The following is a 57,197-nucleotide window of genomic DNA, read 5'->3' as shown; positions in this document are numbered from 1 at the left end:
AACAAGTATTTGGCCCTGCCGACAGTGGTAGAGGAGATTGCCCAGAGTTTATCCTATTCACAGCATCTGCAAACAAGGGCAGGCCACCATGAAGGGATTTGCGCGGGCAGTTCAGGTGTGGGGCACAGTCGGGGCGCTCAGCGGAGTCCTTTCTGGCAGAGTGATGGGGCAAGCGGCCTTGCCCCCTGTGCCGGTCATGCCCTCAGTTGAGGATCCGATTGCGAATCCGATTTCTCCCTTCCAGGGTGCGTCGCCCGATCTGGGCATCCCGGCAGCTCCTCCTTTGCCAGCAATGGGCCAGGATTTGCGCTATCTGGTGGAGTTGTTCATCAACGAGTCTTGGCAGGCGGGCAAGCAAGCCGCTGCGGTTAACTACAACGACCTCTACACCCGCCTGTTGGCCCGCACCTACAGCGATCCCCGTCCGCCCATCGAAGTCGAGTACGAGCTGATTCGAGAGGTTCTGCGCGAATACGGGGATCCCGCCGATCGCTTCTGGGATCCCCAAAGCTTCAGGGACTTGCTCAACCGCCCTCGTCCACCCCTGCAGGCGCGTCAGATTGGGCCGCGCCAGGTTTACCTGGCAGTGCCGGAGCTCACCCCTGCCACAGCCCAGCAGATCCGCCAAGCCCTCTACACCCAGGATTACAGCCAAGGCATTGTCCTCGACCTGCGCAGCTCGGTGGGCTATGACCCGCAAGTGATAGCGGATGTGGCGCGCCTATTTTTGCCTCGCTCCGTGCAGCCGCTGCTGGTTACCGAAGACCGCTTTGGCCAGCCTACCCCCTGGAACAGCGAAAACCTGCCACTGGCTGCTGGGATCCCATCGGCCGTCCTGGTCGACGGCAACACCCGCCAGGGGGCCACCCTCCTGGCGGCCCAGTTGGGAGCCAGCGGCAGCACCGTTATAGTAGGGCAACCCACTCAAGGCAGCGAACGCCAGACCCGCTTCTTTGCCCTTCCTTCTGGCGCGGCGGTGGAACTGGCCGTGGCCACCTGGAAGACAGGCGATGGACGCTCCCTAGCCCAGGGTTTGGTGCCCCTGCAAAAGGTGGAGGGGGATGAGAACGCCTGGCTAAAGGCCGCCCTAGAAGCGCTGGCCCTGCCCCGCCGCCCCAGCCCTCCCCCCCGCCCCACCGTCCTGGTGCAAGAGGGCCGTGTTGGTCGCTTTGTCCTGGGCATGGATACCCGCAACGTCGATACCCACCTCTTGGGCAACGTGGATTTGATCCCGGCCGAATCGCGGGCAAATGTATTTCAGCCCAACAGCGACCTGAAGATCTTCTACTTGCAGGACTACATCCTCTTTGCCTACCGCCGTCCGGGCGTTCTCAATAGCTTTTTTGCCGACCGCATCTACACCACCCAACCCGAAGCCATGACTGGCGAAGGGATCCGTATCGGCTCCACCTACTCGGAAGTGATCGCCATTTACGGCGGGCCTGGCGAGAACGGCTACAACGAGGTGGTGCCCTACCCCAAGGGGAGCCGAGAATATCTGCGCGACGATCGCTACTATGTCAACTACGACGCCCTTGGCCTGTCCTTTGCCTTTGCGGCGGGATCCAACCAGGTCACCGCCATTGGCCTGTTCAAGCCGGGGAGCTAAAGGGAGCGGGCTGCTGCCCTAGCGAGGGGTCGAAATTAATCGATTGTTAACGTTTTTGTCCGAAGCCCTCAACACTGCCTGGAGCAATGCGGTAAATTAGTGCAGCGACCCCGCAAAGGGGATTTTTTGTGCCGTTCAGAGACTGTAGGAGAAGCCCTTGGCAAACGTTGTGGTTGTCGGTGCCCAGTGGGGCGACGAAGGAAAAGGTAAGATCACCGACCTCCTCAGTGAAAAGGCGCATGTGGTCGTCCGCTACCAAGGCGGGGTTAACGCAGGACATACCGTGGTGGTGGGGGGCCAAATCTTTAAGCTGCACCTGATCCCCTCCGGCATCCTCTACCCCGACAAGCGCTGCATCATCGCCAGCGGCACGGTGATCGACCCTGAGGTGTTGCTGGCCGAGATCGACCAACTGCACCAACTGGGGATCTCCACCCACAACCTCTACATCGCCGAGACAGCCCACGTAACCTTGCCCTACCACCGCGTCATCGACGTGGCCGAGGAAGAGCGACGCGGCATCTACCGGCTGGGCACCACCGGGCGAGGCATTGGCCCTACCTACGCCGACAAGGCCGAGCGCATGGGCATCCGCGTCGTGGACTTGATGTACCCCGACCAACTGCGGGAGCGCCTCAGTTGGGCCATTCCCTACAAGAACGTTTTGCTGGAAAAAATCTACAACCTACCCCCTCTGGATCCCGAGCCGATCATCGAGCAATACCTGGCCTACGCGGAGCGGCTGCGCCCCTACGTCACCGACGCTGCCCTACTCCTCACCCAGGCCATCGAGGAGCGGCAGAACATCCTCTTTGAGGGGGCCCAGGGCACGCTGTTGGATCTCGACTACGGCACCTACCCTTACGTCACTTCCTCCCATCCCATCGCCGGCGGCGCCTGCGTGGGGGCCGGGATCGGCCCCACCAGCATTGACCGGGTGATTGGGGTAGCCAAGGCCTACACCACCCGCGTCGGCGAAGGCCCCTTCCCCACCGAGCTCAAGGACGAGATTGGCGCTTACCTGGGGGCGGCGGGAGCCGAATTTGGCACCACCACCGGGCGGCAGCGGCGCTGCGGCTGGTTCGACGGCGTAATCGGGCGCTACGCCGTGCGGATCAACGGCCTGGATTGCTTGGCCATCACCAAGTTGGATGTGCTGGACGGCCTAGACGAGATCAAGGTGTGCGTGGCCTATGAGTACCAGGGGCGCGAGATCCGTCACTTTCCCAGCGATGCCCGCGTCTTTGCCCAGTGCAAGCCCATTTATGAAACCCTGCCCGGCTGGAAGTGCTCCACCAAAGACTGCCGCTCCCTTGAGGACTTGCCTCCCGAAGCCTACGACTACCTGAAGTTTTTGGCCCAGTTGATGCAGGTGCCGATTGCCATCGTCTCCCTGGGAGCCAGCCGCGACCAAACCATTATCGTGGAGGATCCCATCCACGGCCCCAAGCGCGCCTTGCTCTACCCCAACGGCCGCAAGCAAGTTCACGCCCTCATGCCCGACTGACGCGCCCTAGCTCAGTGGCTACTCTGCTGAGGGACACTGCTTAGCAAACCAGCCTGGGCCGCGCAGAGGGAGCCAAGGGAGAGGGATCTGCCCCCCAACCCTTACGTTGCCGCTACCGCCCCATAAGGATCCGCTAAGCTCAAAAAAGGTAGAGATTGCTGACCCTGTCTTCTGGTCTTGCCATGGCTGCTCCCACCTATTACACCATCACCTTCGGCTGTCAAATGAACCGGGCCGATAGCGAGCGCATGGCCGGGATCCTCGAGTCGCTGGGGTATGTGCCCGCCGAAGACGAGCTGCAGGCAGACTTAGTTCTCTTCAATACCTGCACCATCCGCGATAACGCTGAGCAAAAGGTGTATTCCTACCTGGGCATCCAGGCGCAGCGCAAGCGGAAAAACCCAGCCATCAAGCTCATCGTGGCCGGCTGCGTGGCCCAGCAGGAGGGGGAAAGGTTGCTGCGCCGCGTCCCCGAGTTGGATCTGGTCATGGGCCCCCAGTACGTCAACCGCCTTGGGGATCTGCTGGCCCAGGTGGAGGCGGGCAACCAGGTGGTGGCCACCGAGCCTGTCGAGATCCCGGAAGACATCACCAAGCCCCGCCGGGATAGCCGGGTGACAGCCTGGATCAACGTCATCTACGGCTGCAACGAGCGCTGCACCTACTGCATTGTGCCGTTGGTGCGGGGACGGGAGCAGTCGCGCCAGCCGCAGGCCATCCGCGCCGAGATTGAGGACGTGGCCCGGGCCGGCTACCGCGAGGTCACCTTGCTAGGGCAAAACATCGACGCCTACGGGCGGGATCTGGATCCCAAGACCAACCTGGCCAGCCTGCTGCGCTTTGTCCACTCGGTGGAAGGGATCGAGCGGATTCGCTTTGCCACCAGCCACCCGCGCTACTTTACTGAAGAGCTGATCGCCACCTGTGCCGAGCTGCCCAAGGTGTGCGAGCACTTCCACATCCCCTTCCAGGCGGGCAGCGACGCCGTCCTCAAGCGGATGCGGCGGGGCTACACCCAGGAGCGCTACCGCCAGCTCATCCAGCTCATCCGCCAGTACATGCCCGAGGCCACCATCAGCGCCGATGCCATCGTCGGCTTCCCCGGCGAAACGGAAGCCCAGTTTCAGGAAACCCTGCAACTGGTTCAGGATATCGGCTTTGATTTCCTCAATACTGCCGCCTACTCTCCCCGCCCTGGCACGCCGGCAGCCGAGTGGCCTGACCAGGTGCCGGAAGAGGAAAAAAGCGACCGCCTGCAACGGCTCAACCGCTTGGTCGCGGAGGTGGCTGCCGCCCGCAGCGCCCGGCTGCTGGGCCAGGTGCAGGAGGTGCTGGTGGAAGGCCCCAATCCCAAAAACCCCCGCCAGGCCATGGGGCGCACCCGCGGCAATCGCATCGTCTTCTTCGACGGCGATCCCGAGCAATTGCAGGGATCCCTGGTGCCAGTGCGCATCACTGCCACACGGGCCTTTTCCCTCAGCGGCGAGATCGTCAAGCCAGGGGAAGAGAAACCTCAAGCGGCGGAACTTGGAGCCTGCACGTAAGCCCACGACGAGGATTGAACTCGTGACCTCCCCCTTACCAAGGGGGTGCTCTGCCACTGAGCTACGTGGGCGGCATGGTGGGCCGAGTTGGATTCGAACCAACGTAGGCATAAGCCAGCGGATTTACAGTCCGCCCCCTTTAACCACTCGGGCATCGACCCTTGGACACTGGCTTCCTATATTAGCAGAAAGTGCTGCCCAAGATCGAATCCAGGCGAGAAGAGCTGTCTTGGGGACGGGAGCTAAACAGGGAGGGAGTTCCCGGCAAGACATCATGCCCTACCTTGCGGGGGCTGCTGGCAACAAGGGGCTTGAGGGCATTTGGCCAAACTGGAGAGAAAACTTGATAGGGTGGAGGACAGTCCCTTCACTTGTCCCTATGGTTTCAACCCTCGGCACTTCCACCTCCGTCGAACAAGTTTCTCCCAACCAGTCGCTATTGCCCCTGACCAGCCGCACCAACAGCCAGGGCCACCTGGAAATCGGCGGCTGCGACGTGGTAGAGCTGGTGCGCCAGTTTGGCTCTCCCCTCTACATCCTGGACGAGTGGACGTTGCGACACGCCTGCGGGCTCTACCGCGACACCTGGGCCCGCTGCTACCCTGGGGGATCCCAGGTCTTGTATGCTACGAAAGCCTGGAACTGCTTGGCCATCTGCGCTTTGGCCTTACAAGAAGGGCTGGGGCTGGACGTGGCCTCCGGCGGGGAGCTCTATACCGCTATTCAAGCAGGAGCCAGGGGTGAGGAGCTCTACCTGCACGGCAACGCCAAGTCGGCGGAGGAGCTGGCCATGGCCCTGGAGGTGGGCTGCACCCTGGTGGCCGATAGCCTCTACGAGCTACAGCAACTGGCCGCTCTGGCTACCCCTGCACGACCGGCCCGCTTGTTGGTGCGGGTCAACCCCGGCATTGACGTCCACACCCACGAGTACATCCGCACTGGCCAAACCGACAGCAAATTTGGCATCGGCCAGTGGCAACTGCCGGAGGTATTTGATTTTTTGGCAGCCCATCCCCAATTGCAATGCGTCGGGCTCCACGCCCACATCGGATCCCAGATCTTCGACCTACAAGGCCACCGGGATCTGGCAGGGGTACTGGCCCAGGTCTGGCGCCAAGGGCTGGAGAAGGGGCTGCCCTTGCAGGAGCTGAATGTGGGCGGCGGACTAGGGATCCGCTATGTCGAATCCGACGATCCCCCCTCCATTCCGGAGTGGGTGGAAGCCGTGGCCACTGCAGTGCAGCAGAGCTTCACCGCCGCCGGGATCCCGCTGCCCAAGGTGCTCTGCGAGCCTGGACGGTCTGTGGTTGGGCCAGCGGCTGTAACCGCCTACACTTTGGGGGGCAAGAAGTGGATCCCGCCCAGCGAAGACCTTCCCGAAGGGCGTCTCTACGTCACCATTGACGGCGGCATGTCCGATAACCCCCGCCCTATCACCTACGGAGCCCGCTACACCGCCCTTCTGGCCAACCGCCCTGAGGCCGAGGCCACCCAGCGGGTGACAGTGGCCGGCAAACACTGCGAGTCGGGGGATGTGCTCTTGAAAGATGTGCTTTTGCCCAACCCAGCGCCCGGCGAAGTCCTAGTTGTGTTGACCAGCGGGGCCTACAACTACAGCATGGCCTCCAATTACAACCGCTTCCCTCGGCCCGCGGCAGTGCTGGTCAACCAAGGGAAGGCCCAGTTGATCCTGCGGCGGGAAACTTATGCAGATCTGATCCGTCAGGACATCTTACCGGAGCGGTTGCAGCGGTGAAGGGCAGAGACGGCTGCCTGTAACCGTTGCCGTTGAGGGCGGGGCCCGGCTTTCTCTGCAGCGGCGACCCCGCTGGCTCTGGGGCAGGAAAGACTGGAAGACAGGTAGGAGGTGAGTGGTAGGCTGGTCAGGGGGCCGCAGTCCAACAGGGGTTCCGGAGCCAAAAGGTTCTGGGGCGCAGGATGGCGTAGGCAAAGGGTCCGCAACGAGGGGAGCGTGAACGGGGTTTTTCGGCATGCTGGCGGCCTTATGGGCTTGGCTACAGCAATTTAATGTTCTCAGCCTGTTGGACTGGGCTCTGGCCGTCTTGCTATTGGCTTTGGCCCTCTATTACACCCGCGAGAGCCGGGCCGGGGTGCTGGTGCGGGGGTTTATGGTGCTGCTGGTCCTGTATCTGGCCACCGCCTCGCTGCCGCTGGTGCACCTGATTTTGGATCGCTTGCTCCTGGCCGCGGCTGTGGCGATGGGGGTACTCTTTCAGCCGGAGTTTCGGCGGCTCCTGGAGCAACTGGCGAGGGCCATCTGCGTTGAGTGGCCGAACAGCACAGACGATGACGAGGATGACCCTAAGGAGGATTTGGTGGAGGAGGTGGTGCAGGCGGTGCGAGAACTCTCCCAAAATCGGACAGGGGCGCTGATTGTCATCGAGCCAGATCAGCCCATTGACTCGCGGGTGTTCACCGATAAAGGGGTTCCTCTCCAGGCGCGGGTGTCCCGGGAGCTCTTACAGACGATCTTCCAGACCTCGACGCTCCTGCACGATGGGGCTGTAATTATCCATCGGGATCGGATTCGCGCGGCAGGGGTGATCCTGCCGGTTTCGGAGCGAACTGCCTCTCGCCAACTGGGCACGAGGCACCGGGCGGCGATGGGGATCACAGAACAGGCCAATTGCTTGTGTATTGTGGTCTCAGAGGAGACGGGATCCATCTCACTGGCAGAAGGCGGACGCCTCGAGCGACCTCTGACCAGTGCCAAGCTCCACGAACTGCTGGTGCAGCGGTTGCGCCATCCGCGCGAAGCCAAAAAACGGGATGCTCCTCTGCAGGGATTGTGGGCCCACCCGTGGATTCACAATGGGCTGTTGCGCTGGTGGGGATCCCTGCCAGATCTAGCCAAACTCCTTCGCAAACCTGAGAAAACCCTTCCTAAAGACTGATCCGCATGACCCTTTCTCCTGTCCATCTTCTGCAGTTGCCTGCCGACCTAGATCCGCAGTTATTGCCCCGCCATGTGGCAGTGGTCATGGATGGTAACGGGCGGTGGGCGCAAAAACGAGGCTTGCCCCGCAGTGTCGGGCATCAGCGCGGGGTAGCGGCTTTGAAGGAGTTGCTCCGCTGCTGTCACGATTGGGGGATCCCCCTCCTCACCGCCTACGCCTTCTCCACGGAGAACTGGGGCCGCGCCCGCGAGGAGGTGGATTTCCTCATGACCTTGTTCGAGCAGGTGCTGTGGCAGGAACTGGCGGAAATGGTGCAGCAGGGGGTGCGCATCCAGTTTGCCGGCCAGTTGTCGGCCCTGCCCCGATCTTTGCAGGACACGATCCTGCATGCGGTGGAACGCACCCAGCACAACGAGGGCATTTGCCTGACGGTGGCCCTCAACTACGGCGGCAGACAGGAGATCGTGCAGGCTTGCCGCTCGATTGCCACCCTGGTGCAGCAGGGGCTTTTGCAACCGGATCAGATCGACGAGGCCCTCTTTTCCCAATTTCTCTACACCACTGGCTTGTCGGATCCCGACCTGTTGATCCGCACCAGCGGCGAGATGCGCATCAGCAACTTCCTGCTCTGGCAGATGGCCTACACCGAGCAGTACTTCACCCCCATCCTCTGGCCGGATTTCGACCGCGCCGCCTTTCACCAAGCCCTGCTCAGCTATCAGTCGCGGCAGCGGCGCTTCGGCAGATAAGACCTTGACGGATCCCCGCCTGGTCAAATCCAACTAGGGGCCGACCCAAGCGCTCCTGCCCTCACCCCCAACCCCTCTCCCTCAGGGAGAGGGGAGTTAGGGAACGACTTAGATGGACAGGCAGCACATATGTAGGAATGTGTACCTGAAGCCCCCCAGCTAGCGCAGAAAGCTGGTGACCAGCCACATCACCGCAAACGTGATCCCCACCAACAGGGCGCCGGGGGCATCGCCGCCGGTGAGGGGAAGGGCAATGGCGTAGGCCAACATCAGTCCCAGGCTCAGTCCTGCCAGCGCCAAGAGAAAAGCGCGAAGGAAGCGGCGCTCTTTGCGGTACAGGAAATAGATACAGGCCATCAGCCCCAGCGCCAGTTGCAGGGAGGGATACTCATCGGGAGCCAAGACAACCCAACCCACCAGTCCTCCCAGCAACACGGCGGGCCAGAGCATATCCGGGGCAGAGGGGCTATCCAGCCAGCGGCTGATCCAGGGGGGATTTTGGGCAGCGGGACGGGGCAAACTCGGTTCTGTCTCTGGACGGGCAGCCCGCTGTTCAGCGTAGCGAATGCGGTCGGGGACGGCGATCTTGCCCTCCTTGCGCAGGCGCAGGCGCTGCATCAGGATGGCGTCGTAGGCTTGTTCCACCCGCTCCTGCTGCTGTTCATCCGCACCCAAGCTGGCCAGGAGCCGTGCCCGCGCCGATTGGATCTCCTCAAAGGAGGCTTCTTCGCTGACTCCCAACACTTGATAGGGACTCATCTCAGCCATAACGACCAGCCCTGTAACTCTCTATCACCTTAGCCCAGCCGCCAATTCAGCGGCAGGAGCCGCTGGCAGGGGTTGGGTTGCCTTCTCCTCAAGGGATCCAGCGCCCGCAGCCGAGAGGAGAAGAGCCCGCAGCGACTGCGCCACCTGTTCAACTGCGGCTTGGGTGGTGGCCTTGCCCAGGCTGAGGCGGATGGATCCCAGGGCCTCGGCCTCGGAATAGCCCATGGCCAAAAGGATGCGGCTGGGGATCCGTTGGCCGCTGCTACAGGCAGAGCCGGCGCTGATGGCGATCCCCTGGCGGCTCATCTCCCTCACCAGCACATTCCCCGGCATGGCGGCAGTGCAGTAGCTGAGGTGGTGGGGCAGGCGTTGCTCCAGATCCGAGGGGCCAGTTAGCCGCAAACCTGGCACAGAGGCCAGCAACTGGGCCAGCTGCCGTTGCAACTGCCGCAGGCGGGCCGTCTCCTGCTGCAGCTCTTGGGCTGCCAAGGCCGCTGCCACCCCTAGACCGACAATGGCAGGGATCCCCTGGGTGCCAGCTCGCAGCCGCCGTTCTTGCCCGCCCCCCCGCAGCAGCGGTTGCAGCTCCACCCCCGGGCGTACGTAGAGCGCCCCCACCCCCTGCGGCCCGTAAAGCTTATGCCCAGACAGGGAGAGCAGGTCCACCGGCAGTTGCGCCAGATCCAAGGGGATCCGCCCCACCGTCTGCACCGCGTCGGTGTGGAAGAGAACTCCCGCCTGGCGACAGAGGCGGCCCAGCTCGGCAATGGGCTGCAGGGATCCCACCTCATTCTGGCCGTGGACGATGGAGACCAGCACGGTGGTGGGCTGCAGCGCCCGGAGCAGGGTTTGGGGATCCACCTGGCCGGCGGCGTTCACCGGCAGGCGGGTTACCTTCCAGCCTTGGGCCTGCAAGCGGCGGGCGGCATTCTCCACCGAGGCGTGCTCGACGCTGGAGATGATCAGGTGCTGGGGAGTGGAGTAGCGCTGCGCCACCCCAAACAGGGCCAGGTTGTTGGACTCCGTCCCGCCGGAGGTAAACAGCAGCGTCTCCGGCTCACAGTTGAGCAGCTCGGCCACCTGCTGCCGCGCCCGTTCCATGGCCATGGCCGCCCGTTCGCCCCAAGCGTGCAAGCTGGAGGGGTTGCCCCAACTTTCCTGCATCGCCAGCCGCATGGCCTCGATCACCTCCGGCCGAGGCGGAGTGGTGGCGCTGTGGTCAAAGTAAAGCGCGGGATCGAGAGGCGACATGGGAGCTTGACAACCCAGGACTCGATGTCCCCATCTTAGTGCTGGCGCGTTGGCAATTTACACCCCTTGCCGCAGGCGTTGCAGTCGTGCCAGCTCTTTAGGCGGGAGGGGGTTTTGGGCAGCGTCTGACTACCCCACCGCATAGGCAAGTGGGGTAGGTGCATCGAGATCTCAACCGCGCCAGGGCCCTCCAGGAGAGAGGACGAAAAGACTAGGAGGGAGTAGAAGCAGGGGTCGATCCCTGGCTCGTCAGCAGCGTTGCGCGCGGATAGGAGAGCGCTGCGGAGCGGCATGGCTACCGACCTGAGCCAGCGTCGCCAGAAAAGGAGGGAGAAGAAAACTCTTGAAATTACCTGAATAAGGTGGTGCGTTGGCGGTGCATGACCACCGATTCCACCAGGCCAATGGCCAGAAAGTTGGTCAGCAGAGCCGAGCGGCCATAGCTCAAAAAAGGCAGGGGCAGGCCGGTGATGGGGGCCAGGCCGATGGTCATGCCGATATTGACAACTGCCTGAAAGAGGATCATGGCCAGCACCCCGATGGCAATTAGGGAGCCAAAATTGTCCTTGGCCCCCTGGGCAATCCAGATGAGCCGTGCACAGAGAATCCAAAACAGAATCAGCACCGTCAGGGTGCCGACAAAGCCCATCTCTTCCCCAATGGCCGAGAAAATGAAGTCGGTGTGCTGCTCGGGGATGAAGTCCAGTTGGGTTTGGGTGCCCTGCTGGATGCCACGGCCCCAGAGCCCGCCGGCCCCGATGGCGATGCGGGACTGAATCAGGTGGTAGCCAGATCCCCAGGGCTCTTGCATGGGATCGATGAAGATCTCCAGCCGCCGCCGCTGGTAGGGCTTGAGGATGTGCCAGGCCACCTGGCCCAGATGCCCGGAGAGCAGGTTGAGCACTCCAAAGGTCATCGCTCCTGTCCACCGCCAAGGCAGCCGCCAAGCCGCCAGGCTCGCCATGCCCAAGCACCAGATCAGCCAGACCCAGAGCATCCAGCTCAGCTCGGGGCGGGTGTGCAGGCCGTAGAGGATGGCCCCCACCCCCGGCGACAGCAGCAAAAGGATCCAACTGCCCTTGGCCCCGGCCCAGTAGAGCATGGCCAGCAAGATGGCCACAAACACCAGGGCCGTGCCCAAGTTGGGCTGTAGGAAGATCAAAACCCAAGGAGGGGCGATGACGGCAACGGCCACCCAAATTTGGCTGAAGTATTTGATCGGCCAGTGGTGCAAAATGGCCGCCAGGGTAATAATGACCCCCAACTTGGCAAACTCGGAAGGCTGCACCTGGACGCCGGCAATGGAGATCCACCGCTCCGCCCCCCCTCCTGCCGTGCCGAAAAAGAGCACTGCAACCAAGCCCGCCAAGGTCAGGCCATAGGTAAACCAGTGCCAGCGCAGCAGCCGCTCATAGGGGATCCGCGCCACCATCGCCAAAAACACCAGGCTGATCCCGGCCATGATCAACTGCTGCAGCCAGTAGTGGCTGATGGGGCGCTCCCAGACAGCGCTGCGGATGGCAACAATGCCGATGCCCGTCAAGGCCAGCACCGTGGCCAGCAAGATGCCGTCGAACTCCCGCCAAAGCGACAAGATCTGCTGCAGGAGCCGTTTCCACCTTGACTGGGGGGGCACTTTTGGATCGGCGCTGTGCAGGAAGAGGGCCATATCTGATGGAGCGACGCCGGCACCAGTTTATCTCTATTCCCAGCTCTGCAGTTGCTCTATCCAGGCAGAGGGCCGGGATCCCACCTGTTCTCGGCGCCGCTCAAAATTGGCTGCCGTCCAAATCAGAAGCAGGCCCAGCAGGATGCCCATGCCCCACAGCAGCAGCGGGTAAGTCGTTATCAACAGCCATCCCTGCCGCAAGACGCCCAGGCCAAAGCCTAGGGTGCCCGCCCACAGGTAGGCCCGCACCCGCAGCGCCAGACCCAGTACTCCCAAAGCCAAGCCCAGCCCCACCAGCCAAAACCCTGCCCACAGTTGCCCGTGGGTTCAAAACCAAGGGCACCGCCAGCCACAGCCAGCCAATCGACTCCGCGCCCTGCGCCAAAAACACGAGGTAGCTGGATCCCAGCAGCACCAGCCCCATGCCAAAGGACTCCGTCCCGCTACCGCGAACGGCACTCTGCTGCCACAGCCGCAATCTCTGTCCTGCCGGTGCCGACAACCGCCCGCCCAGCGCCACCCGTCCCGCCCATTGCAGCAAGCCCAGCAGCAGCAGGATACCCCCCCAAGCAGACAGGCTTGAGTCAGGCCCAAGCCAGAGGATCCCGGCCAGAAGCGCCCCCAGCCAGTAGGCATGGGTCAGGAACACCCACCCATTGCCAACCCCGGACTTCTGCTGTAGCCACCAGGCCAGGATGCCAGTACTCAACAGCAAATGCCAAAAGCGAATTGCCGGATGGGGAAAGCTCAAAAGCAAGAGGGATCCGCCCAACCCCAACTGCGACACCTGCACCTGCCCCGAGAGCAACCCCCGCCAGATCAACAGGGATCCAGCCGCCCCGATTGGCCACAGCCTCGCTCCCCGCCATTGCAGCAAGCGGCGGCTCCAGGTGTAGGCCACCGCGCCGACAACCCCCAGATAGAGGATCCCGAGAACAACAGTAGGACGAAACTCCGACGGCCCCAGGCTCCAGAAGAGGTGCAGGCTGGAGAGAGCCAAAAAATGGGCCAATGTCTCGTAGAAAGCGGAACCCACCCCCAGCAAGCGAGCCCGTCGCCAAACCGCCAAGGGGATCCCTATGAGTAACCCCAAGGCAACAACCCGGATCCCCCACGGGATCCCCAGCCCGTCCAGCGCCCACATGTTGATCGGCAGCAGCAGCAGGGCAATAGCCTCCAGGGTTTGGCCTGTCAGACGCAGCCCTTCCTGCCGCCCCGCCCCCACCCCAAACGCCGCCGTATAGGCCAAGAGCACCCCGTACTGAGCTGTCGGGGAAAACTCTTCCCAGAGGCTGGCCGCCAGCACCCCCGAAGACACCACCACCAAAAACAGGCCCAAAAGCAGCAGCCAAGCCACGCTCAGCTCAGACAGCAAGTTGCGCAACAATACAGCCATCTCCGGGGGAGAGGAGGGCTCGCCGGTCAAGGACTCCGTCCCGCCAGCGCGAACAGGTTGGGGCTCTTCTCCCGGCGCGACAACCCCAGAGCCGGCCAAGCGAGCGTTTCTTTCCCGCACCATCTGCGGGATCCAAATCAAGTCAAGAGCTGACCGATCCCCAACAGCCCAAAAGTCAGCAGCCAGAGCAGCCCTGTGCGCCAGCGGCGCAGGTAAAAACGGTGCAGGCCGCAAAGGCCGAACAAACCCAAGATCCAGAGCACGTAGGCCGAGCCCAGGCTGGCCGGGATCCCGTTGCCGGGAGAGACTGCTGCTGCCTTCCGCTCTTCCTCCTCCGCTTGGCGCTCCAGCCGATACTGCTCCACCAGATGGCGAAATTGCTCTGGCGTCAGCAAACCCAGCTCCAGCCAGGCTTGCAACCCCCGCAAGACCTGCTGCCGGGATCTCGAAACGGTATCTTGGGAGCCCATCGCTGCATTCCCTGGGGATTAGTATGAAGAAATACCCAGTTGCTGAGGTGGGAAAAGCTAATGCTACGATAACGGAGCGTGCCTTTGGGCGCTAGCTACGGACGAGTTCAATACCGATCTGTGGTTCGCTCTGCCCCTTTTCTTCGCCCCTCCCCCCTGCCGCCTGTTTCTGAGAGCAACCGGCTTAAGATATTTTCCGGCAGTGCCAATCCCGCCCTGGCCCAGGAGGTAGCTCGATATTTGGGCTTGGATCTGGGCCCGATACTGCGCAAGCGCTTTGCCGATGGGGAACTGTACATCCAAATCCAGGAGTCGATCCGGGGTGCCGATGTCTACTTGGTGCAGCCCACCTGCCGCCCGGTCAACGATCACCTGATGGAGCTGTTGGTGATCATCGACGCCTGCCGCCGCGCCTCGGCCCGCCAGATCACCGCCGTCTTGCCCTACTACGGCTACGCCCGCGCCGACCGCAAAACCGCCGGACGGGAAGCCATCACCGCCAAGCTGGTGGCCAACATGATCACCCAGGCGGGAGCCCACCGGGTGCTGGCCATGGATCTCCACTCGGCCCAGATCCAGGGCTACTTCGACATCCCCCTCGACCACGTCTATGCCCAGCCGGTTCTGCAGGCCTACCTCAAAGAAAAAGGCCTGCTCGACGAGGATATTGTGGTCGTCTCTCCCGATGTAGGGGGAGTAGCGCGGGCTCGCGCCTTTGCCAAAAAACTCAAGGAAGCCCCGCTGGCGATTATCGACAAGCGCCGCCAGGCCCACAACGACGTGGAAGTCATGAACCTCATTGGCGATGTGCGCGGTAAAATCGCCATCCTTGTGGATGACATGATCGATACGGCGGGCACCATTTCCGAAGGGGCAAAGTTGCTGCGCAAGTCGGGAGCCAAGGCGGTTTACGCTTGCGCCATTCACCCGGTCTTTTCCGATCCCGCCATCGAACGCCTGCAGGGCGGGCTGTTTGAAGAGGTGATCGTCACCAACACCATCCCCATCCCTCCAGAGCGGCATTTTCCAGGCTTAACCGTCCTCTCGGTGGCGAGCGTGCTGGGAGAAGCGATCTGGCGCATTCACGAAGACAGCTCCGTCAGCAGCATGTTTCACTAAAGTTTCTCCAGAGCATCGCTAAAGTATAGATAGGGGGTGCAGAACGGGCGTACCTGGAGGGGATCCCTTGCTTTTTGCCCTGTGAAGACCAACTCAACAGGTACCCCCCATCTATCCTGATGGACTGGGTAGAGCTAGCTTCCCAGCCGAGTTTTTCCCATGTCGCCTCCCATTTCTAGGTCACCAAGATCCGTTGTGAACGGTTGTGTTGCCGGGCAGGCCGCCGCCAGGGAAGAGCTGTCCCTTCCAACTGAACTGAAGACAGAGTCCGCTGCGGCGCTGTACCCGCTGTTGCAATTGCTGGGGCAACTGCTGAACGTACCCTGGGTCTATCTAGAACTGGTCCAGCCGGGATCCCATTCCGACTCGCCTGCAAAAGGGATCCTCTACCCCAACCCCCAGCAGATCCCCGGCAACGAGCCGCCCAACCCCATCGGCGGATCTTGGCCCTTTCAGGAAGCCTTTCCCCTGCTGGATGAGGGAGGGAGGCGGCTGGCAACACTTTACCTGCTGGGGGAGCGCCCCCGCCAACTGAGCCTCCCCGAACGGGGACAGATCGACCTCATCGCCCTTAGCCTGCGACACATCCTGCTCCAGGCCCAGGAGCAGCGACAAGCCCTCGAGCAGCTCCAGACGCAACTGCAGCACAGCCGCAGCACCGCCGCCCGCTACCAGCCGATCTTCGAGAACGCCGTCGAAGGGATTTTTCAAACCACTCCAGAAGGGAAATATCTGGTGGCCAACCCGGCTCTGGCCCATATTTTCGGCTACGAATCCCCGGAAGATTTGATGCGCCACGTCTCCGATATCGGCACTCAGATCTACGGCGATCCAGAGCAGCGATCTGAGTTCGTACAGCGCATGCTGAAGGAAGGCCAGGTCGTGCACGCGGAGCAGCAGGTCTGCCGCAAGGACGGCAAAAAAATCTGGATTTCTTTAAACGCCCGCGCCCTGTACAACGAGCAGGGGGAGCCCCTCTATTTTGAAGGGTTTGTTACCGATATTACAGCCTCCCGCCAGCTTAAAGAACGGCAACAGCAACTGGAAGAAGCCCGCAGAGAGAGCGAACATCGTTTTTTGCAACTGGCTGAGAACAGCCAGCAACTGTTTTGGATTTCAACGCTCTGCGGCAAAGAGCTGATTTACGTCAGCCCCGCCTGTGAAGCCATTTGGGGCCTTTCCCCTGCAGAGGCCTACGCCAATCCCCAGGCCTGGATGCGCCGCATTCACCCTGACGATCGCTGGCTGTTCCCCGCCATTTTTCAAGCCCAACTTCAGGGCCAACCCACCGATGTGGTTTTTCGCCTCTGCCGCCCCGATGGCCGCCTCCTCTGGCTGCGAGAACGCACCTTTCCCATCCTCGACAAAGAGGGCAAGGTCTACCGGGTGGCAGGGATCGCCGAAGACATCACCGAGTCCAAGCAACTGGAAGCCGAACGTCGTCGTATAGAGCAAGCCTGGCAACAGAGCGCCAATCATTTCCGGCAGATCTTTGAGCTGGCTCCCAACGGCATTGCTCTGGTGGATCTGCAGGGGCGATTTATCCAGGTCAACGAGGCCTTTGCCCAGATCGTCGGCTACACCCCCGAAGAGTTGCAGCGTCGGCAACAACTGGACATCCTCCACCCCGACGATGTCAACCAACTGCTGGCGGCTAACGAGGCTCTCTTGACACGCAAAGTCTCCATCAGCCAGCGGCAGATTCGCTACATCCACCGTTCCGGCCAAGTTGTCCATGTGCTGTTCCAGGCCGCCCTGCTTACCGATGGAGCCGGCCAGCCCACCCAGTTTCTCAACCAGGTGATCGACATCAGCGCCCGCGTCGAGGCAGAAGTGGCCCTCAAAGAAAGCGAAGAACGCTTCCGCCAATCCTTTGAGTGGTCCCCCATCGCCAAGGCCATGACCCACCTGGATGGCACCTATTTTCAAATCAACGCCGCCTTTACCGAAACCCTGGGCTACACCCTAGAAGATCTCGAGGGGAAAACCGTCCTCGACATCACCCATCCCGACGACATCGCCGTCACCTTGGAGAGCACCAACCGCCTGCTGGCCGGCGAGGTGCACCACTGCGAACAGGAGCAACGCTACATTCACAAGAACGGGCAAATTGTCTATGCCCTTCTCCGCATCACCCTGGTGCGCACCGCCCAAGGGGATCCCAGCTACTTTCTCAGCCAAATTTTGGACATTACCGAGCGCAAGCAAGCCGAGGCAGCCCTTCGCCAAAGCGAGCTGAGTTTGCGGGGCATCTTTGAGCAGTCGGCCCTGGGCATTTCCATCGTCGATAGGCAGGGCCGTTACCTCAAGGTGAACCCCGCCCTGGAAGAGATCCTTGGCTACAGCGGCGCCGAATTGGTCAACAAGAGCTTCTGCGACCTCACCCACCCGGACGACCTCGAGGAAGATTGGCGACTCTTCCAGGAAGTTTTGAACGGCCAACGGGATCGCTACCACCTGGAAAAACGCTATATCCACCGCAGCGGCAAGGTGGTTTGGTGTCGCCTGGCAGTCTCAGCAGTGCGGGATCCCGAAGGCAAAAACCTCTTCATCATCGGCATCTCTGAAGACATTACCGAAGAAAAACGGGCGGAGCTGCAGATTCAGGCGGCCCTGCAGGAAAAAGAGATTCTGCTGCGGGAGATCCACCACCGCGTCAAAAATAACCTGCAAATCATCTCCAGCCTGCTGCGGCTCCAGGCGGATCAAATCAAAAGCCACAAGTATGCCCGCGTTTTTAAGGACGCCGGCAGCCGCATTCAGGCGATGTCTTTGATCCACGAGGGCCTGTACCAGTCCAACAACCTGGCTGCTGTGGATTTGAGGCAGTACCTCCACAATTTAATTTCTAATCTTTTCCACTCCTACGGCGTGAACCCCGAGATCATTCGCGCCAGCATCCGCGCCGAAGGGATCCGCCTCAACCTCGATGAGGCAGTTTTGTGTGGCCTGATCATCAACGAGCTGGTCACCAACAGCCTCAAATACGCCTTTCCCAAAGGCCGCAGCGGCCAGATCGACGTCCACTTTAAGCAAACCCGTACTTATACTCAGTTGCGCGTCTCTGACAACGGCATTGGCCTGCCCAGCAACTTCGATTTCAAGGAAACTCAATCTTTGGGTTTACAACTGGTTGCAACTCTCACCGATCAGCTCCAGGGCAAGATAGAATTGAGAAACAAGTCGGGTACCACTTTCATCATTACCTTTCCGAGGAGCCAGCCTTGAAGAAAGTTCCCATGCTTGCCAAAGGCAGCATTCTGGTTGTCGAAGACGAGAAGATCATCGCCAAGGATATCGCCAACGTCCTGAAAAAATTTGGCTATGCGGTGCCGGCCATCGCGTCCTCTGGCGAAGAAGCGATCCGATGGCTGGAGGAAATGTCGGTGGACTTGGTCTTGATGGACATCGTTTTGAAAGGGGATCTCGACGGTATTGAAGCCGCCAAGCGGATCGCCGAGCGCTTCAACATTCCGGTGGTGCACCTGACGGCCTACGCTGATGAGGACACTCTCTCTCGCGTTAAGGAGACACAGCCTTTTGGCTACATCATCAAACCTTTCAAAGAGCGGGAGCTCTACACCGCCATCGAAATTGCCTTGCACAACCACCGGCAGAGCCTAGAAAGCCGCAGGCTGGAGGAGAAAAGGCTGGAGGAGCTGCGACAGAAGCTGCAGCAGTTGCAGCAGTTTGCAGAGGTCAAGGGCACTTTGTTCAAGAAGTTCTTGCAAGATCTGAGTGAGCCCCTCTCGAACCTCAAGTTTGCCCTAGGATTGCTCAAGGAGGCAGAGTCGGAGCAGAAGCGGCAGCACTACCTACGGGTGCTGGAGGAAGAGTTTCACCGCGAGCTGGAACTGATTCATCAGACTTCTAACCTGGAAGATTTGCTAAACCTGGAAAATGTCGGCCTGCTGAGCCAGTTTAGCTTGTTGCGGGCCCAGGAGCCCAGCCGGAGTCGCCTGCTAGAAGGGGAGAAGCCGCCAGCCACAGCTACGGCTACCCTCTCCGAGCCCCCCGCAGCGGCGGCCTGTCCTGCCCCGCCGCCCAGCCCTGCCGCTGCCGAGGAGGCGATTACAGTGCCGCGGGCGACGCTGCGCCCCCTCAACCAAACTCAGTTGGCAGAGCGGCTGGGGGTGGTGGTCTCCGCCATCACCTACTGGAAGTTCAAGAGTGGGTTTCCCGAGTGGAGCCGCAGCCGGGATCCGGACGGCATTGCTTGGCACTACTCGCCCGATTCCAAGCGCTTTTCGCCCGTGCCTTAGCTAGCGCTGCACGACTTCCAGGCGCACCGGCGCCAGCCCCGAGCGCACCATCCCCAGGGCCTCCGCCGCCCGCAGGGAAAGGTCGATGATCCGACCGGGGATGAAGGGGCCGCGATCGTTGATGCGCACGACAGCCTGGCGCCCGTTGTCCAGGTTGGTTACCCGCACCTCGGTGCCGAAGGGGAGGGTGGGATGGGCAGCTGTCATCTCGTGGCGGGTGGGGTGCAGGTCATACCAGGAGGCGATCCCTTCTTGCACAGGCCCGACCACTCGGACAGAGTCCGGTTGCGCCTGGGCCTGAGTTTCTGATCGGCGGGCAGCGGTGGCTTTGGCGGCAGTCAGGGTGGCCGGCTGGGGCAGGGCCGAAGGGGCAAGAGGAGGGGCATCCAGCAGCAGACGGCGCAGACGATTGGCAGCCAAAACCGCTGTATCCACCGGGCGTTGGTTATCCAGCAGCAGCACTCCTTCGTCGATGCGCAGCAATTCCTCGTCGTTTACCCGAACCGCGTAGAGGGGATCCCCGGATTGGGGCTCTGCCCAAGCCAGAGTAATGGTCGTGTCCTTCAGGGATCCCTGGGCCATTTGGTTGAGCCGGGCCACGAGGGAGCTGGCCCGCAGCAGCGGCGACTCCAACCCGGGCTGCTCGACAAAGCTGACAACGGGGAGATCCCGAACGTAGACGGTGACCACCTGCCGCCCGTCCATCTGGTAGTCGTAGAGGGTGGAGACAGGCTGGCTGGACGACTGCTGCTGTTCGCCGATCTTGAGGATGGGCTCTTCCATTGGCCGAGAAGGGATTGCCCGGCGAGCCAGGGAAAGAGACTGCGAGTGTTGGGGGTTCAAGGTGCCGAGTTTGGCTGGCGGGGGAGCGTTGGGTTGGGGGGGAGAGACAAGGTCAGTTGCCGGGGAGAGGGAGTGGGTTTTGGGGGATAGCTGGGTTGCTCTGGCACTAGGGGAGCCGCTGCGAGTTGAGGCTTGCGCCCGCGAGGTTGGGCTGCCCAACATACCTGCCGGCAAGCTGAAGGCCGTAACACAGAGACAGCCGACCAAGCCCACTTGGCGGGCGGGAGCCAGTCCCTGTCCAAGCCGCTTCCAATTTCGCATGAGGCCGCGCTCCTCTCGAAACTCCTGTACAACGTCCAATGCGACAGTAAAACAGAAGTTAATGTACCATAGGTTTCGAAGTTGACAAGCTTGCCCGGCCAAGGGCAAAAGCCCAAGTCCCGTCAGCATAAGGATTTTCGGCATCTTGGACTACCGCTCAGCAGGGGTTGACATTGAACTCGGACGCGCTTTTGTCAAGGGGATCCGGGAGCGCGTTGAAGGCTCTCAAGCTCAGTCTTCAGGTTCTTCAGGAACCTTGGGCGGCATCGGCGGCTTTGCCGGCTTGTTGGAGCTACCGGCGGGCTACCGGGCCCCGGTTCTAGTTGCCGGCACTGATGGAGTGGGCACCAAGCTGGAGATCGCCCAGCAGTGGGGGCAGCACCGCGGCGTGGGCATCGACCTGGTGGCCATGTGTGTCAACGATGTGCTGACGGTGGGGGCCAGGCCGCTGTTTTTCCTGGACTACATTGCCACCGGCAAGCTGGAGCCGGAAGCGCTTTGGCAGGTGATCGACGGCATCTTGGAGGGCTGCCAGGAGGCCGGCTGCCAACTCCTGGGGGGGGAGACGGCAGAGATGCCGGGGTTTTACCCGCCCGGCAAGTACGACCTGGCGGGTTTTTGCGTCGGGATCGTCGAGAGGGCAGACGTTCTCGACAGCTCGCGGGTGCAGCTTGGGGATCGGTTGTGGGCCTTGCCCAGCAGCGGGTTGCACAGCAACGGCTTTAGCCTGGTGCGGCGCATTGTGGCCGAGCGGGGCTGGCCTTGGGATCACCAACCCCCTGGCTGGGATCGGCCTTTGGCGGAGGTCTTTCTCACTCCCACCCGCATCTATGTCCAGGCAGTGCAGCGGCTGCAGGCAGCAGGGATCCCCCTCCACGGCATGGCCCACATCACCGGCGGCGGCATCCCAGAAAACTTGCCCCGCTGTTTGGCTCCGGAGCAGGCGGCGCGGCTAGAGCCCCACAGTTGGCCCATCCCACCGGAGTTTCTCTGGCTGCAGGAGCAAGGCCAAGTGGAGACCTTGGAGATGTTCAACACCTTCAACCTGGGGGTAGGCTATGTGCTGGTGATCCCTCCTGAGGCGGAAAATCGGCTGAGATCCCTGCTCCCCGAAGCCTTTCCCATTGGCGAGGTGGTGCCGGCCCGCCCAGGGGAGAGCCGGGTCTTGGGGCTGGAGGAGTGGGGATCCTTGGTACCTTGAGTCCCCACCAAAGGGGGGAAGGAGCTGGCTGTGTTTGCGGATCCCTGCCGCTGCTGTGCTAAGTTTGCTGATGGCCTCGGCGCTGCTGCCTCTGTTGCTCTCAACCTCCGCCTATTTCACAAGAGAAGGGCTGCGCGCTTTCCCATCTCCGGACTTGGGCTGTTGGCCAACTCCCGCTGACCCTCTAGGTTAGGAGCCGCCGATGACAGGTTTATCCACTGCTCCTGCAACCAAGGCTGCCATCGAAGTGGAACATCTGAGCAAAACCTACGGCAGCTTTACGGCCATCCGCGACATCTCTTTCCAGGTCAACGCCGGCGAGATCATGGGGTTTCTGGGGCCCAACGGCGCCGGCAAAACCACTTCTATGCGCATTTTGGCTGGCTATTTGCCTGCCAGCGAGGGGACGGCGCGGGTGGCCGGGTTCGATGTGCATGAAAACCCTATGGCGGTGCGGCAGCGCATCGGCTACCTGCCAGAAAACCCGCCCCTCTACCCGGACATGACGGTGGAGAGCTACCTGGACTTTGTCGCCCAGATCAAACGGGTCAGCGCCGGGGATCGGCCGCGACGGGTGGACGAGGTGATCCGCCGCTGCAGCCTGGAAGACAAGCGCCACACCTTGATCCGCAAGCTCTCCAAGGGGTACAAGCAGCGGGTGGGCCTGGCCCAGGCCCTGGTGCACGACCCGCCGGTGATCATCCTGGACGAGCCCACGATTGGGCTGGATCCCAAGCAAATTATCGAGGTGCGCAACCTCATCAAGAGCCTGGCAGGAGAGCACACCATCATCCTCTCCACCCACATCCTGCCGGAGGTGAGCATGACCTGCGACCGGGTGGTGATCATCAACCGCGGCCAGGTGGCGGCCATTGGCACGCCCGCCGAGCTGACGGCCCAGCTTCAGGATCGGCAGCAGGCGAAGCTGGTGGTGGGCGCTCCTGAGGAAACGGCCATCCGAGCGGCCCTGCAGAACCTGCCCCAGGTGGAGGTGGTGAGCTTGCAGGCCCTGGGATCCGATCCCCCTCGCTGGCAGGTGCACCTGAAGAGCCATGTTTCTGCAGAAGGCTGGATCCCGGAGGTGGCCAGGGCCCTGGTACAGGCGGGGATCGACCTCTACGAGATCGGCCGTCCCCAGGCTTCTTTGGAGGAGATTTTCCTGCAGCTCACTACCCAAGAGGGATCCGAAGGCGCGTTGGAGGAAGCGGCATGAACGGCGTGGTTGCCATTTTTCGCAAAGAGCTGCGCGGCTACTTCACCTCCCCCATTGCCTACGTGGTGGCGGCGGTGTTCTGGGGACTGGCGGGGTTTTTCTTCGTCAACATCTTGGTGCGGGTGATCAACTTCTCGCAGCAGGTGGATCTCTTTGCCCAGTTTGGCCAAGAGAACCCTTTTGATGCCGCCACCATCCTGTCGCAGCAGTTTCTCAATCTGCTGGGCACGCTTTCCTTATTTTTATTGCCCATCTTTACCATGAGCTCCTACGCCGAGGAGCGGCGGCGGGGCACCATGGAGCTCTTAGCCACTTCCCCCATCACCAACCTAGAGGTGGCCCTGGGCAAGTGGCTGGCGGTCTGGGTGTTTTTCATCACGCTGCTGCTGCCGCCGCTGGTCTACCACGTGCTGGTGCTGAGTAGCGCCAACCCAGCAGTGGACTACCGCCTGACCCTGATGGGCTATGTGGGGCTTGCTCTGCTGGCCGGCAGCGTCATGGCCCTGGGGTTGTTCATCTCTTCCCTGACCGACAGCACCCTTATTGCGGCGGTGGCTACCTTTGGGCTGATCCTGCTGCTCTGGGTCATCGACGCGGCAGCCGGCCAGGAGAGCAACTGGATTGCCGCCACTCTGAGGCATGTCTCGCTGCTGCAGCAGTACAGCAACTGGGTGCAAGGGATCCTCAGCAGCAGCAGTGTTGTCCTTTTCCTCAGCATCATCGTGCTGGGGCTGTTTGCCACGGTGCAATCGGTGGAAAGCCTGCGCTGGCAGCAGAGCTAGGGTTGCGTTGGGAGGAGTGCGGTGATGAAAGCTTGGCAGGCATTGGCAGATTGGACGGGGATCGTCGGCCTTGGCGTCGTGGCCATCGGCCTGCTGGTGGGAGCTGCCCTCACCGGCTGGACGGCGGTGCCCCTGAGCCTGATGGCCACGGGCTTGGCCCTGGTGGTGGTTTGGGGCCTCACCCACCGGAAGGAAGTGAGCCTGTTCCTGGGCCTGCGCTCCACCCAGACCAACGCCAACATCCTGGTGGCGGCGGCGGCGATGGCCGTGATCTTGGTGTTGCTCAACGTCGTGGCGGTGCGCTACGACCTGCGCCTGGATCTCACGGAAGAGGGGCTGTTTACCCTCTCCCCCCAGACGCGGCAATTGGTGCAAGGGCTGGCCCAGCCAATGAAAGTCTGGGTGGTCACCACCGCCCCCGATCCCAACCTGCGGGAACAGCTGGAGCGCTACCGCCGCCTCAACCCCGAGCGCTTCCAGTTTGAGTTTGTGGATCCCAACCGCGATCCCCTCACTGTCCAGCGGCTGCAGGTTACCCAAAATAACACCCTGGTGGTCGAATCGGGCAATAACCGCCAACAACTGCCCCAGCCGCCCGCCCCTGAGCTGGAGAGTAAGCTCACCCCTGTGCTGGCCAAGGTGGTTAACCGCGGCGAAGTGGTGGCCTATTTTGTACAGGGGCATGGGGAGGTGAGCCTGGAAGCTCGCGAGGGCACCCCAACCCTGGCCCAGGCGGTGGCAGCCCTCGGCCAGGAGGGCTACCGGGTGGAGCCGCTGAACCTGGTGCAGTCGCAGATCCCAGAGGAGGCGGATGTGTTGGTCTTGGCAGGGCCGCAGCGGGCTCTCTTCCCCGGCGAGGTGGAGAAGCTGCAGGACTACCTGGCCAAAGGGGGGCGGCTGCTGCTCTTGATTGGGCCACGGGTGGATGCCGGCCTGGATCCCTTGCTGGAGGAGTGGGGCGTGGTTTTGGGGGATGACTTCATCATTGAGGTGAGCAGCGTCAGCCAGCTTTTGGGCACGGGGCCGGCGGTGGCCCTGGTTACCACCTACGGGGATCACCCCATCACCGCTCCCCTGGCAGAACAGCGGCTGATGACCCTCTTCCCCCTGGCCCGTTCTGTAGACACTGAGGTCCGCGAAGGGATCCAGGCCACGCCTCTGCTGCGCACCAGCCCGCAGAGCTGGGGAGAGACCAGCCCCAACCTAGAGGCCGGCCCGCTGCAATTTGACCCGGATCAAGACAAGCCCGGCCCCCTGACCCTGGGCGTAGCCCTGACCCGCCAGGTGAAAGGCGATCAGAAGACCTCAGAATCCCAGGAGGGGCCGACCGAGGCTCGGCTGGTGGTGATCGGCAACGTCAACTTTGCCCTCGACGGCAACCTGAGGCAGCAGGGGAACCGCGATCTCTTCCTCAACACCCTCAACTGGCTCACTGAGCGAACCGAACAGATCTCCATTCGCCCCAAATCCATCACCGACCGCCGTCTTGCCGTGACCGGCCAGAACTTCCGCTGGCTGGTGCTGGGATCGACGGTGCTCCTGCCGCTGGTGGCGTTGGGATCGGGGGCCGTGCTCTGGTGGCAAAGACGATAGGGCCAAGGAGGACGAGCATGTTCAAGCGCAGCACCTGGATTCTCTTGGGCTTGGCAGTGGCTGCTCTGCTGGGGTATTTCCTCTTTGACAACTTCCAGCAACTGCGCCAGCAGCAGCAAGCGGAGCGGGCGCGGCTTTTCCACTTTGCCCCCGACACCATTGCCCGCATCGAGATTCGCCAGCAGCAAGAGGGGGAACCGGAGGAAATCCTTTTGGAGCGCACTCCTGAGGCAGAAGAGGGATCCCGTTGGCGCATTATCCGTCCCATCCAGTCGGCGGCGCTGGACTTCCCGGTGGAGCAGTTGCTCAACAGCTTCTCCCGCCTCACGCCTCAAATCACGCTGGAAGGGGCTGAGGATTTGGCGGCCTTCGGCCTAGATAAGCCGCGCCACCAGATCGCCCTCTTCCCCCAAGAGGGGGATCCCTACCGCCTGGACATTGGCAACGACAACTTCGACGGCTCCGGCTTCTACGCCAGGCCAGAAGGGGGAGAGGTGGTGCTCTTGGCCAGCACCCAGAAGGGATCCCTCTTGCCTTCTCTGCTGGCTTTGCGGGACAAAACTCTGCTGCGCTTTGACACAGCGGCGGTGAAGTCTCTGCAGGTGCAGTTGGCCGAGGCAGAGCCAGAGGTCGTTCGCTTGGAGCGACAAGAAAATACGTGGCAGATCGTCGAGCCCCGCGAGCTGCCTGCCGATGACCTGAACGTCGACCGTCTGCTCAATACGTTGTCTCGCCTGCAAGCGGTGGAGTTTCCGGCTGAAACCAAAGCGGAGCTGGCTCCTTATGGTCTGGAGAAGCCTTCTGCCCAGCTAACCGTTGAGCTCAAGGATGGCAAGACCCTGACTGTGGCCTTGGGAGCGGAAAAAGAGGGCCAGGTGTACGTCATCACCTCCGAGCACCCGGCGGTGGCCACCCTCCTCACCAGCACCGCCGACATTCTCCGCTCCGACTTCGAGGAGCTGCGGGATCACCGCATCGCCCGTCTCAACCCCAACCAGGTGGGCCCAGTTACCCTGGAATCCCAAGGGGAGCGGGTTACCCTCAATCCTCTGCCCCAGGAGAAGGGATCCCTGGATCTGCGCTGGGAAAATCCGGAGCAACCGGGCCAGCCGGTCAACCTCAGCTCCCTCTTCTCCAGCCTCAATGCCGCCCGCGCCAAGGAGTTCCTGCCGGAGACGGATCCAGACGCCCAAAAAGCCTTGGCCGAGCCAGATCTGAAGCTGACCTTTGAGGCCAAGGGCGAGGACGGTCGGGATCCCTTGAGGTTGAGCTTGACGTCTGCCGGCCTGCGTGCCTATGTACAAAGCAGCTATCAGCCGGATATTGCCGTCATCGACCTCAGCACCTTCAACAGCGTGGAAACCGAAGTGAACCGCTTGCTGGAGGGCAAAGCGGAGGAGACAAGGGACCAACGGGGAGGGTCTTCCTCAGGCTCCTAGCGGTGGCCGGCGGGCTTTTCTTAGCTGGCAGAGGCGGTGGTTGTCTCTTCTTTGGCTGAGGCTGCTTTTTTCAGAGCCTCGCCCTGGATCGTCAACACCGAGCAGGGGGCCCGGTGGAGCACGTAGTTGCTGACGCTGCCCAAAAACAGCTCGCTCAGGCCGGAGTGGCCGCGGCGGCCCACCACAATCAAGTCCGCCTTCCAAGAGCGGGCCAAGTCGCAGATGACCCGACCGGGGTTGCCGTAGTTGAGGCGGTACTCGGCGCGAACTCCCTGCTCAGCGGCTTTCTCCACCAGCGAGCGCAGGTAGTCCATCTGGTTTTGCTCGAAGATGGCACACTGCTCCCGATAAGACTGCCACAGCTCAGCGCTGATGGTGGAGCTGTAATCCACCCCCAAGATCATGGGCGGCTCTGGGGCACCGGGCTCTTCCTGGGACAAAACATGGAGGATCATCATCTCGGCCTGCATGGCCTTGGCCAGTTGGACGGCCTTTTGAAACACTCCCTGGCTCAGCTCCGACCGATCCACCGCCACCAAAATCCTGCTGAACATACCGACTTCCTCCAAATGGCTAACAGATGGGCAAAAGACAAGGCTTGACTTCGGTTTCGACTCCAAGTTCCTTTTTTCTTTGCCCTCATCTATCTGTGTTGTAAAAGAACTGGGCGAGAAAACCGCGGGCATCTCGGATGACCTGTCGGATTGGCAATGAAAGTTCAGAGATCTTGACACAGGTCAGAACTCATCCTCCTGGGCTGTCCACTCTAACACCGCCTGCGCAGCAGTTCCAGCGTCAGGGTGGGGATCCGCCGTTCCTGCCCCGCCCAGGTGCCCAAAGAGCCAGGGGTGGGATAGCCGATGTCGTCGGTTACCGGCAGGCCGTTGCGAGCAGCCATCACCTGAGCCAGCTCAAGGGCAGGGCCATTGTAGTTCACGTAGGGATCGTTCTGGCAGGAGTGGGTAGAAAGGACAAATCGGGGTCGAATCTGGGCCAAACTCGCCAACAACGCTTGTGTCTCCGGCTCGGAGCCTGGGGCCGCTCCCGGCGGATAGCGAGCTTCCAAAGAAGCCGCGATCCAATCTTGCGTGGGCAGATTGCGGTTGAGATCCACGCCGTTGGCGTTGAGCCGTTGCCCTAGGGCACAGCCATCCGGGTTCAGGCATGGGATCGCCCAAAGCGCAGCCCTGCCCTCCAAGGATCTCCATTTCCCAGAAGCCACATAGCGCTCGATCAGGGCATAGCCTTCCACCTCATCGCCATGTACGCCGCCGACCAGCAGCAAGGGGCGGATCCCCTGGGTGAGCTGCCAAAGGTAAATGGGACGCCCCTGCACCGAGTGGCCGATCACTTGCAGAGATGCCAAGGGCTCACCGGCGCCCAGTCTTGGCAACATAGGGGATCCCAGCAAAACTTGCACCGCTAGAACGGAATATCGTCCGGCTCCGCTGGGGAAGCCCCCCCTCCTTCAGAGGAGTCCACAGTTGCAGACTCACCCATCCCCGTCAGAGAGAGAACCCGCGCCGATCCCAGTTGGTGGACGCGACGCGCGGTGATCTCGGCCAACTTTTCCTTACGCCCATCCCGCTCCACCACATTCATGTGCAGTTGGCCCTCCACCGTGATCTGATCCCCCACGCGGCAGGTGTCCACCACCCGCTGGGCCAGCTCTCCAAAAAAGGCAACCCGCACTTGGTACGGTGGCTCCTCTGGGCGCAAGCTGGGAAAGCGCAGCACCAGTGAGGTAACGGCCAGGTTGTCGGGAGTGTAGCGCAGCTCCGGCTCGCTGGCCACTTCCCCCATCAAGACAATCGAGTTCATGACAGAGCCACTGTAAAGTCTATTGGGGCGTTAAAAGAAGGCAGCTCAACTACCTTTACCATGCCTCCAGACCCGGATCCCGTCAACCTAGTTCACGCGCAGAGTCATGTAGCGCAGGATGCTCTCGTTGATGCGCAGATTTTTCTCCCAGGTGGCCACTGTCCTTGGCTCGGCCTCGTAGTTGAACTGGATGTAGAGGCCTTCCTTGAACTTCTTCATCTCAAACCCGGCAAAGCGGCGCTTGCCTCTGTTGGTAATTTCCAGGCCAGTTGCCCCGTTTTCTCGTAGGAGCGATTCCTGCTCGGTGAGGAGTTGTTGCAAGGGTTCGTCCGAGAGGTCGGGGCGCACGATCAGCATTGTCTCATAGGCGCGGGGCATGGAAGCCAGTTCTCCTTGGGAATCCAAATCAAAAGGTGCAGTAGGCTATCCTAGCTTCTCTTTGCGACAATCGAAAAGGGCCACAGCTCAATTCTCCACCCCTCTGCAGCGACAAAAGCAAGCCTCTTCACAAGAGGGGATCCGTTGTCCGATACAATAGGGGATACTTCGATAGCTGCCGGTTGGCTTAGCCAAGACACTCTCAGTCGATCGATATCTAGGGTTCCAAGCATGAGCGCAGATGAAGTTTACAGCCGTGTTCGCAAGATCGTGTCCGATCAACTAGGCGTAGAGGACGACAAAGTAACCCTGGAAGCTAATTTCCAGAACGACCTAGGAGCCGACAGCCTCGATACGGTGGAGCTGGTCATGGCCTTCGAGGAGGAGTTCGATCTGGAAATCCCCGATGAAGATGCGGAGGGCATTGCCACTGTGCAGGATGCCGTCAACTACATCCTCTCTAAGAAAGCTGCCTAGCCTGGGAGAGGGCAATTCTGCCGGCTTGCCTTCCTTCTAACCGGAGGGTACCGCGTCGAAACTGCTCATGGTTGTCGTGGATCCTGCCGCCGCTCCTATGTCCATCCCATCCAACTTCCATCGCCGTGTTGTCATCACGGGGCTAGGGGCGATAACCCCCCTTGGCAATTCTCCTGGCGAGTTCTGGCAGGGCTTGCTGGCAGGGCGCTCTGGCATTGGGCCAATTACCCACTTCGACGCCTCCCGCCACGAGTGCCGCATTGCTGGGGAGGTGAAGGGGTTTGATCCCCTCGACTACCTAGATCGCAAGGATGTCAAGCGCACTGACCGCTTTGTCCACCTGGCGTTGGCTGCCACTCAGCAGGCCCTAGAGGATGCCCAATTTCGGATTACCCATCTCAATGCTGAGCAGGTGGGGGTGGTGCTGGGCAGCGGCATCGGCGGCATCCGGGTCTTGGAAGAGCAGCAGACCATTTATCTCCAGAAAGGGCCAGATCGCTGCAGCCCCTTTATGGTGCCGATGATGATTGCAAATATGGCAGCAGGCCACGTGGCCATTCACTTTGGCGCCAAGGGGCCCAATTTCTGTACGGTAACAGCCTGTGCTTCCGGCTCCAACGCCATTGGTGATGCCTTCCGGCTCCTGCAGCGGGGAGAGGTACAGGCTGTGATTGCGGGGGGTACGGAGGCAGCCGTAACCCCTCTGTCGGTGGCCGGGTTTAGCGCCATGAAAGCTCTTTCCACCCGCAACCACGCCCCGGAGCAGGCCTGCCGGCCCTTTGACCGGGATCGGGATGGCTTTGTCATGGGGGAAGGGGCAGGGATCCTGCTGCTGGAGGAGCTGGAGCATGCTCGCGCCCGCGGCGCCAAGATCTATGCCGAGATCGTCGGCTACGGCCTCACCTGCGACGCCCACCACATCACCAACCCCGCCCCCGCTGGCGAAGGTGCCGCCCGTGCGATGCGGCTAGCCCTTAAAGATGCCGGGATCCAGCCTGACCAGGTGCAGCACATCAACGCCCATGCCACCGGCACGCCTGTGGGGGATGTTGCCGAGGTGCAGGCCATCAGGGCAGTTTTTGGTGAGCATGCCCCTCGCCTAGCCATCAGCGCCACCAAGTCCATGACGGGCCATTTGTTGGGGGGAGCAGGCGGCGTTGCCACCGTGGCGACGGCCCTGGCCATCCACCACGGCTGGGTTCCCCCTACCCTCAACCTGGACAACCTCGACCCCGAGTGCGAGGGGCTGGACTTTGTCCCCCACAGGGCACGGCAGATGGCCGTTGACGTGGCCCTGGTCAATGCCTTCGGGTTTGGGGGGCATAACGTGACCCTGGCCCTGCGCCGCTACTCTTCCAACTAAGGGATCCTGCCCATGTCCACTTCTGAAGGCTCCGCCCCCTCTGTTCGCCAGCAGGCCCTGGCCGCCTTGACGGCGGAGCTGACGCAGCAGGGCCATCCCCCTGAATACGCCCAGCACATGGCGGCGGCAGTGATTTTTCAGGCCGATCTGGATCTCTGCGCCGCCCAGTTGGCGCGGCTGCTGAGTTGGCTAAAGCAAAACCATCCGCAGCTCTATCCAGAGGCAGTGCAACTGGTGGATGCCACCCGCGAGGAGTTTGAGCGGCGAGTTCAAAGGGGGTAGTGGCGGGGATCCCAGCGTTAGGATAGGGAGAGTACCCCTCATTCCTGATTTTGCCGATGGCGCCAAAAAGCGAGGTCGAGGGAGTCCCTGTAATGGCCCCTGCAGAGGCGCCGCACCCTGGGGAAGAAACCCAGCCAGCCAAGCCCGCTGTGGAGGATAGGCCCTCAGAATTGGCTGGGAACGGATCCCTGCTGCTCCAAGTAGGGGGGATGAGTTGTGCTGGCTGCGTCCGGACCGTTGAGCAGCTGCTCCTAAGCCAGCCTGGAGTGGTCAAGGCCAGGGTTAACTTGGTTACCGAGTCGGCCCTTGTGGAATTTGCCCCCGGGATCCAGCCTGACCCAGAACAGCTGGCCCGGATCTTGACAGAGGCGGGGTTTCCCAGCACTTTTCCCCAAAATCAGGCCCCCTTGGTAGCGGGCGAAAAGGCCCTGGACGCGCCCGCGGATCCCCTGGCCCGGCAGCGGCGGCAAACCCAAGACCAAATTCGCCAGGCCCTCGCCGCCGCTTTTTTGCTGCTGGTCTCTGCCGCTGGCCACCTGGATCTGTTCACCCGTTTGGGCTTGCCCGTTCTCAACGACGTCTGGCTGCACTGGGGGTTGGCGACGTTGACTTTTCTTGGCCCAGCTCGGGGCATTGTCCTGGACGGCTGGCGGGCGGCGCGGCGGCTGGCCCCCAACATGAACACGCTAGTTACCCTGGGATCCGGATCCGCCTACCTGGCCAGTCTGGTGGGGTTGCTGGCCCCGCAGGTGGGCTGGGAGTGCTTCTTTGAAGAGCCGGTGATGCTGCTCAGCTTCATCCTGCTGGGGCGGGCCCTGGAACAGCAGAGCCGTCTGCGGGCGGCCAGCAGTTTGCAATCGCTGCTCAGCCTGCGCCCCAGCGTTGCTTGGCGAGTCCGACCCTCTCAACGGTCAGGATCCCCAGCCGAAGACCTGAGCAAAGGCGAGCTGGCGGCAGAGCAGTGCCCCGTGGAACAGGTGCAGGTGGGAGACTGGCTGCAGGTGCGGGCTGGCGAGCAGATCCCGGTGGATGGGGAAGTAATTGCCGGCCAGGCCACGGTGGACGAGGGCATGCTCACCGGGGAATCCCTACCCGTGCTCAAACAGCCAGGGGATCCGGTCGTGGCCGGGACGGTCAACCAATCGGGGCTGCTGCTGTGCCAAGCTACGCGCACCGGCAAAGACACCACCCTGGCCCAGATCATCCGCTTGGTGGAAGAAGCCCAGGCCCGCAAGGCCCCCATCCAGGGCCTGGCCGACCGGGTGGCCGGCTACTTCACCTACGGGGTGGTGGTGCTGGCCCTTCTCACCTTCGCCTTCTGGTACTGGGTTGGGATCCCCTTGTGGGGCAGCGAGCTCCTGAGGGGGGTCGGCCTTCACTCCCCTCTGCACCTGGCGGATCACCCGCCCCACCCCACCCCTCTGCTCCTCAGCCTTAAGCTGGCCATCTCGGTGCTGGTGGTGGCCTGCCCCTGTGCCCTCGGATTGGCGACGCCGACGGCCATTCTGGTGGGCACCGGCCTGGGCGCGGAGCGGGGGCTGCTCATCCGCGGCGGCGATGTCCTGGAGAAAACCCACCGCCTGCAAACGGTTGTCTTCGACAAAACCGGCACCCTCACCCAGGGGGATCCGCACCTAACAGATTGCCTGGCCCTCGACCCCTCTCTGGATCCGGCTCGGCTGCTGCAACTGGCGGCCACGGTGGAAAGCGGCACCCGCCATCCCCTGGCCCAGGCCATTTTGGGGGCCCTCCGCGAGCGAGGACTACCCCTGCTCTCTGCCGACGAGTTTTACACTCAGCCAGGCCTGGGGGCCTCGGCGCGGGTGGAAGGGCAAGAGGTCATCTTGGCCTCCTTAGAGGGGCTGGCCGCCCTAGGGATCCCGATTTCCCCGCAAGCGCAGGCCCAAGCCCAGGCGCTGCTACAAGCTGGCAAAACGGTGGTGGGGGTGGCCGTGGCGGGATCCCTGGTGGGGCTGTTGGCGGCCCAGGATCCCTTGCGGCCTGATGCCCAGGCAACGCTGCAACAGCTCCAGAAAATGGGCCTACAGGTGGTCTTACTGACTGGGGATCGAGCCGAGGTGGCTCACCAGGTGGCCCAAGCTTTGCAGGTGCCAGGGATCCGCACCATCGCCGAGGTGCAGCCAGCCGACAAGGCTCAAGTCATCCGAGATCTGCAGGCCCAGGGCCAGAGAGTTGCCATGGTGGGCGATGGCATCAACGATGCACCGGCTTTAGCCCAGGCCGATGTGGGCATTGCCCTGCACTCTGCTACTGCTGCCGCTCTGGAGACTGCCGATATCATCCTCATGCGCAACCGCCTCTGGGACGTCGTGGAAGCCATCCGTCTCAGCCGCGCCACCTTTCACAAGATCCAGCAAAACCTCCTCTGGGCTATTGGCTACAACCTGCTGGGGATCCCGCTGGCAGCAGGGGTGCTCCTGCCCGCCTTTGGCATTGGCTTGAGCCCGGCAATGGCTGGGGGTCTCATGGCCTTGAGCTCCCTCAGTGTAACCCTCAATTCGATTCTCTTGAGGAGAACATTTGTGCCCCGTGAATTTTCGAGTAGCTACAGCTAAAAAGTGTTAGAGGCTGCGAACAACCGAACATTGATTGTTAAATATTTGTTAATCTTCCGAGTTTTTACTGAGCTGCTGACATAGCAACTGCTGCATACAAGTTAGGAAAATTTAGCAAGTTCGACTAACTCTGACTAAAAAATGCATCATCTTTAACCTTTTGCAACCTGGGCTTATGATTAAGTTCAGACTAGCCCATGAGGGCACTCTTTGGTTTTTTGCCTAACGGAGCAAGATCCGTGAAAATACTGGAGAAACTGATCCTAGAGGGGCAAGGGGAGTAAAAGTATGGCAATGCTAGGGGATCTTCAGGAATTCTCCCTGAGCGACCTATTGCATTTGATGGAGAAGGGTAAGAAATCGGGGCAATTGTCTGTCTGGGCGCCCAATGGTATCTACCGCATCTGGCTTTATCAAGGCCGGGTGATTGCCGCTTTGCCCCCTGAAGAAAAGCATCGCTTGGAAAACCTGCTGACTGGCTCTAGGCTAGTGGACAGCCAGGTGATTAGCCAGTTGGTTGCCAGGGGTCTGGAGGAACCTCTGGGGCGTTGCCTGCAGCAGCAAGGGTTGATCTCCCCTGTAGATTTGGTCAAGCTCTTTCGCCATCAACTGCAAGTGGGGCTCTACTGCCTCTTTGCCTTGGAAGCGGGCCAGTTCAGCTTCTTACCCAACGTACCGTTGCCCTATCAAGAGATGACTGGCTTAAGCAAGGAGGCTTCGGCCGTAGTTTTGGAAGGGCTGCAGCAGCTGAAGCAGGATCAACGTCGGGAAGAAAACTTGCCTCAGCCGGACAGCTACTTCTGGCGCACCAGCCTTGAGCTTCCTCTATACAAGCTTTCGCCGCTGGAGTGGTCGATCTTGGAGCAGGTCTCTCCTTCCCGCAAGCTAGCTGATCTAGCGCGGGCATTGGGGGCTGATTTGTTGGAGGTGCGCTATGCCTGCGCGCGCTTAGCTAAGCTTGGACTCATCGCTCCCTGTGAAGGCCCAATAGCTATGCCTCAGCCTTCTCTGGTGGGCACTTCTAAGGCTTCGGGAGCAAATAACCTTGGAGAGACAAGGGAGCCGGCTAAGCCCTCCTTGGTCAGCCGCCTCTCCATGCTTCTTAGGAGCATTCGCGAGAAATAGCTGGTCGAGTCAACGACTCGGGATTCAGTGTAACTGCTGCCAGGTCGGGTAGCGGGAAAGTCAGCCTTTTCCGCGACTGCATAGTTGTCCGGGGAAAATATTTGGTCGAGAATAGGATGTGTTGCGGGGATCCCTAAAACACTACGCGAGGGAGGCTGGCCATGGCCATAGTCGGAGACCTCCGGGAATTTTCTCTGCCTGACTTGTTGCAGCTAGTTGAAAGGGGCAGCAAAACAGGTCAACTTTCCGTCTGGGCCCCAAACGGCATCTACAAAATCTGGTTTTACCAAGGTCGGGTGATTGCAGCTCTGCCCCCCGAAGAGGAACATCGCTTGGAGGGTTTGCTGGCCCGCTCCGGCCTGGTTAGCGAGCGGGTGGTGGAAAAGCTGGCCTCTTTCTGTGGCCCGGAAGAGCCGCTGGGGCGGTGTCTGCAGCGGCAGGGGTTAATTTCGCCTGTGGCTTTGGCCAAGCTCTTTCGCCACCAACTGCAGGTAGGTCTCTACAGCTTGTTTGCCCTGGAAGCGGGCCAGTTCAGCTTCTTGCCTAGTGTGCGCCTGCCCTATCGCGAGATGACCGGCCTGAGCAAGGGTGCCAGTGCCGTGGTTTTGGAAGCGCTGCAGCAGCTCAAGCTGGACCAGCGTCCTGAAGAAAGTCTGCCGCAGCCGGACAGCTACTTCTGGCGCACCAGCAGCGAGCTGCCCTTGTACAGGCTTTCGCCTTTGGAGTGGGGAGTCTTGGAGGGAGTTTCCCCCTCTCGCAACCTGGCTGAGTTGGCCCGGGCGTTGGGGGCAGATCTTCTGGAAGTGCGCTATGCCTGCGCCCGCCTGGCCAAGCTGGGGCTCATCAGCCCCTGTGATGGCCCAACGGCCATTGTTCCCTCTTTGCTGGTTTCGGACAAGTTGACGGCGGTGGCAGAAAGCTTGGAAGCTGCGAAGGAAAAGCCGAGCACCAAACTACCCTCTTTCTCACAGGGAAGCGACCGGGTTAAGCCCTCCCTCGTCTCGCGGCTGGCTACTTTGCTGAGGGGGGTTCGGGATAAGTGAGAGATTTTTGAGCGAGGAGATCTTCTGGCAGATCTTTGCAGTACTATTTCTACAGCAGATAGAAGTATCAGCAAATAGATACGAGAAAAAATGACAAAAAGTCTTGAAAGCAGGGAGAGAAAGGATGGCTAATTTATCCTCTTTGCAAGCAATTCTCCAGAATTACGTTTCCAGCACGCCGGAAGTTCAAGGAGCAGCAGTGGTCACGCCAGATGGCTTGCCTCTGGCCTCTGCATTGCCAGCAGGCATGGACGAAGAAAGGGCATCGGCCATGTCGGCGGCTATGCTTTCTCTGGGGGAACGAATTGGGAAAGAGCTGAGCCGCGGAGCCATAGAGAGAATTTTTGTGCAGGGAGAAAAAGGGTACGGCGTTTTAACCAGTTGCGGACCTGACGCCGTTTTGCTGACGCTAGCCAGCCATGAAGTTAAGCAAGGCTTGCTCTTTTTGGAAATGAAGCGAGTGGCCGCAAGCATTGCAGAAGCGATGAAGTAGGCAAGCTAAGCAGGGAAGCTGGGTTTTGATTTTCGCTTGATTTTGAGGGAACTATGACTATCAAACCTTTGGAGCTGCTACAAGTCTTGATCTCGCGCACCGAATTTACAGACGAAGACAGGAAGATTTTGCAGCAAAGTGCCGACTGGGGCAGCAGCATCGCCACAGAAATGTCGGATGCCTTTTACGGCTATTTGGATCGCGATGCTGAGATGGCAGCTGTTATTGCTAAGCACAACCGGCAACGGCTGGGCCAGACTTTTACGGACTGGTTTAAGGAAATGTTTACAGGCATGGACAACTGGGGCCCCCAGTACGCCGAGCGCCGCTGGAAAATTGGCCTAGTTCATGTGCGCGTTGGCATTGGCCCTCAACACGTGGTGCCGGCCATGGCCACGGTTGTGCAGGAGGTGAGCCGCCGGCTGGTCAAAGAGGGCAAGCCCGAGCAACTGCGGATGAGCCTGAGCAAGGTCTGCATGATCGATCTCTCCTTTATCGAGCAAGCCTATCTGGAGGTGGCTTACAACGCTGTGCAGCAGGAAACGGGCATGAGCGAGGCGTTGTTTAAGCGTCTTATTGCCACCGGCGCCAGCAACTTAGCTTCTTAATTCGGCAAGGGCTCTAGGGGCAGATTTAGGCTAGGGGTTTAGGGCAGGGGCTGACTATGGACAACATTCTCCGCATCGTCGTAACCGGGCCGGTGGGGGCTGGAAAGTCCACTTTTATCCGCACCATTAGTGAGATCGAAGTGGTCGATACAGATCGCAAGGCCACCGATGAGGTGGCAGAGCTGAAGCAGAGCACAACGGTCAGCATGGACTTTGGCCGCCTGAGGATCGGAGAAGAGGAAGAAGAGATGTGGCTGCATCTCTACGGCACCCCCGGCCAGGCCCGCTTCAGCTTTATGTGGGATATTTTGATCCGGCGCGCCCATGGGTACATCCTTTTGGTGCCCGCCCACCTGCCCGGTCAGTTTCGCAACGCTCAGGCTATTCAAGCTTTCATGAAGGCGAGGACAGATGTTCCCTCGGTTATTGGGATCACCCATGTCGATCACCCCAATGCCTGGGATCCAGAAGACATTTTGCTGATCTTGAACAACCAATCGATTCCCCACACGACCCTAAATGCCCAAGAGCCGGCCTCTGTGGCCAATACTCTGCTCCTATTGGTTGAGCAACTGATGCCCCAGGTGGTTGTCTGAGAGGGGGTAGCTGAGACGGCTCGACCTGCTCCGATTTCTCTTAGATGCTGACTCCGCAGCAGAAGATGCTAAGAAATGTTAAGCTAAGGAGGACTGGGATCAGGTAAGCTTCATGGAGTCTCTTTACGCTGGCGGCGAGTTTTCCCGTAGCTTTGTCAACCCCCCTATCTACTCGGCCATTGCCCTGCTCAGCTTCTTCGCGGTTATTTTCGGCATCATCTTTAAAGACAAGTTGGAGTACCAGGTAGCTCTTTGGCAGCAGAACCGAGAGAGCCAGGGGCAGATTCGCTACCGCACGCCGGGGGTGATCCTCACCTATACTCTCTGCTGTGTGTTTACCTTCGGCTTTGTGGCTGCCTGTTTGAACGTGTTTGGCCTATCTTTGGGCTTGGCTGCTCTGGTGGGCGGGATCCTTGTCTTCAGCACAGCAGGATTGATCTGGTGGCGGCTGGGATCCCTGATGGAGCTGTTGGCGGTGGGGGGATCCCAAGCGGTTGACATCGACTCCTACGGGGCAGGAGCTGTTTTAGATCCTGAGGCAGCGACGCCCACGGAAGGAAAATAGGGTACTGATGCAGAACTTTTGGCAGGCCGTCGCTCAGCACCTTTCTGAAATCACAGGGGATCCCTTGCGTCCTCTACACTACCGTCCTGTGGGCGGGGGCAGCATCAACGCTGCCTACCGGCTCTCCTGTGTGCTCCAAGCTTTTTCTGCCCAGGAAACTAGGGACTACTTTGTTAAAGTGGCACGGGGAGGAGAGGGAGCGCTGGAGATGTTTGCGGCGGAAGCGGCAGGCCTGCAAACTTTGGCGGCAGCCAAGGCTGTGCGGGTGCCGCAGCCGATGGCCTGGGGATCCGTCGGTGGGCAAGCCTACCTGGTGTTGGAATATCTGGAGCTGACCTCGCCCCGCCCCCAAACGGGGAGTCTGCTGGGATCCCAGTTGGCCCAGTTACACCGCACGCTCTCCCCCAACGGCCACTACGGCTGGGATCGCAACAACACCATCGGCTCGACGCCGCAGATCAACAGTTGGCGACAGAACTGGCTGGACTTCTACCGGGAACAGCGACTGCTCTACCAGGTCAAGCTGGCTTGTCAGCGGGGTTACCGCGGCGCGTGGGTGGCGCAAGCCGAGCGGGTAATGGCGGAGCTAGAGACTTTCTTTCTGGACTACCGACCCGTCCCGTCTCTGCTGCACGGGGATCTCTGGGGCGGCAACTACGGCGCCTTGCCCGACGGCTCGCCGGTGATTTTTGACCCAGCCACCTACTACGGGGATCGGGAGACGGATCTGGCGATGACTGAGCTTTTTGGCGGCTTCCCGGCGGAGTTCTACCGGGCCTATCAAGAGGCCTATCCCCTGGACGAGGGGTATCCTCACCGCAAGCCCCTCTACCAGCTCTACCACTGGCTCAACCATCTCAACTTGTTTGGAGAGGGTTACCTGGGCTCAGTGCAGCGGGCCTTGCAGCAATGCTTACGCTTTCTTGCATAGTCTTGTTCTACTCCCTCGCCTACGCTTAGTTACTGGGATAGCCAGCCGGCAGCTAGCGGCTCTTCTCTGGCGTCGCTTCCCCGGCCATGACCACAGCCCCCATATCTCCCAGCAGGCGAGACTGGTTGCGCAATACCCCCAACAGGTTCAGCCGGTTGGCCCGCAGCCTGGGATCCGGATCCATGACCAAAACCGCCTCGAAAAAACGATCCACTGCGGGGGCTGCTGCCTGCAGGCCCTCCACCAGTGGGGTAAAGTCTCCTTGGAGGGCTGGCTCCACCCCCAGGCGGTAAACCCTCTGGCAAGCCTCGTACAGCTCCCGTTCTGCCGCCTCCTGCAACAGGTCGGCATCCACAGCCGCTGCCGGATCCAGCACGGCGCTGTCCAAGTCTCCCTGGGCGGCCAGGCGGGCACAGCGATTGAGGGTGGGGTAGAGATCCGCCAATTCCCCGGTGGCTCGCAGGTGTTGCAGGTACTCAGCCCGCAGCAGGGTGAGGGGCAGGTTGGCTAAGGCTCGCCGAGGGAGGTCGGACTTTGCTGGCTCCCCCTCTTGCAGCGCTTCTGGATCCCCAACCACTGCCCTGACCAGGTCGTAATCAATCCGCTTTTCCTCCTGCAGAAGGATTTGCAGCCGCTGCAGCAAAAACTCCTGCAAAGCCTTCAAGGTCTTCTCGTCGCCTGCCGCGTAGTCCTGCACCACCCTCTGCAACAGGGAGTTGAAGTCAAAGGTCCAGCCGGCATCCCAGGCAATCAACACCAGGCTGTTGGCGGCCCGCCGCAGGGCAAAGCGATCCGAAGAACCAGTAGGGATCTGCCCCAAGCGAAACATGCCCACCAGGGTATCGAGGCGATCCGCCCAGCCCACCACCCGTCCGGTTAAAGAGGCGGGCAAGGCCTCCCCTGCCCCCAGGGGCCAGTAGTGTTGTTCGATCCCCTCTGCCACGGCTTCAGGCTCGCCGTCCTGGCGGGCGTACTCGGCGCCCATGATCCCCTGCAGCTCCGGGAACTCGTACACCATTTGGGTCACCAGATCCGCCTTGCACAGGTAAGCGGTGCGATCCACCAGCGCCTGCTCCTGGGGATCCAAGTTCAGGGCAGCGGCAATGAGGCGGCTGATGTGGCGGATGCGCTCCACCTTGTCCCGCATGGATCCCAGCCCTTCGGCAAAAGTAACCGCCTGCAGGCGTTCCACCCGCTGCGCCAAGGGGATCCGCCGATCCTCTTCGTAGAAAAAGCGGGCATCGGCCAGGCGTGCCCGCACCACACGGCTGTTGCCTGCCCCGATCCGCTCCGATTGCCGGGGGTCGCCGTTGGAGATGGTGATGAAATAGGGCAGCAGTTTCTGGGGATCCCGGCCATCCCGCACTGGGAAGTAGCGCTGGTGGGTGATCATCACCGTCTCGATCACCGCCACGGGCAATCGCAAAAACTCCGGCTCAAAGCGCCCCAGAACCGCCGTCGGCCACTCCACCAACTGCACCACCTCCCGCAGCAGAGAGGAAGGGATCTGCGCTTGCCCGTTCACCTGCCTGGCCAGCTTGGCCACCTCCGCCTGGATGTGCGCTGCCCGCGCCGCCGGATCGGGGCTGACCCCGGCCGCTTGCATTTGCTGAACATAGCTCTCGGCCCGCTCCAGGACAACCTGCTGGGATCCCAGGACGCGGTGCCCCCGACTCACCCGCCCCGCCACCAGGCCCGGCAAAGGATTTCCCTCGGAGGTAGGCCAGAGCAAAGGCAACACCTGATCCTCCCAAAGGGAAACCAGCCAGCGGATGGGACGGGGAAACTTCAGGTCTCCATAGCCCCAGCGCATCAGCCGTTCGCCGCTCAAGCTGGTGATCCAGGTGGGCGCCAATTCCTGGAGCACCGCCGCCGTCGGTCGGCCCCGCACCCGCTGCACGGCAAAGACAAAGGATCCCTTGCCCACTTGCCGGATTTCCAGGCTGCCGGGATCCACCCCTTGTTTTTGGGCAAATTTTTCCCCGGCAGGGGTGAGCTGGCCATCTTGGTAGGCGACCTGAACCGGCGGCCCCTTCACCTCCAAAGTGCGATCCGGCTGCTGGGTGGGCAACCCCTGCAACAGAACCGCCAGGCGGCGTGGCGTGCCGAAAAGCTGCATCTGCTCGGCCTGCAGATGGGCTTCTGCCAAAGAGGCCGGGATCCCCGTCCTCCACTGCTCTAGGGCCGAATCCACAAAACTAGCTGGCAGCTCCTCACAGCCAACTTCCAGCAAATAGGCAACCATAGGCTCCGCCCGGCGCTAGCGACGTCTTTCCTCGGCGAGGGTGGGTGTTGATCGCGATTTCTCAGTCTAGCAGGGGAAGCGGGCTGCCGTTTGAGCCAGTCTCACTAGCCCTAGTACCAAGTGGAGTCTCCTGCCGCCAGAACACTCTCCTGCAAACGCGGCGGGTGGGCAGCAGGCAGATGCACCACGATCATGGGGAGGTCGGGACGATGGCGGGCGATGATCTCCGGCTCGCGGCTTAGGCGAAAGCGGCTGCGGGCTTCGCTGAGCACTCCCACCAACATATCCCCCGGCTGCAGGGCTTTGAGCACCTCGGCCACCAACCCCCCCTGCACCCGCTGTACCGGCAGATGGGCATAGCTTGCCGCCCCCGGGCCCGGAGAGCGCTCCCGCAGCGGTCGGGTTTGCACTAAGAGAAGCTGCAGCGCCGCTTTCAACTCCCCAGCCAGCGTCTGCGCCAGCCCAATCGTCTGCTGCAGGGATCCGGAAGACACTTCCAACTCGGGGGCTGCCAAGAGGATGCGCTGTGTCGTCTCGATCGGGACGGGAAACCGTGTAATCAACACCGGGATCCCCACCTGGCGCACCACCGCATCGATGACGCTGCCGAAGAAATTCTCCGCATAGGTGGAGTAGCCCTTCCAGCCCAGGATCACCAAGGTCGCCTGCCGTTCTGCTGCCGAGCGAACGATCCCTTTTTCCACCGAGTCATCCACCCGGCGAATGGCTTCCACTCGGGCCACGGCGCTGTGGGCCAGAGCTTCGGCAAAGGTCAACAATTGCTCTTGCCGGGCCAAAGCTGCCGGCGAGATCCCGGCGCGGTCAGACAAGACGTGCAGCGGCAGCAGCGTCCCCCCTTCTTTTTTGACCAAAATCAACGCCAACCGCAGCAGGTTGCTTTCGGTATCGGGGTTGGCCACCGGCACCAAGACGCGGGATCCCCAGGCCGGTTTGGGCAAGTCGCCGGCTTCTGCCGCCACCTCCGCAGGCTGGAGTTGCTCGCCCCAGCGGGCCACGATCCAAGGCGAGGCAATGCAGGTAACCAGGATCATGGCGATGGTGCCGTTCACCGTCAGCTCATCCACCAACTCCACGTTAAAGGCCACCGTGATCGCCGCCAAAGTAGCCGCTGCCTGCGCTACCGACAGGCCGAACATGACCATGGCGCTGGCCAAGCGCCAGCCGAACAGTTGGGCCGGGATCCAAGCGGCCAGAAACTTGCTCACCACCTCCGCTGCGATCATCACCCCGCCCACCAGCAGCGTGCGCGGCTCGCCGAAGAGGATGCCGGGATTGATCAGCATCCCCACCGAGATCAAGAAAAACGGCACAAACAACGTGTTGCCGATAAACTGAATGCGGTTCATGAGGGGGCTGAGCTGGGGGATGATGGGGGTGATGGCCGTCCCGGCCAAAAAGGCGCCCACCACCGGCTCAATGCCGATCAACCCCGCTCCGTAGGCCACCACGAACAAGGTGGCAATCACAAAGGTAAACTCTGCCCCCTCGTCGTGGCCAAAGCGCCGGAAAAACCAACCGCCCAGCTTGGGCACCCCCCAGAGGGTGGCCAAGGTGTAGAGGGCAATCGAGGGGATCAGCGTCAGCCAAAATTGCAGCGTCAGCTCGCCTTGGTGGGCGCGCACCACCACCGCCAGCACCAACAACGCCAAGACATTGGTAATTAGCGTCGCCCCCAAGGTGGCCGTCACCGTCTGCAAGCGCATCAGGCCCAACTTGGAGACGATCGGCAGGGCGATGAGGGTATGGGAGGCAAAACACGAGGCCACCAGCACCGCCGCCAGAAAGCCATACCCAATGGCCAACATGGCTGCTGTGCCGATGAGCATGGGCAACAGAAAGGTGAGCGCCCCGAAGATGGTGGCCTTCCCGGCATTGAGCTTCAAATCTTCCAGACTGGTCTCCAGCCCCGCCATGAACATGAGAAACAACAGCCCCACCGTGCCCAGCAGGATGATGGTCTCGTCCCGCCGCAAGATGCCCAAGCCGTAGGGCCCCACCACCAGCCCAGCCAAGATTAACCCGATGATCCCCGGCAGGCGCAGCCGCTCAAATAGCAAGGGAGCCACCAGCATGATGGTCAGGATGATCAAAAACACCAGCACCGGATTCTCAACAGGGCCGATCAGGGCTAGAGGGATCCCCGAAATTTGCAGCCAGTTAGCCAGCATAAATCACCCGACAGACAGCTAATGAACAGACCCGGCAAAGCGCCCGCATGAGTCTATCAGATTCCCTCGGCTCTAAAGTAGATCTCTGTAGTCCACAGTCTTTGTCCAGCCTTCAATCGCTGGCAGGGCGTTTAATAATAAATATTTAATAAGTATTCAAAAGTAAGTACATCGGACACATTAAGCAGTGAAAACAGCTTGGCAGTAGTGCCCAGAGAAAGGCAAGAGAAACTCCCGAGAAACACGCATTAAAATTCAGAGGGTACATGCTCCTAGGCTGCCTATGCACCAGCTTGCTCCTGGAAAAGTAATCGGCCAGCGCTATCAACTGGTTCACAGCATTGCAGCGGGCGGCATGGGGCGGGTGTTCAAGGCTGTCGATACGCGCCTGTTCAACCGTCCGGTGGCGGTCAAGCTGTTGCACCAAAACTTGGCAGGCGATGACAACACCCGACGCCAGTTGCACAAACGTTTTCAGCAGGAAATTCGCATCAGCACGCTGCTGGGGGAGCACCCTGCCATTGTTAAGGTGCTGGATTACGGTCTAGAGAACGACCAACCTTACCTGGTGATGGAATACCTAACGGGGCGCAGTTTGGGGGAGCTAATGCTCAAGCAGCCGGTGCTGCCGCCTCAACAGGTGGTGAGGATGGCCCGCCAAGTGTGTGCCGGTCTCTATTACGCCCACAACTTGGAGACCGAGCAAGATGGCCACCTCATCAAGGGGGTGATCCATCGCGACATCAAGCCCAGCAATCTCTTTGTCTTGAAAGATGAGACCCTGGGGGAGACGGTCAAGATCCTGGATTTCGGCATTGCCAAGCTGCTCAGCGATGTTTCCCTGGCCCTCGGCACCCAAACCACCGGCTTTTTGGGCACAGTGCGCTACGCCTCTCCCGAACAGGTGCGCGGCGAGGAACTGGATCCCCGCTCCGATATCTACTCGTTCGGCGTGGTGCTCTACCGCATGCTGACCGGTCAACACCCCCTAAAACCGAAGACCGATTCTTTTCCCGGTTGGTACGAGGCCCACAATTACCAACAGCCTCGGCCCTTCGACCGCTCCCAGTTGCCCCATGAGATCCCGCCGGCGCTGGAGGAAGTGGTGCTTGCTTGTCTGGCTAAAGATCCCGGCCAGCGGCCCCCGAATATGAAGCTCCTCAGCGACCAATTGGAGGGATCCCTGCAATCTGACAGCAGCGCCGGCTCTGCCCTCACCCCCCCTCCAACAACCTCGCCCTTTTCCGAGCGCACCCTGGCAGCCCTCGATGGTCAGGAAGGCGCCCATCGGCTCAGCGCCCAGCCGGAGCCCAAAGGTAGGCCGCTCCCCCTCTGGGGAGGGATAGCCCTTTTGGCCGCCATTGCCGGGAGCACTTTTTGGGGCCTGCGTCTGCTCTTGGATCCGGGCACAGGCATGGAGAGACCGCCTGCCGTTCCGCTGCCCCCTGCCACCGATGGGCAGCAAGCCATCCCGGAGCCGCTGCTGGACTGGCTGCTGCGGGATCCAGCGGGTGAGCCAGCGTTTGAAGATGATCCGGATCCGGCTCGGGACAACCCTCAAGACCCTCCTCAACCCGAACCCACGCCCACACCGGCAACCGCCCCAGCACCCCCGCCCACTTCGCCGCCCCCCCCACCCACCCCTGTCCCCGCTGCGCCCCCGCCCCGACCGGTTGCAGTGCCCACACCCGCTGCTCCACCTTCTCCAGCTCGTGTCCCAGCCAAGCCTCTCCCCCCACAGCCCATCAACCAACCCTTGTTTCCCCAAGTGAACCGGGTTGCTCCAACTTCTGCTCCCCTTGCAGCCCCTCCAACCCAACCTCCCACCCCTGGCTTTCTGGAGCGGTTGCGCGAGGAGCGGGAACGCTTGGGGAAAGACTAGGCGCAAAAAAGGGATCCCTGAGGATCCCCTAGCAAAGAGCTGGGCAAGGCTAGTCCTCGATGGGATCCCCCGTCAGAGGATCCCAGAAGAGAGTCAGTCAGGCAGCAGCCAGCCGGGCATTGGCGGCATCCCAGTTCACTAGGTGCTCCAGGTAGGCGCTGATGAAGTCGGGCCGCCGGTTTTGGTAGTCCAGGTAGTAGGCGTGCTCCCAGACATCCAAAGTGAGCAGGGGCACTTGGCCGTGCACCAGCGGGTTTTCGGCGTTGGGGGTTTTGGTAACCTTGAGGGTGCCGTTGTCCAGCACCAGCCAGGCCCAGCCGCTGCCAAACTGGGTGGCCGCCGCCGTTTTGAAGGCCTCGACAAACTTGTCGTAGCCGCCAAAATCGGCGTTGATCTTGTCGGCGATGGGCCCCGTCGGCGCGCCGCCCCCACCTGGCTTCATGGATTCCCAGAAAAAGGTGTGGTTCCAGACCTGGGCGGCATTGTTGAAGATGCCCACTTTGTCGGGATCCCCAAACGTGGTCTTGATAATTTCTTCTAGCGACTTATTGGCCAGCTCGGTGCCTTCGATCAGCTTGTTTAGGTTGGCCACGTAGGCGGCGTGGTGCTTGCCGTGGTGGTAGGAGAAGGTTTCCGCCGACATATAGGGCTTGAGGGCGTCGGCAGGGTAGGGCAGAGCCGGGAGTTCAAAAGCCATAATCGTCTGTCCTCTGTGTCTTGTGCAAAGAATGCAAGAAAGGACGCAGCGAAGGCAAAGATAAATCGGACAACGGCGTTACCTTTCTTTGCAGTCTTAGTGTAACTCAGAATGATTACGCTTTGGGATCCCCTCGCCATTTCCGTGCAGGCTGAGACCGTCCCCTCCTCTCCAAGCAGGGGGCCAGAGCTAACGGGATCCCTCCCGCAGCAGCTCGATCAGCAGGGGAGCGACATCCCTGAGCAGGGGGATCAAAACCGCCGTGATGGCGGCAATGGTAACCACATTGCGGGTGAAGTTGAGGGTATCGCGGCTGAGCTGGAAAAACCGCTCGTCCCAGCGTTTGACCTCGGCCTCCAGACGTTCTTCGGCGCCAGCAATGCGTTCCTCGGCTTTGGCAATGCGTTCCTCGGCTCTGGCAATGCGTTCCTCGGCTCTGGCAATGCGCTCCTCGGTGCCGGCAATGGTTTGCATCAGCTCTTGGTTTTGCCGGGCCAGTTGGGCGATGGCCTGAGCGTTGGCCTCGACAGTGCGCTCGATGCGCGCCAGCCGCTCCTCGCTGTAGCTCATGGTCGGGGAGGGGGAAATTGATGCGGGCTGGGAAAGTCCTGGGGTGGGATCCCTTGCAGGGCCTCGCTCATGAAGCGCTTCCAGGTGGGGGCAACAAAGGCCCCGCCGGCGGTGCCGGGCAGCATGGGGGAGTTGTTGTCGTTGCCGATCCAAATGGCGGTGGACAGTTGCGGCACATAGCCGATGAACCAAGCGTCGCGGAAATCAGAGGTGGTGCCGGTTTTGCCGGCCACCGGGCGCCCATCGTCCAGACGGGCCGCCGTCCCCGTGCCCTGGGTCACCACCCCCTTGAGGATCTGGTTGAGGGTGGCCACCGCCCAGGGATCCAAAACCCGCTGCGGCTGGGGCTTGGCCTCGAAGAGAATCTGACCGTTGCGATCCACCACCTGAGCCAAGAGAGTTGGCTCCACCCGGTAGCCGCCATTGGCAAACACCGCATAGCTGGCGGCCATTTCCAGGGGGCTGACGCTGGCCGAGCCCAGGGCCGTGGCCAAGTTGGGAAACATCTCGGCACTGATGCCCGTGGCCTGGGCTGCCGCAATGACGTTGCGGATCCCGACTTCATCTGCCAGCTTGACGGTGGGCACGTTGCGGGAGAGCTCCAAGGCGCGGGCAAAGGTGAGGGGGCCGTAGAAGGTGTTGTCGTAGTTTTTCGGGCTGTAGGGAGGCGAGCCAGGATAGGTGATGGGAGTGTCGTAGAGGATGCTGTTGGGCCCGTAGCGGCCGGTAGCCAGAGCCGCGTAGTACACATAGGGCTTAAAGGTGGATCCCGTTTGGCGAAAGGCTTGGGTGGCGCGGTTAAATTGGCCCCGTTGGGCGTTGATGCCGCCCACAAGGGCCTTGACGTAGCCTGTGCGGGGATCCACCGCCGCCAGAGCCATCTGATCAGCCCGGCGAGTGGCGGTAAGGCGAGGCCCGTCTTCGTTGACAATGCGCTGGGCAATGCGCTGCAGCCGCAGGTCGATAGTGGCCTGAACCCGCAGCCCCCCCTGGAGGATGGCCTGCTCGCCATAGCGGCGCCGCAGCTCTGCCTCAATGGCGTCGGTAACCGCCGGGGCGTTGCTCTGGAAGGAGGTGATGCGGCCCAAGGTCAATTCTTGCTCCCGTGCCGCCTGGGCCTCTTCCGGGGTAACCCAGTTCAGCTCCACCAGGCGATCCAGCACCAGCCGCTGCCGTCGCTTGGCCCCTTCCAGGTTGCGAAAGGGGCTGAGGATTTCCGGGGCCGGCAGGATCCCGGCCAACATCGCTGCTTCCGCCAAGTTCAGTTCCGCCGCATCCTTGTTGAAGTAGCTGCGGGCCGCCGCCTGGATGCCGTAGAGGTTGTGCCCCCAGTACACCTGGTTGAGGTACATCTCCAGGATCTCGTCTTTGGTAAAGACTTGCTCCAGCCGCACCGCCAGCACAATCTCGGCCACCTTGCGGCTGAGGGTGCGCTCCGGCCTCAAAAACAGGTTCTTCACCAGTTGCATCGTCAGGGTGGAGCCGCCTCCTGCCGAGCCCAACCCCCCTTCAACACTGCCCAGCAGCGCCCGGCCCAAACTGACCGGGTTGATGCCGGGGTGGGTGTAGAAGTGGCTGTCTTCAATGGCCAGCAGGGCTTTTTTCATCTCCGGCGAGACCTCTTCCAGCGAGATCACTTCCCGGTTGGCTTCCCCGTGCAAGCTGGCAATCGGCTCGCCGCGAATATCGACAATGTGGGTGGTGGCCACCGGCACGTAGTCCCGCAATTGATGCACATCGGGCAGGTTGCGGAAGCTGATGGCCAACCCCATCAAGCCGGCAGCCGTCGCTGTAGATCCCAAGAGCAGGGATCCCAGCAACAGGTTGCCCACCGTGGCGGCGGCCTGAGCTCTCCAGGAGGGGCGAGCGGGTCGGGCGGCGTCGGCATACTCGTCATACCCCGGAAAGGGGCGGCTGTAAGGATGCTGCGAAGCCGAATTCCTAGCCCAGCGGGCCGATGGTCTGCGACCGTAGGTCACCTCAAAAACCCCGTCACTTCAGCGTTGCGGAGCGACCGCAAGTCTGACCCATTATAGGGCGGCGCTTCTTAGGCCGGCAGGGGATCCTTTCCCTCTCTGAGTGGGCCAAATCCGGGTGAGCGTGGGGGGTTTCCGAGTGCTTTGTCTGCTGGCTGCTGGGATCCCCAGTTCCCTACCAGCCCGGATCTCGACATGCTGTTTCGCAGGGCAGGCGGCTGCCTCGCCGCTATCTCGCCCCAGAAGGGCGGCAAGATTGTTATCGACGTGCGAAAAACTCAGTTAGAACTGCTTAGCAAACTTTTCTGCAAAAGGGATCCCTGTCCCACCGCGTTGAGATCTTGCGCCTGGAAGCGCTATCTCGATATCCAGGACTCTTGTCATTGGCAGTGTTGGCAGGGCCAGAAGATCCAGGACAGCGTCTTGCCAGGTGGCTAGAGCAATAGCCGAGATACGAAACTGCGGCAAGAAGAGGAAGTATCTGGGGTGTTTCCACATCCCTTCCCGCAAGCGGGCCATAGGTCTGGGAGTTGGGGTTACGGCGTCCCCTGCGATGCAAACCGCATGCTCTGGGCAGCTCGGCAAGTGGGAGCCATCCCACAAGCTGAGAAAGACCCCCCTGGCAGAGCGCTGCGCGGAAGCAAGCTATAGCCGTGGGGAGAACATCAAGGAAGACCTGTCTGAGACCTTCCGCTGCAAGGGAGATGTCTGCGCCGGCAGCGCTCTGGATCCCGGAAGGAAGCTGTAGGCTGGATTAGGTTCTCGATGCAACGGGCCGAGTTCGACCAACCTTGACTGCTACTGATTGGGGATCCCGGCGCAACTTGCCTGAGCAAATCGGCTCGATGCAGGGGCCACGGGTTTTGATCTGTGGCTACCACGGCTACGGCAATGCCGGCGACGAGGCGTTGTTGCTGGCCCTACTGCGGCAACTCCAGCAGTTGTCCGGCCCTGTACAGCCGGTGGTGCTCTCTCCTCGCCCCGCGGAAACGGCTGCCACCTATGGGGTACTGGCCTGCCCGCGCTTCGATGGCTGGGCTTTGCGGCGCTATCTGAGGCAGTCTCAAGCTTTTATCTGGGGTGGGGGCGGCCTGCTGCAGGATCGCACCAGTTGGCGCAGCCCCCTCTACTACCTGGGACTGATGCTCTGGGCCCAGCGGCGGGGGCTGAAAACCTTGGCCTGGGCCCAGGGGATCGGGCCGTTGCAGCGGGGCTGGATCCGCGAGCTGGCCCGCCGCGCTCTAGCAGGTTGTACAGCCATCAGCGTGCGCGACGCCGTTGCTTCTCAATGGCTGCGAGCCTGGGGGATCCCCCATCAGGTGGCCCCGGATCCGGTTTGGGGCCTGCCCTCCAAAACCCTGCCGGAGTGGGAAAGATGGCCTCAGCCCCGCATTGCCGTGGTCTTGCGGCAGCATCCCCAGCTCACTCCAGCGCGATTGGAGATTTTGGCTGAGGGCCTGAGACGCCTCCAGGCTGCCACCGGAGCTTATCTGCTTTTGCTGCCCTTCCAACTGGCTCCGCCTGGATCCCCCGACCTGGGGCCAGACTACCGCTTGGCGCAACGGCTGCAACAGCGCTTGCCCGGCCACAGCCAGGTGTTGGAAATTCGGGATCCCTATCTTTTAAAGGGGGTCTTTCGGGGGGTGAAATTGGCAATTGTGATGCGCTACCACGGCCTGGTGATGGCGGCAGCCGAGGGCTGTGCCTGCTTTGGCCTCAGCTACGATCCCAAGGTGACAACGCTGCTTGAGGAATTGGGCATGCCCGGCTGGGATCTCGAGGCGATCCCAGAGGATCCGGAAGCTTTGCACCGGGCTTGGTTGGCCTGCTATGCCGATGGGCCGGCCCTCGGCCCTGACCAAGTGGCCGTTTGGGTGGAGCGATCGGCCCAGCACGCCCAGTTGTTGAGGCAGCACCTCCACTGGCAAGCAGCGGGGAGTTGAGAGCTCCTACCCTGTTGACCGAGACAATGGCGGCCTAGGCCCCGCCCTTCAGGGCTTGGAGTGTTCCCCGCTGCCAGTGTGGATTCAGGCAGCCGTCCTTGTCGAGATTCGCTCTACCCTGGGAATAGGGTGCCAAGCCAAATCCCCTCCCATGAGTGCCGAGATTCAACCCTGTACGCGCCAACAGATCCTGATCGGGATGGGCCTGACCAGCCTGATCGCGGCGGTGATCGCCGGCCTCTGGATCTGGCTGGGATCCCTGCGCGTGCCCTTCCGTTGGGATCCGCTGGCCGTTGCCTGGGGAACGGCGCTGGGGCTGGGGGTGGCGCTGCTCAGCTGCGGGGCTTACTGGCTTTGGCCGGCCTATCGCCGGGCGGCTTCCGCCTACTTGCACCTGGTGGCGGATCCCCTGCAGTGGTCAGATATCTTCTGGGTGGGGGTGCTGCCGGGCTGGAGCGAGGAATGGCTGTTTCGCGGCGTGCTGATGGGATCCCTGGTGGCCAGTCCCTTGGGGTGGACGGGCGGGATCCTCTTGAGCGGCCTCTTGTTTGGGGTTTTGCATTGGCTGGGATGGCAGGGTTGGCCCTATGCCGTCTGGGCCAGCGCCGTGGGCGTCCTCCTGGGGCTGGGCGTGTGGCTGTCGGGAAACCTGCTGGTGACCATCGTCGCCCATACTCTGGTTAACTGGATTGGGGTTTGCCTTTGGAAATGTTCCGCCTTGCCAGCCGAATCCTGATCGCGTCAGCGGGCCGTAGGCCTTTCGCGTGAGCGGGCCGTAGGCCTTAGTTGCCGACGTCGCCGCCACCAATTCCCCCTCTCCCTCTGGGGGAGGGGCCGGGGGTGAGGAGAATTATCTCGATGCCAAGCCGAGGGATGTTAAAGCCTTTGAATTGGATTTTGGGATCCTTCCCGGGGCTGCAGGTGGGGCGATCCTTGCTGCTTATTGGCCTGGGGGTGTACGGCTACCTGCTCTGGCTGGGCTGGTTTCAATCGGAGCGGCTGATCTTTTTGCCTCGCCCCGCCAGCTACCAGGATGGGGATGCCATTTTCAAGCTCACCACCGCCGATGGCCTGCAGATTTCGGCGGTGTATCTGCACAACCCCGAAGCCACCTATACCCTCCTCTACAGCCACGGCAACGCCGAGGACTTGGGAGATATCTTGCCGCGCCTGGCTGGCCTGCAGCAGGGGGGGTTTGCCGTCTTGGCCTACGACTACCGCGGCTACGGCACCAGCGAAGGGATCCCTTCCGAAGCCGGTGCCTACAAGGACATTGAGGCCGCCTACGCCTATCTGGTGGAGCAGGGGATCCCGCCGGAGCGGATTTTGGTTTACGGACGCTCGGTGGGGGGCGGGCCCTCGGTTTACTTGGCAGCCCAAAAGCCGGTGGGGGGTCTGATCCTGGAATCGACCTTTGTAACTGCTTTTCGCGTCTTGACCCGCATCCCGCTGCTGCCTTTTGATCGCTTCGACAACCTCAGCCGCATCGCCCAGATCAACTGCCCACTGCTGATTTTGCACGGCACCCAGGATCGCTTGATCCCCTTCTGGCATGCCGAAGCCCTTTACCAAGCGGCACGGGATCCCAAGCGTTTGGTGCCCATCGAGGGAGCCGATCACAACAATTTGCTACAAGTGGCCGGGGAGCGCTACCTGCCCATCCTGCACCAATTTGTGGCCGAGCTGGTGGATCCCGAGCATCCTTTCTCCAAGCAGCCGGCTAAGTAGCGATAAACACAGTGTTATGATGTCCCTGTTTTGTTAGCTAAGACCCAGAGGGTACTGGTTACAGAAGCAGCAAATCCAGGCGACTCTTTTGCCCTGGGCTTTCCCGCTGCTTTTATTCGCTGTTGGTTGACCGAAGAAGGCGGTTTTCAAGGCCATGCTTCAGGAGATTCTCAGCTTCCAACTGCTGGGCAACCCCCTTTGGAACTACCTGCTGGTATTTTTCATCTTTGTAGTCGGGATCTTCGCCATCCGCACTGTGTTGCGGGGCTTGGTTCTCCGAACCTTGGCAGGTTGGTTCTCTAAACTCAGCGGGATCCCCGGCAATACTCCTATTCAACTAGTAGAGCGCTACCTGATCCCTTTGCTCTACCTGGCTCTGATTTACGTCTGTTTGAGCAGCCTAAATTTGGCCACCGTCCTGCGGCAAACTCTGGACATCCTGGCCACTGTCGTTGGCACCTACTTGGGCATCAATCTCCTCAGCGCCAGTGTAGAGTATGCTCTGCGCATTTACCTGATGCGCAAAAAAGGCGATGCCACCACCGAGCAAAGCTTGCTGTTGCTCTCCCCTCTGATCCGGGTGGTGTTTACCCTTATCGGTATCTTGTTTCTGCTGGAAAATCTGGGTTTTGATGTGGCAGCACTGGTGGCCAGCTTGGGCATTGGCGGTATAGCCATTGCTTTGGCGGCGCAAGGAGTCTTACAGGATCTGTTTGCCTATATCTCTATTTTGATGGATCGGCCTTTCGAGATTGGGGATTTTATAATTTTGGGCGATTTTATGGGATCCGTAGAGTACATCGGCATCAAAACCACGCGCCTACGCAGCTTGGGCGGAGAGCAGATCGTGATGGCCAATACCGATATCACCGGATCCCGAATTCGCAACTACAAACGTATGCAGCGGCGGCGGGTGGTTTTTGGCTTTGGCGTTGTTTACGAAACTCCCCCCGAAAAGCTGCAGGCCATTCCAACCTTGGTGAGACAAATTATCGAAGCCGAGCCCAACGCCCAATTTGACCGCGCCCACTTCGCCGCCTACGGAGATTTCAGCCTCAATTACGAAGTGGTTTACTACGTGCTCAGCCCAGACTACAACCTCTACATGGATGTGCAGGAGCGCATCAACTTGGCTCTGAAGCGAACTTTTCAGGAACAGGGAATCGAATTTGCCTACCCAACGCAGTTGCTCTACCTGAGCTCGAAGCAGCAGGGTGCCCTCACCAACCTCTCTTAGTCCTCTCTTAGTAAAGAAGTGGGATGGGAATGGGGCTGCCGGCGGGTTTTCAGATAGCTCCTTGACCCATCAGTTCTTGCAACAGGTTCTGCGCCGTTCCCATAAAGCGCATCACGTCAGGATGATGGCTCCAGATGGGGTCGCTTTCGGGGAAAACCTCCAGCGAGAACATGCTCTGCACGGCTCGCAGATAAGGCAGCAGGACGGTGTAGCTGGCCGGGGTGAGCTGAAAGCGCAGCGCCTCATCCAAAAGCTCCAGCATCTGCCGCACCAGCTTCCACTCCACCTTCAAAGGAGGGTAGAGCATCACACACAGGGGAAACAGCTCTTGTTGGACAGCCGCCACACTGCCTTCCAGGACGCAGAGGCCCAAGTACACCTGGAACATCTCCACATCGCGGATGCTGGAAATCCGCACCTCCAGATCCGTCAAGGGGCCGCTTTCGCAGCGATAGCCTGGGAAACGCTGCGCCACCTCAGCACAGATGGACTCTGCCACGCTGGTAACCAGAGGCAAGAGCTCTTGCACGGCAGCCAGGGGGGCGGAAAAGGTATCGCCTGCATGGGCGGCGGCACCCTCGTACATCCTCTGGAGGGGCATGTAGAGGTGGTCGTCCATGACCTTCAAGTAGGGGTGGAAGAGGCCGCGCTCTTGAGGGGATAGGGCTTGCAAGACCATTTGCCCCGTGTAGTGGAATTGCATACTTAAAAAGCCCAGCACCCGCGGATCCCGTTCGCTGTAGCGGGCCCTCAGCCGGCCACAGAGCGGCGCGATCTGCACCGAAAAGCGAGCCGGCGAGAGGCCCTCCCCACAACTTTCCGCTGCCGCCTCAAATAAATCCCGAGAATCCTCGGCAATTTGCCAGGGATCGATCAAGTCCGGATCCAGCCGCTGCTTGGGTATTTCAGCAGCCAAGAGCCGCTCTGTCTTGGCCCAGGCCTGGGAGCTGGCAAAGCGCAGGGATCCCTTCACTTTGTCGGCCAGTTGGGCGCCCGGCAGCTCGCCCAAGGCCGCCTGCGCCCGCAGCTTGTCTACATATTTTTGGGCCCACAGGGTGGCCAAGCTGCAAGTTGTAGCTGTTTCTGCACTTCCCATCGATCCCACGGCCTCGCCCGAGAAGCTAGATTCTGTTACCTACAATACCCTTAGCACGTCGCCGTTGCAGCCTGTAAAGAACTTACAGAATATTAATTCCCCCGCAACAATCGTTTACGTCGGGAAAGGGCACTCCCCCTAGCCGGCAAGTTGGCAACACCTTAAAATATCCTAAAATCCGCTCGGAAAAGTGGAGTTTTTGTGGCAGAATAGACTGTAGATCGATCGATGGCAAGGATCCGGATCCCGGCCTCACCGGACTGAACTCTTTACTGAGGAGAAAGAGCGTATGGCTCTCCGACTTGGCGATACAGCTCCCAATTTTACGCAAAAGTCCACCCACGGCGAAATTGACTTCTACTCCTGGGCCGGGGATAGCTGGGTAGTGTTGTTTTCCCACCCTGCCGACTACACGCCGGTCTGCACCACCGAACTGGGCACCGTTGCCAAGCTGATGCCCGAATTTGAAAAGCGGGGGGTGAAGGTGCTGGCCCTCAGCGTGGACGATGTGGACTCCCACCTGGGCTGGGTGAAAGACATCGAGGAAACCCAGAACGCTATCGTGAACTACCCCATCTTGGCAGATGTAGACCGCAAGGTCTCGCAGCTCTACGGCATGTTGGATCAAACCAACCTTAACCAAGAAGGGCTGCCCTTGACGGTGCGCTCGGTTTTCGTTATCGATCCCAACAAGAAAATCCGCCTCATCCTTACGTATCCGGCCAGCACGGGCCGCAACTTCGACGAGCTTTTGCGGGCCATCGACGCTCTGCAGTTGACGGATAAGTACAGCGTCGTCACCCCTGCCGACTGGAAAGATGGCGACGACGTCATTATCCCGCCTTCGCTGCAGGATCCTGAAGTGCTAAAAGAAAAGTTCCCGAAAGGTTACAAGGAGCTCAAGCCCTACCTGCGGCTCACCCCTCAGCCCAATAAGTAAGTCCACCCCCCTTGGCAGGAAGGGATCCCTTCTCCGCCGAAGCCGTGATTCCTTTCTCTGGATCCCCGCCGAGGGGATCCTTGACTTTATGGTTCTTTAAACCCGCCTAAGACGGTTTCGGAGGGCGCTGCGCTGGCCTAGGCGAAACCTCCTCTTCTGGGAGAGAACGATCGCCGGTGGGGTTGGGATCGAGTTGGGCGGCAAGTTTAGGCTTCGGGGAAGGAAGCTGCTGCTGTTTCGGCCAGCCTCTCCACTGTAAAGTAGCGATGGAACTTATCCGTCACCCGCAACCAGGGGGAGCGGCTGCCTTCTTTGCGATAGCGGGTCACAAAGCCCTTTTCCACCAGCTCTGCCACGTGTTGGTAAGCGCCCTGACCGCGCAACTCCACCAAGTCAGCTTGCGAGAGGGGGCCACGTAGAACGATGGTTGCCAAGGTACGGGTGGCGCCCACCCCGATTTCAGGGGGCAAGAGCTGGTTGGCCAGCTCCAGAAAAGGCTCCCGCAACTGCAGAGCAAACCCCTCCTCCACCTGCAGCACCTCTAGGGCAGAATCGCGGTGGGCGTAGTCTTCCATCAGCTCCAACAGCGCATCGTAGGCCTCCTCGCGGCTGCAGTGGGCCAACTGGGCCAGCGTCGATAGGGCCAACGGCTGTCCCTTCAGGTAGAGGATTGCCTCGATCTGATTTTTCAGGGCTAAAAGACGCCCCCCTCCTATCTCTGGCCTGGAATCTGAAACCGACTTGGAACGACGCGAGGGCATAGCGACAAGGGATCCGCTAACCTGTCCCGTAGCATAGCAGCAGTTGCAGACTGAGGGATCCCTGCTGGGGCGGCCTGGGCCAAGGCGAGCGTTGCTATGCTAAACCATGGCAGGGTCTGCTTTCTCGCCCATCGCGCTACTCGGTGCGGAGTACAATTGCACAGCCTGAAGCCAATTGCGTAGCATAAATAGGGTTTGGGGATCCCAGAGAATTGGAGAGGTGTCCGAGCGGTTTAAGGAAGCAGTCTTGAAAACTGCCGTGGTTCACGCCACCGTCGGTTCGAATCCCACCCTCTCCGTTGCTTTTCCGTTGCTTTATTGAGTAACCCACAATGCTGTTCGGCGGATCTAGCCCCCTACCACGCCCCTACTCCTAGATAGGCCCTTCTACGCCTATCTAGAGGTTGGCTATCTCTTCGACGTAGCCGACCGACTGAGGGCCAGGGCCCAGGGCAAACCGCTGCCAGCGGGGCACAACCCGGAGCCCCGAAACATCAGCTTCATCTACCGGACAGAGGCAGGCTGGAAGCGGGTGGTGGTGCAAAAGGACAACAAGCTGCAGCTCTACAGGCCCAGGGAGAATTGACTGGAAAAGTGGCCTCTGGCATATTACAGGGCAACCGCCAGATCAAGTAGAGCGCAATGCACACGCCGAGCTGGAAGCCCCACCCAATCCTCAAATATGAGCGGAGTGACTGCTATCCCTATATAGTTCTTCCCACCCCCATCAGCCTGCAACTGAGCGGGCCAGAACTGCCCCCTCGCCCCAGAGAACCTGAGCCACCTCAACTACCCCCTCGACCAGTCAAGCCGCAACTACCAGAGCTCCCAACCCGTGTGATGGACAAGCTCCAGGCTGCCCTGTCAACTGGAGCTGGAGTCGTTGCCCTAATTGCGCTGATTATTGCTGAGGCTCCATTCTTTCTAATCTTGGCAGGGATGGCTGGTGTGGCCACCTTAGCCCGCTTCTTATACGAATCCTGGACTTATGAAGAGAGAATGGAAGAATACGAGAGAAAAATGCAAAGTTACAGCCTTTTAATTTAAAATAGGGTACAGGTATTCAAGAGGAAGGAGAGAA

49 protein-coding genes and 3 tRNA genes are annotated in these 57,197 nt (G+C 60.9%); 33 read left to right on the top strand and 19 right to left on the bottom strand.

Annotated features, from left to right (window positions below):
• The first annotated feature begins 88 nt into the window (after positions 1-88).
• The 3 genes from NW855_RS06230 to miaB all read left to right on the top strand — a co-directional run bounded on the left by NW855_RS06230 (position 89) and on the right by miaB (position 4,660).
• Positions 89-1,609, top strand: coding sequence for a S41 family peptidase (locus tag NW855_RS06230; RefSeq protein ID WP_041438701.1), 1,521 nt, complete (start codon positions 89-91; stop codon positions 1,607-1,609).
• A gap of 157 nt (positions 1,610-1,766) precedes the next feature.
• Positions 1,767-3,116: an adenylosuccinate synthase gene (locus NW855_RS06225; RefSeq protein ID WP_011431667.1), complete on the top strand. Its 1,350-nt coding sequence runs from the start codon at positions 1,767-1,769 to the stop codon at positions 3,114-3,116.
• A gap of 182 nt (positions 3,117-3,298) precedes the next feature.
• On the top strand, positions 3,299-4,660 hold the full coding sequence (gene miaB, locus NW855_RS06220) for a tRNA (N6-isopentenyl adenosine(37)-C2)-methylthiotransferase MiaB (RefSeq protein WP_011431666.1): 1,362 nt from the start codon (positions 3,299-3,301) through the stop codon (positions 4,658-4,660).
• On the opposite strand, the gene NW855_RS06215 is transcribed toward miaB, so the two are convergent.
• Together NW855_RS06215 and NW855_RS06210 are read right to left on the bottom strand one after the other, a co-directional pair.
• Positions 4,660-4,731: transfer RNA gene (locus NW855_RS06215), tRNA-Thr, on the bottom strand. The two genes, miaB and NW855_RS06215, sit on opposite strands and share 1 nt — an antisense overlap.
• Before the next feature lie 4 nt (positions 4,732-4,735).
• Positions 4,736-4,821 (bottom strand) — tRNA-Tyr (locus NW855_RS06210).
• 218 nt (positions 4,822-5,039) lie between these two features.
• On the opposite strand from NW855_RS06210, the gene lysA reads away from it, so the two are divergent.
• The 3 genes from lysA to NW855_RS06195 all read left to right on the top strand — a co-directional run bounded on the left by lysA (position 5,040) and on the right by NW855_RS06195 (position 8,327).
• Positions 5,040-6,416, top strand: coding sequence for a diaminopimelate decarboxylase (gene lysA, locus NW855_RS06205; protein WP_414508528.1), 1,377 nt, complete (start codon positions 5,040-5,042; stop codon positions 6,414-6,416).
• A 235-nt stretch (positions 6,417-6,651) separates the two neighbouring features.
• Positions 6,652-7,575 (top strand): diadenylate cyclase CdaA, encoded by a 924-nt coding sequence (gene cdaA, locus NW855_RS06200; protein WP_011431664.1) that lies wholly within the window; start codon positions 6,652-6,654, stop codon positions 7,573-7,575.
• Positions 7,576-7,580: 5 nt separating this feature from the next.
• Positions 7,581-8,327, top strand: a complete 747-nt coding sequence (locus NW855_RS06195) for an isoprenyl transferase (protein WP_011431663.1) — start codon at positions 7,581-7,583, stop codon at positions 8,325-8,327.
• A gap of 159 nt (positions 8,328-8,486) precedes the next feature.
• Here the strand turns inward: NW855_RS06195 and NW855_RS06190 are convergent, their stop codons facing one another.
• The 5 genes from NW855_RS06190 to NW855_RS06170 all read right to left on the bottom strand — a co-directional run bounded on the left by NW855_RS06190 (position 8,487) and on the right by NW855_RS06170 (position 13,881).
• Positions 8,487-9,086, bottom strand: a complete 600-nt coding sequence (locus NW855_RS06190; RefSeq protein ID WP_099813293.1) for a CPP1-like family protein — start codon at positions 9,084-9,086, stop codon at positions 8,487-8,489.
• 33 nt (positions 9,087-9,119) lie between these two features.
• Positions 9,120-10,346, bottom strand: coding sequence for a cysteine desulfurase family protein (locus NW855_RS06185; RefSeq protein ID WP_011431661.1), 1,227 nt, complete (start codon positions 10,344-10,346; stop codon positions 9,120-9,122).
• A gap of 349 nt (positions 10,347-10,695) precedes the next feature.
• Positions 10,696-12,015, bottom strand: a complete 1,320-nt coding sequence (gene rodA / locus NW855_RS06180) for a rod shape-determining protein RodA (RefSeq protein WP_414346054.1) — start codon at positions 12,013-12,015, stop codon at positions 10,696-10,698.
• Positions 12,016-12,115: 100 nt separating this feature from the next.
• The gene (locus tag NW855_RS06175) at positions 12,116-13,534 is read right to left on the bottom strand and encodes a hypothetical protein (protein WP_240531035.1); all 1,419 of its coding nucleotides are present in this window, start codon (positions 13,532-13,534) and stop codon (positions 12,116-12,118) included.
• Positions 13,535-13,548: 14 nt separating this feature from the next.
• A complete protein-coding gene (locus NW855_RS06170; RefSeq protein WP_414402413.1) occupies positions 13,549-13,881 on the bottom strand; it encodes an NINE protein in 333 nt (110 codons plus the stop codon).
• Positions 13,882-14,001: 120 nt separating this feature from the next.
• Here NW855_RS06170 and NW855_RS06165 point away from each other — a divergent pair, with 120 nt between their 5' ends.
• The 3 genes from NW855_RS06165 (at position 14,002) to NW855_RS06155 (ending at position 19,262) form a co-directional block, all read left to right on the top strand.
• Positions 14,002-15,000, top strand: coding sequence for a ribose-phosphate pyrophosphokinase (locus NW855_RS06165; RefSeq protein WP_099884625.1), 999 nt, complete (start codon positions 14,002-14,004; stop codon positions 14,998-15,000).
• A 195-nt stretch (positions 15,001-15,195) separates the two neighbouring features.
• Complete coding sequence (locus NW855_RS06160; protein WP_240527771.1) at positions 15,196-18,228, top strand: PAS domain S-box protein; 3,033 nt, start codon at positions 15,196-15,198, stop codon at positions 18,226-18,228.
• The gene (locus tag NW855_RS06155; protein WP_099812661.1) at positions 18,225-19,262 is read left to right on the top strand and encodes a response regulator; all 1,038 of its coding nucleotides are present in this window, start codon (positions 18,225-18,227) and stop codon (positions 19,260-19,262) included. The genes NW855_RS06160 and NW855_RS06155 overlap by 4 nt, the downstream gene beginning before the upstream one ends.
• Here the strand turns inward: NW855_RS06155 and NW855_RS06150 are convergent, their stop codons facing one another.
• Positions 19,263-20,366 carry a septal ring lytic transglycosylase RlpA family protein gene (locus NW855_RS06150; protein WP_099812662.1) on the bottom strand — a complete coding sequence of 368 codons (1,104 nt, stop codon included), beginning with the start codon at positions 20,364-20,366 and terminating at the stop codon, positions 19,263-19,265.
• Between the two features lie 145 nt (positions 20,367-20,511).
• Here NW855_RS06150 and purM point away from each other — a divergent pair, with 145 nt between their 5' ends.
• From purM to NW855_RS06125, 5 genes are all read left to right on the top strand, one after another.
• Positions 20,512-21,567, top strand: coding sequence for a phosphoribosylformylglycinamidine cyclo-ligase (gene purM, locus NW855_RS06145; RefSeq protein WP_011431653.1), 1,056 nt, complete (start codon positions 20,512-20,514; stop codon positions 21,565-21,567).
• 202 nt (positions 21,568-21,769) lie between these two features.
• Positions 21,770-22,780, top strand: coding sequence for an ABC transporter ATP-binding protein (locus NW855_RS06140; RefSeq protein WP_099812663.1), 1,011 nt, complete (start codon positions 21,770-21,772; stop codon positions 22,778-22,780).
• On the top strand, positions 22,777-23,562 hold the full coding sequence (locus tag NW855_RS06135) for an ABC transporter permease (RefSeq protein WP_011431651.1): 786 nt from the start codon (positions 22,777-22,779) through the stop codon (positions 23,560-23,562). Before NW855_RS06140 ends, NW855_RS06135 begins: the two co-directional genes overlap by 4 nt.
• 24 nt (positions 23,563-23,586) lie before the next feature.
• Entirely contained in the window at positions 23,587-25,155 is a 1,569-nt protein-coding gene (locus NW855_RS06130) for a GldG family protein (protein ID WP_011431650.1), read from the top strand.
• Positions 25,156-25,172: 17 nt separating this feature from the next.
• Entirely contained in the window at positions 25,173-26,594 is a 1,422-nt protein-coding gene (locus NW855_RS06125) for a DUF4340 domain-containing protein (RefSeq protein WP_099884425.1), read from the top strand.
• Positions 26,595-26,614: 20 nt separating this feature from the next.
• Here the strand turns inward: NW855_RS06125 and NW855_RS06120 are convergent, their stop codons facing one another.
• From NW855_RS06120 to rpsF, 4 genes are all read right to left on the bottom strand, one after another.
• Positions 26,615-27,148: a universal stress protein gene (locus NW855_RS06120; RefSeq protein ID WP_041438695.1), complete on the bottom strand. Its 534-nt coding sequence runs from the start codon at positions 27,146-27,148 to the stop codon at positions 26,615-26,617.
• 212 nt (positions 27,149-27,360) lie between these two features.
• Positions 27,361-27,960: a M14 family zinc carboxypeptidase gene (locus tag NW855_RS06115; protein ID WP_414508527.1), complete on the bottom strand. Its 600-nt coding sequence runs from the start codon at positions 27,958-27,960 to the stop codon at positions 27,361-27,363.
• 56 nt (positions 27,961-28,016) lie between these two features.
• Positions 28,017-28,415, bottom strand: a complete 399-nt coding sequence (locus tag NW855_RS06110) for a single-stranded DNA-binding protein (protein ID WP_099812668.1) — start codon at positions 28,413-28,415, stop codon at positions 28,017-28,019.
• Positions 28,416-28,502: 87 nt separating this feature from the next.
• Complete coding sequence (rpsF, locus tag NW855_RS06105; protein WP_011431645.1) at positions 28,503-28,793, bottom strand: 30S ribosomal protein S6; 291 nt, start codon at positions 28,791-28,793, stop codon at positions 28,503-28,505.
• Between the two features lie 231 nt (positions 28,794-29,024).
• Between rpsF and NW855_RS06100 the strand changes: the two genes are divergently transcribed.
• From NW855_RS06100 to NW855_RS06050, 11 genes are all read left to right on the top strand, one after another.
• The gene (locus tag NW855_RS06100) at positions 29,025-29,270 is read left to right on the top strand and encodes an acyl carrier protein (protein ID WP_011431644.1); all 246 of its coding nucleotides are present in this window, start codon (positions 29,025-29,027) and stop codon (positions 29,268-29,270) included.
• Positions 29,271-29,367: 97 nt separating this feature from the next.
• A complete protein-coding gene (gene fabF / locus NW855_RS06095) occupies positions 29,368-30,633 on the top strand; it encodes a beta-ketoacyl-ACP synthase II (protein WP_414508526.1) in 1,266 nt (421 codons plus the stop codon).
• Between the two features lie 12 nt (positions 30,634-30,645).
• Positions 30,646-30,915, top strand: a complete 270-nt coding sequence (locus NW855_RS06090) for a hypothetical protein (RefSeq protein ID WP_099812671.1) — start codon at positions 30,646-30,648, stop codon at positions 30,913-30,915.
• Between the two features lie 92 nt (positions 30,916-31,007).
• Positions 31,008-33,491 carry a heavy metal translocating P-type ATPase gene (locus NW855_RS06085; RefSeq protein WP_414508525.1) on the top strand — a complete coding sequence of 828 codons (2,484 nt, stop codon included), beginning with the start codon at positions 31,008-31,010 and terminating at the stop codon, positions 33,489-33,491.
• Between the two features lie 288 nt (positions 33,492-33,779).
• Complete coding sequence (locus NW855_RS06080) at positions 33,780-34,616, top strand: DUF4388 domain-containing protein (protein ID WP_414402418.1); 837 nt, start codon at positions 33,780-33,782, stop codon at positions 34,614-34,616.
• A gap of 161 nt (positions 34,617-34,777) precedes the next feature.
• Complete coding sequence (locus NW855_RS06075) at positions 34,778-35,659, top strand: DUF4388 domain-containing protein (protein WP_414508524.1); 882 nt, start codon at positions 34,778-34,780, stop codon at positions 35,657-35,659.
• A gap of 124 nt (positions 35,660-35,783) precedes the next feature.
• The gene (locus tag NW855_RS06070; RefSeq protein WP_011431637.1) at positions 35,784-36,152 is read left to right on the top strand and encodes a roadblock/LC7 domain-containing protein; all 369 of its coding nucleotides are present in this window, start codon (positions 35,784-35,786) and stop codon (positions 36,150-36,152) included.
• Positions 36,153-36,205: 53 nt separating this feature from the next.
• Positions 36,206-36,760, top strand: a complete 555-nt coding sequence (locus NW855_RS06065; protein WP_011431636.1) for a protoglobin domain-containing protein — start codon at positions 36,206-36,208, stop codon at positions 36,758-36,760.
• Positions 36,761-36,816: 56 nt separating this feature from the next.
• Entirely contained in the window at positions 36,817-37,356 is a 540-nt protein-coding gene (locus NW855_RS06060) for a GTP-binding protein (RefSeq protein WP_011431635.1), read from the top strand.
• 112 nt (positions 37,357-37,468) lie between these two features.
• Entirely contained in the window at positions 37,469-37,921 is a 453-nt protein-coding gene (locus tag NW855_RS06055) for a hypothetical protein (protein WP_011431634.1), read from the top strand.
• 7 nt (positions 37,922-37,928) lie between these two features.
• The gene (locus tag NW855_RS06050) at positions 37,929-38,852 is read left to right on the top strand and encodes a fructosamine kinase family protein (RefSeq protein WP_414508523.1); all 924 of its coding nucleotides are present in this window, start codon (positions 37,929-37,931) and stop codon (positions 38,850-38,852) included.
• 52 nt (positions 38,853-38,904) lie between these two features.
• Here NW855_RS06050 and glyS read toward each other — a convergent pair whose 3' ends face one another.
• Positions 38,905-41,097: a glycine--tRNA ligase subunit beta gene (glyS, locus tag NW855_RS06045; RefSeq protein WP_414508522.1), complete on the bottom strand. Its 2,193-nt coding sequence runs from the start codon at positions 41,095-41,097 to the stop codon at positions 38,905-38,907.
• 110 nt (positions 41,098-41,207) lie between these two features.
• Positions 41,208-43,286: a cation:proton antiporter gene (locus tag NW855_RS06040; RefSeq protein WP_414508521.1), complete on the bottom strand. Its 2,079-nt coding sequence runs from the start codon at positions 43,284-43,286 to the stop codon at positions 41,208-41,210.
• Between the two features lie 283 nt (positions 43,287-43,569).
• On the opposite strand from NW855_RS06040, the gene NW855_RS06035 reads away from it, so the two are divergent.
• Positions 43,570-45,168, top strand: coding sequence for a serine/threonine protein kinase (locus NW855_RS06035; protein WP_414508520.1), 1,599 nt, complete (start codon positions 43,570-43,572; stop codon positions 45,166-45,168).
• A gap of 97 nt (positions 45,169-45,265) precedes the next feature.
• On the opposite strand, the gene NW855_RS06030 is transcribed toward NW855_RS06035, so the two are convergent.
• The 3 genes from NW855_RS06030 to NW855_RS06020 form a co-directional block, all read right to left on the bottom strand.
• Positions 45,266-45,865 (bottom strand): superoxide dismutase, encoded by a 600-nt coding sequence (locus NW855_RS06030; RefSeq protein WP_011431628.1) that lies wholly within the window; start codon positions 45,863-45,865, stop codon positions 45,266-45,268.
• A 189-nt stretch (positions 45,866-46,054) separates the two neighbouring features.
• Positions 46,055-46,435 (bottom strand): hypothetical protein, encoded by a 381-nt coding sequence (locus NW855_RS06025; RefSeq protein ID WP_414402426.1) that lies wholly within the window; start codon positions 46,433-46,435, stop codon positions 46,055-46,057.
• A complete protein-coding gene (locus tag NW855_RS06020; RefSeq protein WP_414402427.1) occupies positions 46,432-48,414 on the bottom strand; it encodes a transglycosylase domain-containing protein in 1,983 nt (660 codons plus the stop codon). The genes NW855_RS06025 and NW855_RS06020 overlap by 4 nt, the downstream gene beginning before the upstream one ends.
• Before the next feature lie 788 nt (positions 48,415-49,202).
• Here NW855_RS06020 and csaB point away from each other — a divergent pair.
• From csaB to NW855_RS06000, 4 genes are all read left to right on the top strand, one after another.
• A complete protein-coding gene (csaB, locus tag NW855_RS06015) occupies positions 49,203-50,354 on the top strand; it encodes a polysaccharide pyruvyl transferase CsaB (protein WP_414402428.1) in 1,152 nt (383 codons plus the stop codon).
• Between the two features lie 151 nt (positions 50,355-50,505).
• The gene (locus NW855_RS06010; protein WP_011431623.1) at positions 50,506-51,090 is read left to right on the top strand and encodes a CPBP family intramembrane glutamic endopeptidase; all 585 of its coding nucleotides are present in this window, start codon (positions 50,506-50,508) and stop codon (positions 51,088-51,090) included.
• A gap of 149 nt (positions 51,091-51,239) precedes the next feature.
• Positions 51,240-52,082 (top strand): alpha/beta hydrolase, encoded by an 843-nt coding sequence (locus NW855_RS06005; RefSeq protein WP_414402429.1) that lies wholly within the window; start codon positions 51,240-51,242, stop codon positions 52,080-52,082.
• A 154-nt stretch (positions 52,083-52,236) separates the two neighbouring features.
• Complete coding sequence (locus tag NW855_RS06000; protein WP_011431621.1) at positions 52,237-53,319, top strand: mechanosensitive ion channel family protein; 1,083 nt, start codon at positions 52,237-52,239, stop codon at positions 53,317-53,319.
• Positions 53,320-53,368: 49 nt separating this feature from the next.
• Here the strand turns inward: NW855_RS06000 and NW855_RS05995 are convergent, their stop codons facing one another.
• Complete coding sequence (locus NW855_RS05995) at positions 53,369-54,382, bottom strand: hypothetical protein (protein ID WP_240527306.1); 1,014 nt, start codon at positions 54,380-54,382, stop codon at positions 53,369-53,371.
• Positions 54,383-54,704: 322 nt separating this feature from the next.
• On the opposite strand from NW855_RS05995, the gene NW855_RS05990 reads away from it, so the two are divergent.
• Positions 54,705-55,355: a peroxiredoxin gene (locus NW855_RS05990; RefSeq protein ID WP_011431619.1), complete on the top strand. Its 651-nt coding sequence runs from the start codon at positions 54,705-54,707 to the stop codon at positions 55,353-55,355.
• Between the two features lie 206 nt (positions 55,356-55,561).
• Here the strand turns inward: NW855_RS05990 and scpB are convergent, their stop codons facing one another.
• Positions 55,562-56,116, bottom strand: a complete 555-nt coding sequence (gene scpB, locus NW855_RS05985) for an SMC-Scp complex subunit ScpB (protein ID WP_011431618.1) — start codon at positions 56,114-56,116, stop codon at positions 55,562-55,564.
• 214 nt (positions 56,117-56,330) lie between these two features.
• On the opposite strand from scpB, the gene NW855_RS05980 reads away from it, so the two are divergent.
• Together NW855_RS05980 and NW855_RS05975 are read left to right on the top strand one after the other, a co-directional pair.
• A tRNA-Ser gene (locus NW855_RS05980) sits at positions 56,331-56,415 on the top strand.
• A 541-nt stretch (positions 56,416-56,956) separates the two neighbouring features.
• On the top strand, positions 56,957-57,163 hold the full coding sequence (locus NW855_RS05975) for a hypothetical protein (RefSeq protein ID WP_099834730.1): 207 nt from the start codon (positions 56,957-56,959) through the stop codon (positions 57,161-57,163).
• Positions 57,164-57,197: the final 34 nt, after the last annotated feature.

Source organism: Synechococcus sp. RC10B2, assembly GCF_047502635.1.
The sequence above is the reverse complement of the archived record's forward strand: the minus strand, read 5'-3'. Positions and strand labels throughout refer to the sequence as shown.

Excerpts from the sequence above, each read along its gene's own strand:
- NW855_RS06230 (WP_041438701.1), top strand. The coding sequence starts at position 89 with ATGAAGGGATTTGCGCGGGCAGTTCAGGTGTGGGGCACAGTCGGGGCG.
- miaB (WP_011431666.1), top strand. The coding sequence starts at position 3,299 with ATGGCTGCTCCCACCTATTACACCATCACCTTCGGCTGTCAAATGAAC.
- lysA (WP_414508528.1), top strand. The coding sequence starts at position 5,040 with ATGGTTTCAACCCTCGGCACTTCCACCTCCGTCGAACAAGTTTCTCCC.
- cdaA (WP_011431664.1), top strand. The coding sequence starts at position 6,652 with ATGCTGGCGGCCTTATGGGCTTGGCTACAGCAATTTAATGTTCTCAGC.
- NW855_RS06195 (WP_011431663.1), top strand. The coding sequence starts at position 7,581 with ATGACCCTTTCTCCTGTCCATCTTCTGCAGTTGCCTGCCGACCTAGAT.
- NW855_RS06190 (WP_099813293.1), bottom strand. The coding sequence starts at position 9,086 with ATGAGTCCCTATCAAGTGTTGGGAGTCAGCGAAGAAGCCTCCTTTGAG.
- NW855_RS06185 (WP_011431661.1), bottom strand. The coding sequence starts at position 10,346 with ATGTCGCCTCTCGATCCCGCGCTTTACTTTGACCACAGCGCCACCACT.
- rodA (WP_414346054.1), bottom strand. The coding sequence starts at position 12,015 with ATGGCCCTCTTCCTGCACAGCGCCGATCCAAAAGTGCCCCCCCAGTCA.
- NW855_RS06175 (WP_240531035.1), bottom strand. The coding sequence starts at position 13,534 with ATGGTGCGGGAAAGAAACGCTCGCTTGGCCGGCTCTGGGGTTGTCGCG.
- NW855_RS06170 (WP_414402413.1), bottom strand. The coding sequence starts at position 13,881 with ATGGGCTCCCAAGATACCGTTTCGAGATCCCGGCAGCAGGTCTTGCGG.
- NW855_RS06150 (WP_099812662.1), bottom strand. The coding sequence starts at position 20,366 with ATGCGAAATTGGAAGCGGCTTGGACAGGGACTGGCTCCCGCCCGCCAA.
- NW855_RS06140 (WP_099812663.1), top strand. The coding sequence starts at position 21,770 with ATGACAGGTTTATCCACTGCTCCTGCAACCAAGGCTGCCATCGAAGTG.
- NW855_RS06135 (WP_011431651.1), top strand. The coding sequence starts at position 22,777 with ATGAACGGCGTGGTTGCCATTTTTCGCAAAGAGCTGCGCGGCTACTTC.
- NW855_RS06130 (WP_011431650.1), top strand. The coding sequence starts at position 23,587 with ATGAAAGCTTGGCAGGCATTGGCAGATTGGACGGGGATCGTCGGCCTT.
- NW855_RS06125 (WP_099884425.1), top strand. The coding sequence starts at position 25,173 with ATGTTCAAGCGCAGCACCTGGATTCTCTTGGGCTTGGCAGTGGCTGCT.
- NW855_RS06120 (WP_041438695.1), bottom strand. The coding sequence starts at position 27,148 with ATGTTCAGCAGGATTTTGGTGGCGGTGGATCGGTCGGAGCTGAGCCAG.
- NW855_RS06110 (WP_099812668.1), bottom strand. The coding sequence starts at position 28,415 with ATGAACTCGATTGTCTTGATGGGGGAAGTGGCCAGCGAGCCGGAGCTG.
- rpsF (WP_011431645.1), bottom strand. The coding sequence starts at position 28,793 with ATGCCCCGCGCCTATGAGACAATGCTGATCGTGCGCCCCGACCTCTCG.
- NW855_RS06100 (WP_011431644.1), top strand. The coding sequence starts at position 29,025 with ATGAGCGCAGATGAAGTTTACAGCCGTGTTCGCAAGATCGTGTCCGAT.
- fabF (WP_414508526.1), top strand. The coding sequence starts at position 29,368 with ATGTCCATCCCATCCAACTTCCATCGCCGTGTTGTCATCACGGGGCTA.
- NW855_RS06090 (WP_099812671.1), top strand. The coding sequence starts at position 30,646 with ATGTCCACTTCTGAAGGCTCCGCCCCCTCTGTTCGCCAGCAGGCCCTG.
- NW855_RS06085 (WP_414508525.1), top strand. The coding sequence starts at position 31,008 with ATGGCCCCTGCAGAGGCGCCGCACCCTGGGGAAGAAACCCAGCCAGCC.
- NW855_RS06080 (WP_414402418.1), top strand. The coding sequence starts at position 33,780 with ATGGCAATGCTAGGGGATCTTCAGGAATTCTCCCTGAGCGACCTATTG.
- NW855_RS06075 (WP_414508524.1), top strand. The coding sequence starts at position 34,778 with ATGGCCATAGTCGGAGACCTCCGGGAATTTTCTCTGCCTGACTTGTTG.
- NW855_RS06070 (WP_011431637.1), top strand. The coding sequence starts at position 35,784 with ATGGCTAATTTATCCTCTTTGCAAGCAATTCTCCAGAATTACGTTTCC.
- NW855_RS06065 (WP_011431636.1), top strand. The coding sequence starts at position 36,206 with ATGACTATCAAACCTTTGGAGCTGCTACAAGTCTTGATCTCGCGCACC.
- NW855_RS06060 (WP_011431635.1), top strand. The coding sequence starts at position 36,817 with ATGGACAACATTCTCCGCATCGTCGTAACCGGGCCGGTGGGGGCTGGA.
- NW855_RS06055 (WP_011431634.1), top strand. The coding sequence starts at position 37,469 with ATGGAGTCTCTTTACGCTGGCGGCGAGTTTTCCCGTAGCTTTGTCAAC.
- NW855_RS06050 (WP_414508523.1), top strand. The coding sequence starts at position 37,929 with ATGCAGAACTTTTGGCAGGCCGTCGCTCAGCACCTTTCTGAAATCACA.
- glyS (WP_414508522.1), bottom strand. The coding sequence starts at position 41,097 with ATGGTTGCCTATTTGCTGGAAGTTGGCTGTGAGGAGCTGCCAGCTAGT.
- NW855_RS06040 (WP_414508521.1), bottom strand. The coding sequence starts at position 43,286 with ATGCTGGCTAACTGGCTGCAAATTTCGGGGATCCCTCTAGCCCTGATC.
- NW855_RS06035 (WP_414508520.1), top strand. The coding sequence starts at position 43,570 with ATGCACCAGCTTGCTCCTGGAAAAGTAATCGGCCAGCGCTATCAACTG.
- NW855_RS06030 (WP_011431628.1), bottom strand. The coding sequence starts at position 45,865 with ATGGCTTTTGAACTCCCGGCTCTGCCCTACCCTGCCGACGCCCTCAAG.
- NW855_RS06025 (WP_414402426.1), bottom strand. The coding sequence starts at position 46,435 with ATGAGCTACAGCGAGGAGCGGCTGGCGCGCATCGAGCGCACTGTCGAG.
- NW855_RS06010 (WP_011431623.1), top strand. The coding sequence starts at position 50,506 with ATGAGTGCCGAGATTCAACCCTGTACGCGCCAACAGATCCTGATCGGG.
- NW855_RS06000 (WP_011431621.1), top strand. The coding sequence starts at position 52,237 with ATGCTTCAGGAGATTCTCAGCTTCCAACTGCTGGGCAACCCCCTTTGG.
- NW855_RS05990 (WP_011431619.1), top strand. The coding sequence starts at position 54,705 with ATGGCTCTCCGACTTGGCGATACAGCTCCCAATTTTACGCAAAAGTCC.
- scpB (WP_011431618.1), bottom strand. The coding sequence starts at position 56,116 with ATGCCCTCGCGTCGTTCCAAGTCGGTTTCAGATTCCAGGCCAGAGATA.
- NW855_RS05975 (WP_099834730.1), top strand. The coding sequence starts at position 56,957 with ATGGACAAGCTCCAGGCTGCCCTGTCAACTGGAGCTGGAGTCGTTGCC.